The sequence below is a fragment of the Flavobacterium sp. CAU 1735 genome (assembly GCF_039888695.1).
In the GTDB taxonomy this organism is placed as follows: Bacteria; Bacteroidota; Bacteroidia; order Flavobacteriales; family Flavobacteriaceae; genus Flavobacterium.
Map to the genome: position 1 here is coordinate 1 of NZ_JBDQQQ010000001.1, position 51,953 is coordinate 51,953.

General features: G+C 38.6%; 84 protein-coding genes and 2 rRNA genes. 69 read left to right on the forward strand and 17 right to left on the reverse strand.

What is annotated here, in order from left to right:
* Positions 1-110: ribosomal RNA gene (locus tag AAFN64_RS00005) — 23S ribosomal RNA — on the forward strand; the annotation flags it as partial.
* 107 nt (positions 111-217) lie between these two features.
* A 5S ribosomal RNA gene (gene rrf / locus AAFN64_RS00010) occupies positions 218-327 on the forward strand.
* A 166-nt stretch (positions 328-493) separates the two neighbouring features.
* On the opposite strand, the gene AAFN64_RS00015 is transcribed toward rrf, so the two are convergent.
* Positions 494-973: a hypothetical protein gene (locus AAFN64_RS00015; protein ID WP_347758773.1), complete on the reverse strand. Its 480-nt coding sequence runs from the start codon at positions 971-973 to the stop codon at positions 494-496.
* A 145-nt stretch (positions 974-1,118) separates the two neighbouring features.
* Here AAFN64_RS00015 and AAFN64_RS00020 point away from each other — a divergent pair, with 145 nt between their 5' ends.
* The 6 genes from AAFN64_RS00020 to AAFN64_RS00045 all read left to right on the forward strand — a co-directional run bounded on the left by AAFN64_RS00020 (position 1,119) and on the right by AAFN64_RS00045 (position 7,599).
* On the forward strand, positions 1,119-2,588 hold the full coding sequence (locus AAFN64_RS00020; protein WP_347758775.1) for a polysaccharide biosynthesis C-terminal domain-containing protein: 1,470 nt from the start codon (positions 1,119-1,121) through the stop codon (positions 2,586-2,588).
* A 58-nt stretch (positions 2,589-2,646) separates the two neighbouring features.
* Positions 2,647-3,081, forward strand: a complete 435-nt coding sequence (gene dut, locus AAFN64_RS00025; RefSeq protein ID WP_300489853.1) for a dUTP diphosphatase — start codon at positions 2,647-2,649, stop codon at positions 3,079-3,081.
* A 79-nt stretch (positions 3,082-3,160) separates the two neighbouring features.
* On the forward strand, positions 3,161-4,171 hold the full coding sequence (locus tag AAFN64_RS00030) for a sugar phosphate nucleotidyltransferase (RefSeq protein WP_347758777.1): 1,011 nt from the start codon (positions 3,161-3,163) through the stop codon (positions 4,169-4,171).
* 1 nt (position 4,172) lies between these two features.
* Positions 4,173-5,525, forward strand: a complete 1,353-nt coding sequence (locus AAFN64_RS00035) for a tetratricopeptide repeat protein (protein ID WP_347758778.1) — start codon at positions 4,173-4,175, stop codon at positions 5,523-5,525.
* Complete coding sequence (locus AAFN64_RS00040) at positions 5,525-6,292, forward strand: DUF4292 domain-containing protein (protein WP_300489861.1); 768 nt, start codon at positions 5,525-5,527, stop codon at positions 6,290-6,292. Before AAFN64_RS00035 ends, AAFN64_RS00040 begins: the two co-directional genes overlap by 1 nt.
* 20 nt (positions 6,293-6,312) lie before the next feature.
* Positions 6,313-7,599, forward strand: coding sequence for a peptidoglycan DD-metalloendopeptidase family protein (locus tag AAFN64_RS00045; RefSeq protein WP_300489864.1), 1,287 nt, complete (start codon positions 6,313-6,315; stop codon positions 7,597-7,599).
* A gap of 89 nt (positions 7,600-7,688) precedes the next feature.
* On the opposite strand, the gene AAFN64_RS00050 is transcribed toward AAFN64_RS00045, so the two are convergent.
* Positions 7,689-8,204, reverse strand: coding sequence for an acyl-CoA thioesterase (locus tag AAFN64_RS00050; RefSeq protein ID WP_136403568.1), 516 nt, complete (start codon positions 8,202-8,204; stop codon positions 7,689-7,691).
* Between the two features lie 67 nt (positions 8,205-8,271).
* Complete coding sequence (locus tag AAFN64_RS00055) at positions 8,272-9,219, reverse strand: SPOR domain-containing protein (protein ID WP_347758781.1); 948 nt, start codon at positions 9,217-9,219, stop codon at positions 8,272-8,274.
* Between the two features lie 229 nt (positions 9,220-9,448).
* Between AAFN64_RS00055 and dprA the strand changes: the two genes are divergently transcribed.
* Positions 9,449-10,552 carry a DNA-processing protein DprA gene (gene dprA, locus AAFN64_RS00060; RefSeq protein ID WP_347758783.1) on the forward strand — a complete coding sequence of 368 codons (1,104 nt, stop codon included), beginning with the start codon at positions 9,449-9,451 and terminating at the stop codon, positions 10,550-10,552.
* A 33-nt stretch (positions 10,553-10,585) separates the two neighbouring features.
* On the opposite strand, the gene trpS is transcribed toward dprA, so the two are convergent.
* Entirely contained in the window at positions 10,586-11,557 is a 972-nt protein-coding gene (gene trpS / locus AAFN64_RS00065) for a tryptophan--tRNA ligase (RefSeq protein WP_347758785.1), read from the reverse strand.
* Positions 11,558-11,678: 121 nt separating this feature from the next.
* On the opposite strand from trpS, the gene AAFN64_RS00070 reads away from it, so the two are divergent.
* Positions 11,679-12,437: a lysophospholipid acyltransferase family protein gene (locus AAFN64_RS00070; protein ID WP_347758786.1), complete on the forward strand. Its 759-nt coding sequence runs from the start codon at positions 11,679-11,681 to the stop codon at positions 12,435-12,437.
* Positions 12,438-12,491: 54 nt separating this feature from the next.
* Here the strand turns inward: AAFN64_RS00070 and AAFN64_RS00075 are convergent, their stop codons facing one another.
* From AAFN64_RS00075 to recA, 4 genes are all read right to left on the reverse strand, one after another.
* Entirely contained in the window at positions 12,492-13,952 is a 1,461-nt protein-coding gene (locus tag AAFN64_RS00075) for an outer membrane beta-barrel protein (protein ID WP_347758787.1), read from the reverse strand.
* The gene (locus tag AAFN64_RS00080; protein WP_300487596.1) at positions 13,949-14,500 is read right to left on the reverse strand and encodes a sigma-70 family RNA polymerase sigma factor; all 552 of its coding nucleotides are present in this window, start codon (positions 14,498-14,500) and stop codon (positions 13,949-13,951) included. Before AAFN64_RS00080 ends, AAFN64_RS00075 begins: the two co-directional genes overlap by 4 nt.
* A 12-nt stretch (positions 14,501-14,512) precedes the next feature.
* On the reverse strand, positions 14,513-14,923 hold the full coding sequence (locus AAFN64_RS00085; RefSeq protein WP_347758789.1) for a hypothetical protein: 411 nt from the start codon (positions 14,921-14,923) through the stop codon (positions 14,513-14,515).
* A 100-nt stretch (positions 14,924-15,023) separates the two neighbouring features.
* Complete coding sequence (gene recA, locus AAFN64_RS00090; protein ID WP_300487602.1) at positions 15,024-16,028, reverse strand: recombinase RecA; 1,005 nt, start codon at positions 16,026-16,028, stop codon at positions 15,024-15,026.
* 258 nt (positions 16,029-16,286) lie between these two features.
* Between recA and AAFN64_RS00095 the strand changes: the two genes are divergently transcribed.
* The 8 genes from AAFN64_RS00095 to AAFN64_RS00130 all read left to right on the forward strand — a co-directional run bounded on the left by AAFN64_RS00095 (position 16,287) and on the right by AAFN64_RS00130 (position 24,712).
* Positions 16,287-17,651, forward strand: a complete 1,365-nt coding sequence (locus AAFN64_RS00095) for a rhodanese-related sulfurtransferase (RefSeq protein WP_300487605.1) — start codon at positions 16,287-16,289, stop codon at positions 17,649-17,651.
* Positions 17,652-17,657: 6 nt separating this feature from the next.
* Entirely contained in the window at positions 17,658-18,899 is a 1,242-nt protein-coding gene (locus AAFN64_RS00100; RefSeq protein ID WP_300487608.1) for a peptidase U32 family protein, read from the forward strand.
* Complete coding sequence (locus tag AAFN64_RS00105) at positions 18,899-19,129, forward strand: ferredoxin (protein ID WP_136403557.1); 231 nt, start codon at positions 18,899-18,901, stop codon at positions 19,127-19,129. Before AAFN64_RS00100 ends, AAFN64_RS00105 begins: the two co-directional genes overlap by 1 nt.
* A 187-nt stretch (positions 19,130-19,316) precedes the next feature.
* The gene (ricT, locus tag AAFN64_RS00110; protein WP_347758792.1) at positions 19,317-20,501 is read left to right on the forward strand and encodes a regulatory iron-sulfur-containing complex subunit RicT; all 1,185 of its coding nucleotides are present in this window, start codon (positions 19,317-19,319) and stop codon (positions 20,499-20,501) included.
* Positions 20,485-20,973: a gliding motility lipoprotein GldH gene (locus AAFN64_RS00115; RefSeq protein ID WP_300487616.1), complete on the forward strand. Its 489-nt coding sequence runs from the start codon at positions 20,485-20,487 to the stop codon at positions 20,971-20,973. Before ricT ends, AAFN64_RS00115 begins: the two co-directional genes overlap by 17 nt.
* A gap of 9 nt (positions 20,974-20,982) precedes the next feature.
* Positions 20,983-23,283 carry a PBP1A family penicillin-binding protein gene (locus AAFN64_RS00120; RefSeq protein WP_300487619.1) on the forward strand — a complete coding sequence of 767 codons (2,301 nt, stop codon included), beginning with the start codon at positions 20,983-20,985 and terminating at the stop codon, positions 23,281-23,283.
* A 65-nt stretch (positions 23,284-23,348) separates the two neighbouring features.
* Complete coding sequence (locus tag AAFN64_RS00125) at positions 23,349-24,050, forward strand: CoA transferase subunit A (RefSeq protein ID WP_300487622.1); 702 nt, start codon at positions 23,349-23,351, stop codon at positions 24,048-24,050.
* Between the two features lie 2 nt (positions 24,051-24,052).
* Positions 24,053-24,712 (forward strand): CoA transferase subunit B, encoded by a 660-nt coding sequence (locus AAFN64_RS00130; RefSeq protein WP_300487625.1) that lies wholly within the window; start codon positions 24,053-24,055, stop codon positions 24,710-24,712.
* Between the two features lie 121 nt (positions 24,713-24,833).
* Here the strand turns inward: AAFN64_RS00130 and AAFN64_RS00135 are convergent, their stop codons facing one another.
* The 6 genes from AAFN64_RS00135 to hemB form a co-directional block, all read right to left on the reverse strand.
* On the reverse strand, positions 24,834-26,522 hold the full coding sequence (locus AAFN64_RS00135; RefSeq protein ID WP_347758795.1) for an ABC transporter ATP-binding protein: 1,689 nt from the start codon (positions 26,520-26,522) through the stop codon (positions 24,834-24,836).
* A 14-nt stretch (positions 26,523-26,536) separates the two neighbouring features.
* The gene (locus AAFN64_RS00140) at positions 26,537-27,250 is read right to left on the reverse strand and encodes a 3'-5' exonuclease (RefSeq protein WP_300487631.1); all 714 of its coding nucleotides are present in this window, start codon (positions 27,248-27,250) and stop codon (positions 26,537-26,539) included.
* Positions 27,251-27,268: 18 nt separating this feature from the next.
* The gene (locus tag AAFN64_RS00145; RefSeq protein WP_347758797.1) at positions 27,269-28,426 is read right to left on the reverse strand and encodes a serine hydrolase; all 1,158 of its coding nucleotides are present in this window, start codon (positions 28,424-28,426) and stop codon (positions 27,269-27,271) included.
* A gap of 70 nt (positions 28,427-28,496) precedes the next feature.
* Entirely contained in the window at positions 28,497-28,967 is a 471-nt protein-coding gene (locus tag AAFN64_RS00150; protein WP_347758799.1) for a methylated-DNA--[protein]-cysteine S-methyltransferase, read from the reverse strand.
* 85 nt (positions 28,968-29,052) lie between these two features.
* Positions 29,053-29,442 carry a c-type cytochrome gene (locus tag AAFN64_RS00155; protein ID WP_347758800.1) on the reverse strand — a complete coding sequence of 130 codons (390 nt, stop codon included), beginning with the start codon at positions 29,440-29,442 and terminating at the stop codon, positions 29,053-29,055.
* A 4-nt stretch (positions 29,443-29,446) separates the two neighbouring features.
* A complete protein-coding gene (hemB, locus tag AAFN64_RS00160) occupies positions 29,447-30,421 on the reverse strand; it encodes a porphobilinogen synthase (protein WP_300487640.1) in 975 nt (324 codons plus the stop codon).
* Between the two features lie 545 nt (positions 30,422-30,966).
* On the opposite strand from hemB, the gene AAFN64_RS00165 reads away from it, so the two are divergent.
* From AAFN64_RS00165 to AAFN64_RS00415, 51 genes are all read left to right on the forward strand, one after another.
* Positions 30,967-32,766 (forward strand): helix-turn-helix domain-containing protein, encoded by a 1,800-nt coding sequence (locus AAFN64_RS00165; RefSeq protein WP_347758802.1) that lies wholly within the window; start codon positions 30,967-30,969, stop codon positions 32,764-32,766.
* A 625-nt stretch (positions 32,767-33,391) separates the two neighbouring features.
* Positions 33,392-33,553, forward strand: coding sequence for a hypothetical protein (locus AAFN64_RS00170; protein WP_300487645.1), 162 nt, complete (start codon positions 33,392-33,394; stop codon positions 33,551-33,553).
* Positions 33,554-33,638: 85 nt separating this feature from the next.
* The gene (locus AAFN64_RS00175) at positions 33,639-33,839 is read left to right on the forward strand and encodes a hypothetical protein (protein ID WP_347758805.1); all 201 of its coding nucleotides are present in this window, start codon (positions 33,639-33,641) and stop codon (positions 33,837-33,839) included.
* A gap of 64 nt (positions 33,840-33,903) precedes the next feature.
* Entirely contained in the window at positions 33,904-34,089 is a 186-nt protein-coding gene (locus AAFN64_RS00180) for a class I lanthipeptide (RefSeq protein ID WP_347758807.1), read from the forward strand.
* Between the two features lie 106 nt (positions 34,090-34,195).
* A complete protein-coding gene (locus tag AAFN64_RS00185) occupies positions 34,196-34,354 on the forward strand; it encodes a class I lanthipeptide (protein WP_347758809.1) in 159 nt (52 codons plus the stop codon).
* Between the two features lie 12 nt (positions 34,355-34,366).
* The gene (locus AAFN64_RS00190; protein ID WP_347758810.1) at positions 34,367-34,525 is read left to right on the forward strand and encodes a class I lanthipeptide; all 159 of its coding nucleotides are present in this window, start codon (positions 34,367-34,369) and stop codon (positions 34,523-34,525) included.
* A gap of 11 nt (positions 34,526-34,536) precedes the next feature.
* Positions 34,537-34,713, forward strand: coding sequence for a hypothetical protein (locus tag AAFN64_RS00195; RefSeq protein WP_347758812.1), 177 nt, complete (start codon positions 34,537-34,539; stop codon positions 34,711-34,713).
* A 111-nt stretch (positions 34,714-34,824) separates the two neighbouring features.
* Entirely contained in the window at positions 34,825-34,983 is a 159-nt protein-coding gene (locus tag AAFN64_RS00200; RefSeq protein ID WP_347758813.1) for a hypothetical protein, read from the forward strand.
* Positions 34,984-35,053: 70 nt separating this feature from the next.
* The gene (locus AAFN64_RS00205) at positions 35,054-35,215 is read left to right on the forward strand and encodes a hypothetical protein (RefSeq protein WP_347758814.1); all 162 of its coding nucleotides are present in this window, start codon (positions 35,054-35,056) and stop codon (positions 35,213-35,215) included.
* 14 nt (positions 35,216-35,229) lie between these two features.
* Positions 35,230-35,385, forward strand: coding sequence for a hypothetical protein (locus tag AAFN64_RS00210; protein WP_347758816.1), 156 nt, complete (start codon positions 35,230-35,232; stop codon positions 35,383-35,385).
* A 71-nt stretch (positions 35,386-35,456) separates the two neighbouring features.
* The gene (locus AAFN64_RS00215) at positions 35,457-35,621 is read left to right on the forward strand and encodes a class I lanthipeptide (RefSeq protein ID WP_347758818.1); all 165 of its coding nucleotides are present in this window, start codon (positions 35,457-35,459) and stop codon (positions 35,619-35,621) included.
* 287 nt (positions 35,622-35,908) lie between these two features.
* Positions 35,909-36,082 (forward strand): class I lanthipeptide, encoded by a 174-nt coding sequence (locus AAFN64_RS00220; protein WP_347758819.1) that lies wholly within the window; start codon positions 35,909-35,911, stop codon positions 36,080-36,082.
* A gap of 12 nt (positions 36,083-36,094) precedes the next feature.
* Positions 36,095-36,259, forward strand: coding sequence for a class I lanthipeptide (locus AAFN64_RS00225; protein ID WP_347758820.1), 165 nt, complete (start codon positions 36,095-36,097; stop codon positions 36,257-36,259).
* 12 nt (positions 36,260-36,271) lie between these two features.
* Entirely contained in the window at positions 36,272-36,439 is a 168-nt protein-coding gene (locus AAFN64_RS00230; RefSeq protein ID WP_347758822.1) for a hypothetical protein, read from the forward strand.
* Positions 36,440-36,441: 2 nt separating this feature from the next.
* Positions 36,442-36,624, forward strand: coding sequence for a class I lanthipeptide (locus AAFN64_RS00235; protein WP_347758824.1), 183 nt, complete (start codon positions 36,442-36,444; stop codon positions 36,622-36,624).
* 11 nt (positions 36,625-36,635) lie between these two features.
* Positions 36,636-36,812 (forward strand): class I lanthipeptide, encoded by a 177-nt coding sequence (locus tag AAFN64_RS00240; protein WP_347758826.1) that lies wholly within the window; start codon positions 36,636-36,638, stop codon positions 36,810-36,812.
* 142 nt (positions 36,813-36,954) lie between these two features.
* A complete protein-coding gene (locus AAFN64_RS00245; RefSeq protein ID WP_347758827.1) occupies positions 36,955-37,107 on the forward strand; it encodes a class I lanthipeptide in 153 nt (50 codons plus the stop codon).
* Between the two features lie 40 nt (positions 37,108-37,147).
* Entirely contained in the window at positions 37,148-37,321 is a 174-nt protein-coding gene (locus AAFN64_RS00250; protein WP_347758829.1) for a class I lanthipeptide, read from the forward strand.
* Positions 37,322-37,333: 12 nt separating this feature from the next.
* Positions 37,334-37,480 carry a class I lanthipeptide gene (locus tag AAFN64_RS00255; protein ID WP_347758831.1) on the forward strand — a complete coding sequence of 49 codons (147 nt, stop codon included), beginning with the start codon at positions 37,334-37,336 and terminating at the stop codon, positions 37,478-37,480.
* Positions 37,481-37,523: 43 nt separating this feature from the next.
* A complete protein-coding gene (locus AAFN64_RS00260; RefSeq protein WP_347758832.1) occupies positions 37,524-37,679 on the forward strand; it encodes a class I lanthipeptide in 156 nt (51 codons plus the stop codon).
* Between the two features lie 27 nt (positions 37,680-37,706).
* Positions 37,707-37,880, forward strand: coding sequence for a class I lanthipeptide (locus AAFN64_RS00265; protein WP_347758834.1), 174 nt, complete (start codon positions 37,707-37,709; stop codon positions 37,878-37,880).
* A 26-nt stretch (positions 37,881-37,906) separates the two neighbouring features.
* Positions 37,907-38,053: a class I lanthipeptide gene (locus AAFN64_RS00270; protein ID WP_347758836.1), complete on the forward strand. Its 147-nt coding sequence runs from the start codon at positions 37,907-37,909 to the stop codon at positions 38,051-38,053.
* Positions 38,054-38,078: 25 nt separating this feature from the next.
* Complete coding sequence (locus AAFN64_RS00275; protein WP_347758837.1) at positions 38,079-38,225, forward strand: class I lanthipeptide; 147 nt, start codon at positions 38,079-38,081, stop codon at positions 38,223-38,225.
* 25 nt (positions 38,226-38,250) lie between these two features.
* Entirely contained in the window at positions 38,251-38,397 is a 147-nt protein-coding gene (locus AAFN64_RS00280; protein WP_347758836.1) for a class I lanthipeptide, read from the forward strand.
* A gap of 26 nt (positions 38,398-38,423) precedes the next feature.
* Positions 38,424-38,570 (forward strand): class I lanthipeptide, encoded by a 147-nt coding sequence (locus AAFN64_RS00285; RefSeq protein ID WP_347758838.1) that lies wholly within the window; start codon positions 38,424-38,426, stop codon positions 38,568-38,570.
* Between the two features lie 25 nt (positions 38,571-38,595).
* Positions 38,596-38,742 carry a class I lanthipeptide gene (locus AAFN64_RS00290; protein WP_347758837.1) on the forward strand — a complete coding sequence of 49 codons (147 nt, stop codon included), beginning with the start codon at positions 38,596-38,598 and terminating at the stop codon, positions 38,740-38,742.
* 25 nt (positions 38,743-38,767) lie between these two features.
* Entirely contained in the window at positions 38,768-38,914 is a 147-nt protein-coding gene (locus tag AAFN64_RS00295; RefSeq protein ID WP_347758836.1) for a class I lanthipeptide, read from the forward strand.
* Positions 38,915-38,940: 26 nt separating this feature from the next.
* Positions 38,941-39,087, forward strand: a complete 147-nt coding sequence (locus AAFN64_RS00300) for a class I lanthipeptide (protein WP_347758838.1) — start codon at positions 38,941-38,943, stop codon at positions 39,085-39,087.
* Positions 39,088-39,114: 27 nt separating this feature from the next.
* Positions 39,115-39,261, forward strand: a complete 147-nt coding sequence (locus tag AAFN64_RS00305) for a class IIb bacteriocin, lactobin A/cerein 7B family (protein WP_347758839.1) — start codon at positions 39,115-39,117, stop codon at positions 39,259-39,261.
* Positions 39,262-39,287: 26 nt separating this feature from the next.
* On the forward strand, positions 39,288-39,434 hold the full coding sequence (locus AAFN64_RS00310; protein ID WP_347758840.1) for a class I lanthipeptide: 147 nt from the start codon (positions 39,288-39,290) through the stop codon (positions 39,432-39,434).
* Between the two features lie 26 nt (positions 39,435-39,460).
* Positions 39,461-39,607, forward strand: a complete 147-nt coding sequence (locus AAFN64_RS00315) for a class I lanthipeptide (protein WP_347758841.1) — start codon at positions 39,461-39,463, stop codon at positions 39,605-39,607.
* 26 nt (positions 39,608-39,633) lie between these two features.
* Entirely contained in the window at positions 39,634-39,780 is a 147-nt protein-coding gene (locus AAFN64_RS00320; RefSeq protein WP_347758843.1) for a class IIb bacteriocin, lactobin A/cerein 7B family, read from the forward strand.
* Positions 39,781-39,805: 25 nt separating this feature from the next.
* The gene (locus AAFN64_RS00325; RefSeq protein ID WP_347758845.1) at positions 39,806-39,952 is read left to right on the forward strand and encodes a class I lanthipeptide; all 147 of its coding nucleotides are present in this window, start codon (positions 39,806-39,808) and stop codon (positions 39,950-39,952) included.
* Positions 39,953-39,978: 26 nt separating this feature from the next.
* The gene (locus AAFN64_RS00330; RefSeq protein ID WP_347758846.1) at positions 39,979-40,125 is read left to right on the forward strand and encodes a class IIb bacteriocin, lactobin A/cerein 7B family; all 147 of its coding nucleotides are present in this window, start codon (positions 39,979-39,981) and stop codon (positions 40,123-40,125) included.
* Positions 40,126-40,154: 29 nt separating this feature from the next.
* Positions 40,155-40,301, forward strand: a complete 147-nt coding sequence (locus AAFN64_RS00335) for a class IIb bacteriocin, lactobin A/cerein 7B family (protein ID WP_347758847.1) — start codon at positions 40,155-40,157, stop codon at positions 40,299-40,301.
* A 26-nt stretch (positions 40,302-40,327) separates the two neighbouring features.
* Positions 40,328-40,474, forward strand: coding sequence for a class I lanthipeptide (locus AAFN64_RS00340; protein ID WP_347758849.1), 147 nt, complete (start codon positions 40,328-40,330; stop codon positions 40,472-40,474).
* Positions 40,475-40,499: 25 nt separating this feature from the next.
* Entirely contained in the window at positions 40,500-40,646 is a 147-nt protein-coding gene (locus tag AAFN64_RS00345) for a class IIb bacteriocin, lactobin A/cerein 7B family (protein ID WP_347758851.1), read from the forward strand.
* A gap of 28 nt (positions 40,647-40,674) precedes the next feature.
* Complete coding sequence (locus AAFN64_RS00350; protein ID WP_347758852.1) at positions 40,675-40,821, forward strand: class IIb bacteriocin, lactobin A/cerein 7B family; 147 nt, start codon at positions 40,675-40,677, stop codon at positions 40,819-40,821.
* A gap of 27 nt (positions 40,822-40,848) precedes the next feature.
* Positions 40,849-40,995: a class I lanthipeptide gene (locus AAFN64_RS00355; protein ID WP_347758849.1), complete on the forward strand. Its 147-nt coding sequence runs from the start codon at positions 40,849-40,851 to the stop codon at positions 40,993-40,995.
* Positions 40,996-41,021: 26 nt separating this feature from the next.
* Positions 41,022-41,168 (forward strand): class I lanthipeptide, encoded by a 147-nt coding sequence (locus AAFN64_RS00360; RefSeq protein ID WP_347758854.1) that lies wholly within the window; start codon positions 41,022-41,024, stop codon positions 41,166-41,168.
* A 28-nt stretch (positions 41,169-41,196) separates the two neighbouring features.
* A complete protein-coding gene (locus tag AAFN64_RS00365; RefSeq protein WP_347758856.1) occupies positions 41,197-41,343 on the forward strand; it encodes a class IIb bacteriocin, lactobin A/cerein 7B family in 147 nt (48 codons plus the stop codon).
* A gap of 26 nt (positions 41,344-41,369) precedes the next feature.
* A complete protein-coding gene (locus tag AAFN64_RS00370; protein WP_347758838.1) occupies positions 41,370-41,516 on the forward strand; it encodes a class I lanthipeptide in 147 nt (48 codons plus the stop codon).
* 25 nt (positions 41,517-41,541) lie between these two features.
* Positions 41,542-41,688, forward strand: coding sequence for a class IIb bacteriocin, lactobin A/cerein 7B family (locus AAFN64_RS00375; protein ID WP_347758847.1), 147 nt, complete (start codon positions 41,542-41,544; stop codon positions 41,686-41,688).
* Positions 41,689-41,714: 26 nt separating this feature from the next.
* Complete coding sequence (locus AAFN64_RS00380) at positions 41,715-41,861, forward strand: class I lanthipeptide (RefSeq protein WP_347758849.1); 147 nt, start codon at positions 41,715-41,717, stop codon at positions 41,859-41,861.
* A 25-nt stretch (positions 41,862-41,886) separates the two neighbouring features.
* Positions 41,887-42,033: a class I lanthipeptide gene (locus tag AAFN64_RS00385; RefSeq protein ID WP_347758836.1), complete on the forward strand. Its 147-nt coding sequence runs from the start codon at positions 41,887-41,889 to the stop codon at positions 42,031-42,033.
* A 25-nt stretch (positions 42,034-42,058) separates the two neighbouring features.
* On the forward strand, positions 42,059-42,205 hold the full coding sequence (locus tag AAFN64_RS00390; protein ID WP_347758857.1) for a class IIb bacteriocin, lactobin A/cerein 7B family: 147 nt from the start codon (positions 42,059-42,061) through the stop codon (positions 42,203-42,205).
* Positions 42,206-42,231: 26 nt separating this feature from the next.
* Positions 42,232-42,378: a class IIb bacteriocin, lactobin A/cerein 7B family gene (locus AAFN64_RS00395; protein ID WP_347758859.1), complete on the forward strand. Its 147-nt coding sequence runs from the start codon at positions 42,232-42,234 to the stop codon at positions 42,376-42,378.
* A 27-nt stretch (positions 42,379-42,405) separates the two neighbouring features.
* On the forward strand, positions 42,406-42,552 hold the full coding sequence (locus tag AAFN64_RS00400) for a class I lanthipeptide (protein WP_347758845.1): 147 nt from the start codon (positions 42,406-42,408) through the stop codon (positions 42,550-42,552).
* A gap of 27 nt (positions 42,553-42,579) precedes the next feature.
* Positions 42,580-42,726, forward strand: coding sequence for a class IIb bacteriocin, lactobin A/cerein 7B family (locus AAFN64_RS00405; RefSeq protein WP_347758861.1), 147 nt, complete (start codon positions 42,580-42,582; stop codon positions 42,724-42,726).
* A 391-nt stretch (positions 42,727-43,117) separates the two neighbouring features.
* Positions 43,118-43,810, forward strand: coding sequence for a helix-turn-helix transcriptional regulator (locus tag AAFN64_RS00410; protein WP_347758863.1), 693 nt, complete (start codon positions 43,118-43,120; stop codon positions 43,808-43,810).
* 587 nt (positions 43,811-44,397) lie between these two features.
* Positions 44,398-44,580 carry a class I lanthipeptide gene (locus tag AAFN64_RS00415; protein ID WP_347758865.1) on the forward strand — a complete coding sequence of 61 codons (183 nt, stop codon included), beginning with the start codon at positions 44,398-44,400 and terminating at the stop codon, positions 44,578-44,580.
* 620 nt (positions 44,581-45,200) lie between these two features.
* Here the strand turns inward: AAFN64_RS00415 and AAFN64_RS00420 are convergent.
* Genes AAFN64_RS00420 through AAFN64_RS00430 form a run of 3 tightly spaced genes read right to left on the reverse strand, consistent with a single transcriptional unit; the run spans position 45,201 to position 51,707 of the window.
* Positions 45,201-48,377, reverse strand: coding sequence for a lantibiotic dehydratase (locus tag AAFN64_RS00420; protein ID WP_347758866.1), 3,177 nt, complete (start codon positions 48,375-48,377; stop codon positions 45,201-45,203).
* Positions 48,378-48,397: 20 nt separating this feature from the next.
* On the reverse strand, positions 48,398-50,557 hold the full coding sequence (locus AAFN64_RS00425) for a peptidase domain-containing ABC transporter (protein WP_347758868.1): 2,160 nt from the start codon (positions 50,555-50,557) through the stop codon (positions 48,398-48,400).
* Positions 50,550-51,707, reverse strand: coding sequence for an HlyD family efflux transporter periplasmic adaptor subunit (locus AAFN64_RS00430; protein ID WP_347758870.1), 1,158 nt, complete (start codon positions 51,705-51,707; stop codon positions 50,550-50,552). The genes AAFN64_RS00425 and AAFN64_RS00430 overlap by 8 nt, the downstream gene beginning before the upstream one ends.
* Between the last annotated feature and the right edge of the window lie 246 nt (positions 51,708-51,953).

Below are 51,953 nucleotides of genomic sequence, written 5' to 3' on the forward strand. Positions count from 1 at the left end.
AGATGAGATTTCTTTAAAGGGTCGTGGAAGATGACCACGTTGATAGGCTATAGATGTAAAGGCAGTAATGTCATAGTCGAGTAGTACTAATAACCCGTAAGCTTATGTACGTGTCCTTCCGCCGCAAGGCGGAAGGGAAGTCTTTCTGAAAGTTGTTTGATTTTTTATCTCAATATGTTACAATATTAGTGTTATACCTTTAGTATAATCAACGATTTAAGGTGGTTATTGCGGCGGGGCTCACCTCTTCCCATTCCGAACAGAGAAGTTAAGCCCGCCTGCGCAGATGGTACTGCAATCCTGTGGGAGAGTATGTCGCCGCCTTTCTTTTGAAAACCCTATCCAAACGGATAGGGTTTTTTGTTTTATATAACTTTACATCTTCTACACCTGACAGGTTTACAAAACCTGTCAGGTGTTCCTGTTCCAAACAAAACATAAAAAAACCGGAGAAGCTCCGGTTTTTATATTTTGAGAGTTACGAATTGATAGATTAAACATTTAAATCCGTAAAGGCATAAGTTCCATCGGGATTAAAAACAATTTTATAAAGCCCGGTTCCATCATTAGCACTTGTAGGAATACAGGCAAAGGATTTTAAAAGTGCAATAAAACCTCCGGTTCCACCGTATGGATACGAATATGGCATATACTCTAATATCCCTTTATACGAACCAAGCTTTCTTAAATCGACAAAATCAATTTCATAATCCTTATAAAGTACTTCCACTAACGAATAAAAATGCCAGTTGCCATTGGACTGTTCCACAGTGGGATAAATGGGTTTTATATCGGTATCCAGAAACCAGAATCGCGATAAGGCATATTGCGGAAATGAATCAAACCAATATTGATCATCTCTTTCAAGGTTACGATCCCGGGACAGCTTGAATTTGTCAAAAACAGTTTTTAGATCGTAAAAAGTAGTTTCATCTGGAAAATCAAATTCAAGATAACAGTTTGGTGTTTCCATTTTAAAGTTATTTTGATCAAATATAAAACTATATTGGAATTCTTTTAGACGATGTGTAAAATACTGACGGGAATAGAAAAACAGGAGCATTAATAAACAAAAAGAAATGCCTATTTTTGTTCGTTATTCGTTATAAGCAAATATTTTGGGATTATATAAAAACCTATTCAAGCAAACATTTATCTACGGCGTAGCAACGGTACTGCCTCGAATGCTTAGCTTTTTACTGGTTCGCCTTCATACGGACCTAATGCCAAAGAGCGATTATGGGAATGTAACCATTGTTCTTTCCTGGATGGTCTTTTTTAACGTTATCCTTTCGTATGGAATGGAAACGGCTTTTTTCCGTTTTTACAACAAAGAGGAAAACAAAAAAAGCGTCATTGAAACGACTACCATTTCGTTATTCTGGTCGTCGATGTTATTCCTGGCCATGGGATTATTGTTCCGGAGCACGCTGGCCGAATGGGCCGATGTGGAAACCCAATTTGTAACCTATGCCATCTGGATTTTGGTTTTGGATGCTTTGGTAGTGATACCGTTTTCCAAACTCAGAGCCTTTCAGCGCCCGATTAAATATGCGGTGATCAAAATAGCCAATGTCACGATTAACGTAGGGCTAAACGTTTTCTTTTTAGTATTCCTTCCTAAAATAGCCAAAGCTGATCCCGACGGATTCATCAGTAGTTTTTATATTCACGATTATCAGGTAGGCTATATTTTTATTGCCAATCTGATTGCGAGTTTAGCGACGCTGTTGGTATTCCTGCCGGATTATGTCCGATTAAAATGGCATTTCAATTTCCCGCTATGGAAAAATATGATGGATTATGGATTACCGATTTTGTTCGCCGGACTGGCATTCGGAATTAATGAGCACTTCGATAAAATTTTGTTGGGAAAACTATTGCCGCAAAATATTGCCAAAGCAGAAGTAGGGGCTTATTCGGCCTGCTATAAACTCGGCCTTTTTATGGTGTTGTTCCGAACGGCCTATACGTTGGGAATCGAACCGTTCTTTTTTAATCATGCCGACAAAAAAGACGCACCGCAAACTTATGCGGTTGTGACCAAATACTTTGTCATTTTTGGTTCGATGATCTTATTAGGAGTTATCGTTTTTGCCGATATCCTAAAACAGGTTCTGGTTCCAAACAGCAGTTATTGGGAAGCAATGAAAGTGGTACCGCTTATTATTCTGGCGAATTTCTTTTTGGGGATTTACACCAGTTTATCGGTTTGGTACAAATTAATCGACCGAACAAAAGTGGGCGCTTATATTTCCATTGTTGGTGCTGTCGTTACCTTGGTGCTAAATTATGCTTTAATTCCGACCTATAGTTATATGGGATCGGCCATCGCAACACTGGCGGCCTACGGAACCATGATGAGTATTTCCTATTTTATGGGGAATAAATACTATCCGATACCCTATGATAAAAAAAGAATCCTGGGCTATCTGATTGTTTCGTCAGTCTTGGCCGGACTTTCCTTTTATGTTCCGGCACTCCACAATTACTATTTTGGGGTATTGGCGATCCTGGTTTTCGGATATTTTATCTACCGAAACGAAAAAGATACGTTATTACGAATTATGAAGAAAAAAGTTGCCTGATTTTTTCTAATTTTAAAGACAATTGCAAAATAGAATACGCAAAGCAAATAAATATACAATGACCATAAAAATAATTAATAAATCACAACACGCATTACCCGAATATGAAACGATAGCCTCAGCCGGAATGGATCTGAGAGCGAATATTACCGATCCGATAACTTTAAATCCGTTAGAAAGAGCCTTGGTAAAAACCGGACTTTTTATCGAATTACCGATCGGATATGAAGCACAGGTACGCCCTCGTAGCGGATTGGCTTTTAAAAAAGGAATCACCGTATTAAACAGCCCCGGAACAGTTGATGCTGATTATCGCGGTGAAATAGGTGTTATTTTAGTAAATTTATCCAATGAACCGTTTGTGGTTGAAAATGGAGAACGTGTAGCACAATTGGTAATTGCCAAACATGAAAGAGCCGAATGGGAGTTGGTGGAAACACTTTCGGAAACCGTAAGAGGCGAAGGCGGATTCGGAAGTACCGGTGTCAAATAAACGATAAAAAGAAAAACCCCGTTAATATATAAATGATGCTTGCTCGTCAAGTCATCGTCCCCTAAAATACATAGCATAAATGAAGATAATTGTCCCTATGGCCGGTCGTGGATCACGACTTAGACCACATACTTTAACGGTACCAAAACCGTTAATTCCGATTGCCGGTAAGCCTATAGTTCACCGATTGGTAGAAGATATTGCCGGAGTTTTAAATCAGGAAATCGAAGAAATAGCATTCATTATTCACAAAGATTTTGGCGACAAAGTTCCGGGTGAATTAATCGCTATTGCTGAAAAATTAGGAGCAAAAGGAACGATTTATTATCAGAATGAACCGTTGGGAACGGCACATGCGATTCTATGCGCCAAAGAAAGTATGTCGGGACCAATTGTGGTAGCTTACGCCGATACGCTTTTTAGAGCCGACTTTACCTTAGACACAACCGCCGACAGCGTAATCTGGGTAAAACAGGTAGCAGATCCGAGTGCTTTTGGTGTAGTACAATTAAACGATAAAAATGAGATCGTTGATTTTGTAGAAAAACCAAAAGAATTTGTTTCCGATCTGGCGATCATCGGTATTTATTATTTTAAAAGCGGTGAAACCCTACGTAGTGAACTACAATATTTATTAGACAATAATGTCGTAAAAGGTGGCGAATACCAGCTAACGGACGGTTTGGAAAATATGAAACAAAAAGGACTGAAATTCGTTCCAGGTACGGTAGACGAATGGATGGACTGTGGAAACAAAAACGTAACCGTAGAAACCAACTCCAGAATGTTGAACTTTTTACATAACGATGGAGAAAACCTGGTTTCGGCGACCATCAAAAATGAAAATTCAACCATCATTCCACCGTGTTTTATCGGGGACGATGTGGTATTGATTAACGCAACGGTAGGACCAAATGTATCGTTGGGCAAAGGAACGACGGTACAAAACAGTACCATTAAAAACAGTTTGGTACAAACCAATGCCACCATTAAAAATGCCACATTAGACAATGCGATGATCGGAAATCACGCGTCGTTCGATGGTAATTTTACCAGTATTAGTATTGGAGATTATTCCGTTTTAGAATAAGATGAAAATAAAAAGACAGCTTATAATTTTTACATTGCTCGGGTTTCTGAGTGTTCCGGTAACGGTATCGGCACAACAGGAACCGGATGCTATTGCTTTGGAAAACGACGAATTCCAGAATAATTTCTACGAATCGTTAAAACAAAAAGGAATCGAAAATTATGATAAAGCCATACAATCGCTTTATAAATGTCTTAAAACGCAACCGGAAAATCCGGTAATTCATCACGAACTGGGAAAAAATTTCCTGGCTCAGAAAAACTATGCCGAAGCCGAAAAATCGTTTCAAAAAGCCATTGATCTGGATCCGAAACAACGGTGGTATTGGAATGGTTTGTATGACGTCTATTACGAAACCAAAGACTTTAACCGTTCGATTCCGGTTGTGCAGAAGCTGATCAGTTTCGACAAAAAGTTCCAGGACGATCTGGTGTCTTTATATATGTATACCCAACAATTTGATAAAGCGTTAGCGCTGATCAATGAAATGGATGTAACGACCGGATTAACTTCGACATTGGAAATGTACAAACTGCAAATCCTGAGTGATGCCAAATATCGTAAACCGGAAAAGGAAAACCTCGAACAGGCCATTAAAAATAATCCGACCGAGGAAAGTAACTATATCCAGCTGATCTATTTGTATTCCGAAAGCAATCAGGAAGACAAAGCACTGGAAGTGGCCAAAAAACTGGAAAAAGCAATTCCGACTTCCGATTGGGCACAGGTAAGTCTTTTTAAATTTCATCTGAATAACAGAGAACCGCAAAAAGCCGCCGATGCCATGTTTCTGGTATTAAAAAGCAAAAAAATCGATGCTAAAATCAAACATCGTGTACTAAACGAATTCCTGATCTTTTCGAACAATACCAATTCCTTTAAAAAGGAACTGGCACAGGCAGTCGATTATTTGTCGGAAGATCCGAATGTAAACGTACCGAAAGAAATCGGAACATTTTTTCTGGAAAAAAAGAAATATGCCGACGCGATTGCTTACTTTGAAAAAAGTCTGAGCCGCAAAAACGACGACATTGGCACGATAGAATTATTGTTACAGGCCTATACCGATACCGGACAATATGATGCGGTTAACAAAAAAGCAACAGACTATCTGGATTTATTTCCAACGCATGCAAAGTTGTACTTTTTTGCAGGGATGGCGCAAAATCAATTAAAAAATTATAAAAAAGCCCTCGAGTTATTACAAACAGGAATGGATTTTGTAGTAGAAGACAGAGCCTTGGAAATCAACCTGAATATTCAGATGGGGGAAGCCTACCACGGTTTGGGTGATGAAAAGAAAAAAGAAAGCTATTTTATCAAAGCCGATCAATTGTTAAAACAGAAAAAATAATGAAGCGAATAAGTATCGTACTAATCCTGATAGTGTTGGTATCCTGTAAATCCAAACAAAATATTGTGACCGAACAGGGCGCATCCGAAAAAGTGGAAGTTTCGAAGATCATTCAGGGGCATTATGCCAATAAGCTCGATTTTCAGACAGCCAGTATCAGAAGTACGGTAAGCTATGACGATGGAAAAACAGCCTTGTCGATAAACTGTGATATCCGGATTAAAAAAGACGAAACCATTATGGTAACCGCTCGCGCTTTAGGATTGATCACGGTAGCCAAAGCACTGATCACACCCGAAAGAGTAAGTTTTTACAGCAAAGACGGGAAATATTTTGACGGGGATTACCGTTTATTAAGTAAATGGCTGGGAACCGATCTTGATTTTAACAAAGTGCAAAACCTATTGTTGGGAAGAGCGATCGACGATTTGACAAAAACGAAATACAATGTCTCGATCGAAGGGGAAAAATACAAACTGAAAACAAAAGAAGGCAACAACATTGTCAAAGAATTTTTGTTTGAAGGCGCCAATTTCCTGCTAAAAGATCAGATTGTTTCGCAACAAAATCCGTTACGTTCGCTGGAAGTAAACTATCCGGCCTATAAATCCTACGATAAGGCAACATTGCCGTTGAGTATGAACATCGATGCCTATGAAAAAGGAAAAGTCAAAATCGAAGTAAGTTATAACAGTATTAGTTTCGACGAAAAACTGAATTTCCCGTATACGATTCCGGAAGGCTACGAAGAAATAATTATTGATTAAATTTGAAAAAAATATAAAAAATGTACAAAACCCGCTTTAGTATATTGTTGTTATTGCTATCCGTAATCTCCTGGTCGCAGACGGAAGACAAACAACGTCAGCTAGAGGAGCGAAAAGCGCAAATCCAGAAAGAAATCCGAGAAGTACAGAAACTCCTTCAAACCGAAAAAAAGAAGGAGAAATCGGTATTGGTACAAATATCACAGCAGAACACCAAAATCAAATTAAGCGAAAAATTAATCAATACCACGCAAAAACAAACGCGGTTATTGACAGACGATATTTATTTAAAACAACTTGAAATTAACAAGCTTGGGCGGGAACTTACGGTTTTAAAGGAAGATTATTCCAAGATGATTGTTAAATCCTATAAAAGTCGTTCGGAACAAAGTCGTATTATGTTTGTCCTTTCTTCGGAAAACTTTTTACAGGCCTACAAACGGATTCAGTATATGAAACAATATGCGAGCTTCCGAAAAATGCAAGGGGTGGAAATCAAAAACAAAACCCTGCAACTTCAGGATGCTACAGTTGTTTTAGAAACCAAGAAAAAGGCTAAAGAAAAACTGATTGTCGAAAGTGAAAAGGAAAAACACGAACTGGAGGATGACAAAAAAGAACAGGAAAAATTGATGAAAGTAATCCAGAAAGACCAGAAAAAACTGGCTGGAGACATCAAGAAAAAACAAGAAGAATCCAAAGCAATCGACCGACAAATTCAGCGTTTAATTCGTGAAGCAATTGCCGAAGCGAACCGAAAAGCTAGAGAAGCGGCGGCAGCATTAGCAGCGCGTAATAAAGCAGCGGGTAAAAAAGTAGAAAAAGTTGAAGCAACACCAGCGGCAGCCGAATCGACTACAAAATTCTATCTGACACCGGAAGGAAAAGCTTTAGCGGATAATTTCAGAGCCAATAAAGGGCGTTTACCATGGCCGGTAGAAAAAGGATTCGTATCCTTAGGTTTTGGTGATCAACCGCACCCGATTCATAAAAGTCTTATTGTTCACAACAGTGGTGTGGAAATTAGTACCGAACCGGGAACCAATGCCAGAGCTGTTTTTGGTGGCGAAGTACTACAGGTACAGGTGATTTCAGCGAACAATAGAGCGGTATTTATTCAGCACGGGGATTATGTTACCGTTTATCTGAATTTAAGTAAAGTATTTGTTGGAAAAGGAGACAAAGTATCGATCAAACAAAGTATTGGTGAGATCCATACCAACTCATCCGGTAGGGCGGTTCTGAAATTCCTGATTTCACAAAATACGACAACACTAAATCCACAAAGCTGGTTGGCGAATATGTAAATAGTAGGGCTACACCTGAGAGGTTTTTAAAACCTGTCAGGTGTGATCAGTAAATAAAAAAATCCCCTTGAATTTTCAAGGGGATTTTTTTATTCCTGCATAAACAGGGCTTTTAATTCGGTAGCTTCATGCGGCTTCATTTTACCGGCAAGTACCAGACTTAACTGTTTGCGGCGCAATGCGGCTTCAAAGCGTTTTTTCTCTTCTTCGGTTTGTGGCACTATCGCCGGAACTTCTACAGGACGTCCGGTTTCATCAACGGCAACAAACGTATAAATGGCTTCATTTGCTTTATTTTTAATACCCGATTCGCGATCTTCGATCCATACATCAATAAAAATCTCCATGGATGTCTTAAAAGTACGGGATACTTTTGCTTCGACCGTAACCACACTTCCCAACGGAATTGCCCGGTTAAAGGCCACGTGATTTACCGAAGCGGTAACGCAAACACGACGGGAATGTCTTCTGGCTGTAATACTGGCCGCACGATCCATACGTGCCAACAATTCACCTCCGAAAAGATTATTTAAAGGATTGGTTTCACCGGGTAATACCAAATCGGTCAAAACAGTGATAGAATCGGATGGAAATCTTTCTTGCATCTTTTTTTATTGCAAATATAACAATAGAAGCATAAAAAAATCCTGAAAAATTCAGGATTTGATAATTTTAAAGTTCTTTGATAAGCACCCAGGCTTCTTTATTATGGTGTTTATGGATTTCTCGTAATTTTTCCTGAGCATCGGCATAGGAAGTAAAACTACCGTATAAAACGGGATAAAGCCCGAAATTGTTTTTTTCCAGACGAACCGGTTCGTAACCCAAGCGTTTTAATTCGTTAAAAATACGTTCCGCATTGGATTCACTTCTAAAAGCACCGGCCATAATATGATATGGTTTGATCACTTTTGTTCGTGTGTCTTTAACGTTAAGCGTTACCGGAGGTAGTGGACTTTCGATAAAGAACGTAGCCTGTTGAATTTCGTGCTGTACTTTTTCCTGTACATTTTTTTTAACAAGGATATTTTCTTTTTCGATTTGCTGATCGTAATACGATTTATATGTAGCACCGCCAACCCCTAACGATAAGGCAAAAACAGCGGCATATTTCAGGAAGGAATAATTTTTCTTTCTTTCCGGCGTAAAGATAATCGGCGCTTTTTCTTCCAGTTCTTCAACCTGTGCTTTTAATACTTCCCGTTTGATGGAAGGCGACACGACTGAAGTCAGTCCAAAAGAATCCGAAAGGTAATTTACTGAAGTTACCGGTTCGAAAACCCAGTTAAACTCAGAGTTAACGGTTATTTCCCCGATGTTTTTTAAAGCTAATGCTTCGCGACGTTGTAGCTTTTCAATCCAGGTACCTACTTCGTGTTGGATAGCACGTACCGCTTCTTCATACGGCATGTTTTCCTGTAATGAGATATGATTGGCCAACAAGCCGTCGTTGTTTTTCAAATGTGGATTAAAAGACACCAACTTTTTAGGAGGATAGAACGTATTCGTACTTCCATTCAGTTGTGCCGATTGGATTTCGGTTAAAAATGCGCCAAACCCAGGAACGGTAACACATTGATAACGATATAACAAAGCCGAGATGTAGTTTTCTATCTTCATATCTACAAAATTAGATATTCAATAGTGAATCCCAAATTTTATCAACAAATTTTATTAACAATTAAAATATAGTTGTAAACCATTGGTTGTTAGTTATTTGTTTGGGAGGTATCCAGGATTAAGGCTAAATACGACCGAATAAAGGTCAGAATTTGCCCGTTGGAACAGACAATTTGAAAATATGATTCGAAAGGAGTAACTTACTAATTGCTTTATTCGATTATACGCCATGAAAGATACAGAATTGTTTTACACATTAGCACTTTTAAAAGTAGCGGGAATACGGGATGTGATTGCAAAAAGATTGCTAAATCACTTTGGAGAAGCCGAAAAAATATTTGGTGCCCGATCCGGAGAATTGTTAGCGGTAGAAGGGATTGGCGCAATACTTTGTAATAAACTTCGGGATAAGACGGTTTTTAGTGCTGCAGAAGCGGAACTGAAATTTATTCGGAAACACAACATTCAGGTAGCATTTTTTAAAGAAGAGACTTATCCATGTCATTTGAAATATTGCAATGATGGTCCGGTACTGTTATTTTCGAAAGGAAACATCCGATTGGAACAGTCAAAAATAATCAGCATTGTAGGAACGCGACAAATAACCAGTCATGGAATTGCGTTTTGTCGTAAGCTAATTGCCGATTTAGCGCCGTGGAATCCGGTAATCATCAGCGGATTTGCCTATGGAACCGATATAACGGCACATAGGGAAGCGGTGGAAAACAAACTGCAAACCGTTGCGGTGTTGGCACATGGTTTAAACAGGATATATCCGGCGACTCATGCCCCGTTTCAACATCCGATTATGGAAAATGGTGGTTTTCTAACGGAGTTCTGGAGCGATACCAAACCCGAACGGGAACATTTTATTCGGAGAAATCGTATTATAGCGGGTATATCGGAAGCAACTATCGTCATCGAAAGTGCCGAAAAAGGCGGAGCGTTAATCACGGCCTATATGGCCGGTGGTTATAATCGGGATGTTTTTGCCGTTCCGGGAAGAGCTACCGATATGTTTAGTGCCGGATGTCATACGCTTTTAAAAACGCAACGGGCGCATATACTAACGGAAGCCGCCGATCTGGTTTATATGCTTAACTGGGATATCGAAAAGGTTGCCGAAAAAGCCGTACAACAGCAACTTTTTGTGGAATTGGAACCAGACGAACAGCGCATATACGATTTTCTATCCCAAAATGGAAGAGAGCTACTCGATCTGATTGCGCGCAACTGTGCGCTTCCGGTTCATAAAGTATCATCGTTATTATTGCGGATGGAACTAAAAGGGGTAATCCGTCCGCTACCGGGAAAATTATTCGAAATACTGTAAAACAAAACAGAGAGGAATGCTCCTCTCTGTTTTTTATAAATATCCTAATTTTTCACGAACGCGTTTCAGAACGCCACTGGCAATTGCGCCGGCTTTTTCGGCTCCTTTTTGCAACAGTGCGTCTACTTCGTCCAGATGGTTCATATAGTAATGATACTGTTCCCGTTCTTTTCTGAATTTTTCCACGATCAGTTCGAACAGCGCCTGTTTGGCATGACCGTAGCCATAATTACCGCCAAGATAGTTGGCGCGCATTGCCTCGATCGCTTCCGGAGTTGCCAGTAATTTATAGATCGCAAAAGTATTACACGTATCCGGGTTTTTAGGAGCTTCCAGCGGCGTACTATCCGTTTCGATACTCATAACCTGTTTGCGCAATGCTTTATCATCCAGGAAAATATTGATAAAATTATTTCGGGATTTACTCATTTTATGACCGTCCGTTCCAGGAATGATCATAATGTGCTCTTCGATTTTAGCTTCCGGTAAAACAAAAGTCTCTCCCATCTGGTGATTAAATCGTGAAGCAACATCCCGTGTGATTTCAAGGTGCTGTAATTGATCTTTTCCAACCGGAACAAATTCGGCATCGTATAATAAAATATCGGCGGCCATTAACATCGGATACGAAAACAATCCGGCGTTAACATCGCTCAGGTGATCGGCTTTGTCTTTAAACGAATGGGCTAAAGTCAGACGCTGAAAGGGAAAAAAACAGCTCAGATACCAGGCTAGTTCTGCTGTTTGTGGTACATCCGACTGGCGGTAAAACGTAATTTTATTGATATCCAAACCGCATGCAAGCCAGGTTGCAGCAACACTATAGGTGTTTTCACGTAATGTTTTCCCGTCTTTTATCTGTGTAGCCGAATGTAAGTCGGCAATAAAAAGAAAAGATTCGTTCTCGGGCTTGTTGGCCATTTCAATAGCCGGTAAAATAGCGCCGAGTAAATTTCCTAAGTGTGGTGTTCCTGTACTTTGAACACCGGTTAAGATTTTTGCCATTGTTAAATTATTTTTCGCAAAGGTAACGGTTTTAGTAAAAAGTTTTGGAGAATTCTTACTTTTGATTACTGTAAACAAAGGGCAAAAAGGTCCTGATAATCAAAAACAATTAAAAAGACGAATGAAAATAGTAAAAATCCTTTTTTGGACTCTTTGGCGGATCTGGTTCTATGTGTTGGTAACGGTACCGATTATTCTATTATTCCCTTTTTTATTTCTTTCGATACTATCGGAAAAAACATATCCGCAGTTTTTTATTCTGGCCCGGATCTGGGCTAAAATTATATTCTACGGAATGGGATTCCGCTATACGCTGGAAAAGGAAGCGGAACTGGAAAAAGGAAAGAGTTATATGCTGGTTGCCAATCATACGTCAATGATCGATATCATGCTGATGTTGATGTTGGTTAAAGACAACCCGTTTGTTTTTGTAGGAAAAAAAGAGCTGGTTAAAATTCCGATTTTCGGATTTTTCTATAAACGTACCTGTATTTTGGTAGATCGAAGCAGTTCCAAAAGTCGTTTTGAAGTCTTTAAAAGAGCACAAAAACGTCTGGAACAAGGATTGAGTATTTGTATTTTTCCGGAAGGCGGCGTACCGGATAACGAAAATGTACTGTTGGATGAATTTAAAGACGGTGCTTTCCGACTGGCGATCGAACATCAGATTCCAATTGTACCGATGACATTTGGCGACGTAAAAGAACGCTTTTCCTTTACTTTTTTTAGCGGAAGTCCGGGACGTATGCGAATCAAAATACACCAACCGGTCGTAACGGCAGGAAAAACAATGGAGGATAGAAAAGAGGTTAAAGAAAAAGTAAGAGAAACGATACTGAGCGAATTACTCGAAATGTATAAAAACAAAAAAGCACTCTAACCCAAAAGAGTGCTTTTTCAACTTAACTAAAATTCAAGCTAACTAACTAAAAGCTTAAAATCTATAACTGACACCGGTGTACAAACCAAACAGATACGGTTTGAAATTTCCGGCATCATTACTGAACATGTTCAGTTGATATTTAAAGGTAGGTTCAAAATTGGCTTCGAATGCTTTTGCGAAGCGGTATTTAACACCTACACCGATATTGCTACTTACGTGTACATTATTTAGATTGTTGGCTTCTCCTATAGTTGTATTCAACTCCGGCGATACCAGATCAATCTTGTTTTGATTCAGGAATAAAGTACTGAAACCTCCAATTAAAGCGACTCCAAATTTCTTGTCGATTAATTTATAGGATAACTCCATTGGAACTTCGATATAACCCATTCGCTGTGTTAAGGAACCGGAATTCATCTTTTCGATAACTTCTCCGTTGGGTCCTGTGGCTAAATTGTTATAATCTTTATTCTGAATCTGAATATTGTTTTTGGTTTGGTTTACATTTTGTAAAGAACGCGCATTCGAACTTTCGTAATACACAATATTATCGGTGTTGTATTCGAAAGCAAGTCGGTTGATACCGGCTCTCAGCGTAAGCTTGTCGTTTAACTCATAGCGTACGCCTAATCCGTAACTCATCGTATTTTCATAGTCTTTCGTATTAGACGCAAACTGATTGTCAATTGGCGATCCTTTCGAAGTAGAACTAAAGAATACAGGCGTGGTTAAAGCGGTAACCGACCAACGGGAAACTTTGGTTTCTTTGTCTTTTATTTTTTTCTTTTCGGCAACCAGGAATTTTTCTTTCTGAACTTTTTCCAGTGCATTTTCCTGTTCTTCGATCTTAGCGATTTCGGAACTGTCTTTTTTAGGCATTACGATATAATTGGCAATCGTATTGTTTTTCTTAAAATTAAAGGGTTTAAAACGCCCGTTATTTTTAGAATTGCCTTCGTTTGTATTGCGTTCGGCAAATAACTTATCGGTTGATTCTGTATTGGTTTTTTTACGGCCATTAACAGCTGCGATAGATGTATTGCGGTGTTTTTTATAATTTTTATAAGCGTTTTGTTGCTGTTGTTTTCTGGCGGTTGTTTCAGATCCCGGATTAAAGTCGGAAGCGTTACGGTTGCCTTTTACAGTATTTTCATTTGTTACAATAGCATTTGCCGGTTCGGTTACGATGCCGTTTTTATCGTTGATGTTGCCATTGCTGTTCTTATTAGTAACACCTGTATGGTCTTGTCCGTTACCCGAATTTACCATAGGAGCATTGGTAACAGTACCCGTTCCCGGATTGGAAATAAAATAGGTAGCGGTTAAAAACCCCAATAAAAAAACAGCGGCTATTCCCGAAAGTTTTAGCCAGAATGGGGCGATAAACCTGCGTTTTTTCTTTTCGCCATCCAATTCGGATAAAATGTTATCCCATGCGTTTTTTGGAGGAATCGCTTCAAAATCTTTGAATTTTTCCTGAAAAAGACGATCTATATTTTTTCTTTCACTCATTGTACCGAGATGACTACTTTTCTGTTGTGTTGTTGTGTTTCAATTTTTTCTTTTAAAATCATCCGGGCCCTTGCCAGATTTGATTTTGAGGTTCCTATCGTAATGTTTAGCATTTCTGCAATCTCCTTATGGGAATAATCGTCCATTACATAAAGGTTAAATACCAATCGGTAGCGATCCGGTAATTCCTGAATGATGGAAATCAGATAATCCAAAGAGACATCTTCATCGTCAAAATCGACCGTTGGATTCTGATCAATAATATTGTCATTCACTAATTCATAAACACCCTGATTGCGGTATTTCTGTAGAATGTTATTAATCATCAATCGTTTTGCCCAACCTTCAAAAGAACCTTTAAACTGATACTGATCAATCTTTTTGAACAGTAAAATAAAACCATCCTGTAAATTGTCTTCGGCTTCGGCATAATTACGGGAATACTTCATACAGACGGCATAAAGCTTTTGGGACAGGAGCTTGTAAAGCTGTTCCTGGGCTTTGCGGTCATTATTTCTACACTCGTATATTAGTTGCTCGAAACTCAAACGAATTACATTTTATTCTTGTACATCAATCTCCCGGACTAAGAACTGATCTATGCCCTGGGCATTTTTTCCTTGCCAAAATCGTAGCACGTGAATCCCTGAAGTTTTAATGAACAATGGATAGTCCACTTCAAAAGAATTCTCGTTTACGGTTTCACAGTTACTCAGGTTTTGTCTTAGGGCATCAACTGCCATTGTAATTGTGTTGCCGTTTTTCTCGTAATAAATGCCATTAAATGAATAGCAGTTAGTAGGTCGTTTATATTTTAGATAAATTACCGTTTGTTGGCCTGCTTTAAAAGTGCTTGGTAATTCAACATCCTGAACGGGTAACAACTCAAAAGAAATGTCTTTCAATTCAGAATCTGAAGTGCATGCACTAAGAAAAATAATACAAAAAAGCAGGGCCAATATCTTTTTCATTTGTATTTTACTTTTGTTGCTTTATAGGTAGATAAACGAAAATAGAAAAGGTTGCGTCATAAAATAAAAAAAACCCGAATTTTTTTTCGGGTTTTTTTATTTAAGCTTCCTGTTGTTTGATTAGATCTTTGATTTTAAGTTCTAATTCATCCATTAATTCCGGATTATCTTTAATAAGGGATTTTACAGCATCACGTCCCTGACCTAATTTGGTATCGCCATAGCTAAACCAGGATCCGCTTTTTTTGATGATTTCGAAATCAACGGCCAAATCTAAAATTTCACCCACTTTCGAAACACCTTCACCATACATAATGTCGAATTCGGCAGTACGGAATGGTGGTGCTACTTTATTTTTAACGACTTTCACTTTTGTACGGTTACCGATAACGTGTTCACCATCTTTAATCTGTGATGATTTACGGATGTCCAAACGAACCGATGCGTAGAATTTAAGCGCGTTACCACCGGTAGTGGTTTCCGGATTTCCGAACATAACTCCGATTTTCTCACGCAACTGGTTAATAAAGAAAACGGTACAGTTTGTTTTGCTGATCGTAGCGGTTAGTTTTCGCAATGCCTGTGACATTAAACGTGCGTGTAATCCCATTTTAGAATCACCCATTTCGCCTTCGATCTCACTTTTTGGTGTTAAAGCCGCCACCGAGTCAATAACTACAATGTCGATCGCTCCGGAACGGATCAGGTTTTCGGCAATTTCCAAAGCCTGTTCCCCGTTATCCGGTTGTGAAATGATCAGGTTGTCGATATCGATACCCAGTTTTTGCGCATAAAAACGGTCGAAAGCGTGTTCCGCATCGATAAAAGCAGCGATACCTCCGGCTTTTTGCGCTTCGGCAATAGCGTGAAGGGTTAAGGTTGTTTTACCCGAAGATTCCGGTCCGTAAATTTCAATTATTCTACCACGTGGATATCCGTTTACACCCAAAGCCAAGTCAACTCCAAGAGAACCGGAAGGAATAGCCTCCACTTCTTCTACAGCACTGTCTCCAAGTTTCATTACGGTACCTTTTCCGTAGGTTTTATCTAGTTTGTCCAGCGTTAATTGTAACGCTTTTAACTTCGCTTCTTTATCTGCACTCATCTTTCTTTGTCTTAAAAATTGGCTTTTATTTTTTGTAAAAATAGTGCTTTTTTTTAAGTTTCAAACAGGATGTTATCAACATCGGAAAATCTGTTCCGGAATAGGGCAGAAAAAGTACAAAACAGTTTTAATCCTGCTGAAAACGAATGGAATGGAAAATAAAAAGAGCGTTTTGTTTCCCAAATGATTTTTGTATCTTTGCCGCGGATTCTTCCAATTAGAGTCCCAAACATAGTATCTCACTTAAACGTTTATAGCATGCAACTGTATAACACTTTAAGCGCAGAAGAAAGAGCTCAGCTTATCGACGAAGCGGGCCAACAAAGACTTACTTTGTCTTTCTATGCGTATGCACACATCGAAGATCCGAAAAAATTCAGAGACGATTTATTTTTAGCCTGGAACCCGTTAGGTGTTTTAGGACGTATTTATGTAGCAACCGAAGGGATTAATGCCCAGTTGTCGGTTCCTGCCGATCATTTTTACGAACTTAAAGATACCATCGAAGCCTACGATTTTATGAAAGGCATTCGTTTGAATGTAGCGGTAGAGCATGATGATCACTCGTTTTTGAAGTTGACGATCAAAGTGCGTCACAAAATCGTTGCAGACGGTTTGGACGATAGTACTTTCGATGTAACAAATAAAGGTATACATTTAAAAGCAGCTGATTTTAATGCGATGCTGGAAGATCCGAACACCATTGTAGTGGATTTTAGAAATCACTACGAAAGTGAAATCGGACATTTTGTTGGCGCCATTACGCCCGACGTAGATACGTTTAGAGAATCCTTACCAATTATAGAAGAACAACTTTCCAATCATAAAGAAGATAAAAATCTTTTGATGTACTGTACCGGCGGTATCCGTTGTGAAAAGGCGAGTGCCTTTTTCAGGCACAAAGGATTTAAAAACGTATACCAGCTGGAAGGTGGAATTATTGAATATACACGCCAGGTAAAAGCAGAAGGACTGGAAAGTAAATTTATCGGTAAAAATTTCGTATTTGACCATCGTTTAGGCGAACGTATTACGGATGATATTATTTCTCAGTGTCATCAGTGCGGAAAACCATGCGACAATCATACCAATTGTGCGAACGAAGGTTGTCACCTGTTATTTATTCAGTGTGACGACTGTAAAGCGGCTATGGAAAACTGTTGTTCGTCCGAATGTCAGGAGATTACACATATGACGTTGGTAGAACAGGTGCAGTTACGTCGTGGTATCAAAAATGGGAATATGATTTTCAAAAAAGGAAAATCGGATGCCTTGAAATTTAAAAAATCGGAAACCTCTGCCGAACAACCCTTGGCTGTTGCCGTTGCGGAAAAACCAAAATCAATCCGTCAGCGTATCGCGGTAAAAAAAGTGTTGATCGGAAAAGGCGAACACTACTACCCGAAAGCACAGGTGGGACAATTTACAATCGAAAACGGAGAATTGAACCTTGGAGATGCCATCCTTATTGTTGGTCCGACTACCGGGGAACAAAGAGTAACCGTAGAAAAAATGCAGGTTAACGGAGCTGCTTCCGAAAAAGCAGTTAAAGGAGATAAAGTGACTTTTGCCTTACCGTTCCGTATTCGTTTGTCGGATAAATTGTTTAAAATCACCGAATAAATAGCGATGACAATCTCTGGAAAAATTGAACTCATGGCTCCCGCAGGGAACTTTGAGTCGCTTCAGGCTGCATTGGATAATGGTGCCGATTCGGTGTATTTTGGTGTTGAACAATTAAATATGCGTGCCCGGTCTACGGTGAATTTTACCATCGATGACCTGCCGGAAATCGCCCGACGTTGCGAAGCCAAAAATGTAAGAACCTATCTGACGCTTAACACGATTATATACGATCACGATTTGTCGGTTGTGAAAACATTGTTGACCAAAGCGAAAGAGGCAAATATAACAGCCGTGATTGCCTCCGATCAGGCGGTAATTGCCTCGGCCCGAACCCTGGGAATCGAAGTGCATATTTCAACACAATTGAATGTGACCAATATCGAAACGGTAAAATTCTACAGCCTTTTTGCCGATACCATGGTATTGTCCCGTGAATTGAGTTTACGTCAGGTTAAAAAAATCACCGAGCAAATCGAAAAAGAACAAATCAAAGGACCATCCGGAAATTTGGTAGAAATTGAAATATTCGGTCACGGAGCGTTATGTATGGCGGTATCGGGTAAATGCTATCTGAGCCTGCATTCGCATAACTCCTCGGCCAATCGCGGTGCGTGCAAACAAAACTGCCGAAAAAAATACACGGTTATCGATCAGGAATCCGGATTTGAGATCGAAATTGATAACGAATACATGATGTCGCCAAAAGATTTATGTACGATTGATTTCCTGGATCAGGTAATTGACTCCGGAATACAGGTACTAAAAATTGAAGGACGCGGTCGTGCGCCGGAATATGTGGCAACCGTGATCAAGACATATCGGGAAGCGATTGATGCGTATTACGACAAAACCTATTCCAAAGAAAAAGTTGCCGAATGGATGGAAGCATTGAATACGGTTTACAACCGCGGTTTCTGGTCGGGTTACTATTTAGGTCAGAAACTGGGAGAGTGGAGTGATAATCCGGGATCGAACGCGACACAGAAAAAAGTGTATGTTGGAAAAGGCATGCATTTTTATCAAAAATCCGGTATCGGCGAATTTAAAATCGAAGCCTACGATATTAAAAAAGGAGATACGGTATTAATTACCGGGCCAAGTACCGGAGCGCAGGAAATGATCATTGAAGAAATGTTCGTCAATGATACGGCAACCGATAAAGCTACTCGTGGCGACAGCTGTACGATTAAACTACCGTTCCGTATCCGTTTGTCCGATAAACTGTATAAAATTGTAGAAGCCTGATGGTAATCGTAACCTTACAGCGGAACAAATGCATCGGTTGTAATTATTGTGTCGAAATGGCGCCGGGTCAGTTTCAGATGTCGAAAAAAGACGGAAAAACGGTGCTACTAAAAGCGGTCGATACCAAAGGGTTTCACACCTTAAAATCACCGGATCATACGATAGCCGAAAACTGCGAACTGGCCGCCAAAGCCTGTCCGGTAAACATCATCACGGTAAAAGAAATCTAAAGACCGAATTACTTTATAAAAAGCCTGTTACGTTATAAAAAATGTAACAGGCTTTTAATTTTTTCATAATTTGGAGGTCGCCACCGGGAACGGTATATGAATGATGCTAAAAAATAGTATCTTTACACACAAAAACATTTTACGAACAAGTAGTGACACGGTCACGATCTATATATATTCAAAGCATATGGCATGTACAAACTGTTCCACTGGGAGCGCCAAAGACGGAACTCCTAGGGGATGTAAAAATAATGGAACCTGTGGTACCGACAGTTGTAATAAACTAACGGTTTTCGACTGGTTATCCAACATGAGCCTGCCCGGAGGCCAGGAACCATTCAACTGTGTTGAGGTTCGTTTTAAAAACGGGAGAAAAGAATTTTTCAGGAATGCGGAAAAACTAACCCTAAGTATTGGTGATATTGTCGCTACCGATGCTTCACCGGGACATGATGTGGGAATTGTAACGCTTACGGGAGAACTGGTTAAAATCCAGATGAAGAAAAAAAATGTAGATTCCGAAGGAGAAGTAGCTAAAATTTACCGCAAGGCAACACAAAAAGATATCGATATCTGGATTGAAGCCCGCGATAAGGAAGAGCCGATGAAAGTACGCGCTCGTGAGATTGCCATCAAATTAAATCTGGAAATGAAAATTTCCGATATCGAATTCCAGGGAGATGCTTCCAAAGCGACCTTTTATTATACCGCAAACGACAGAGTCGATTTCCGACAACTGATCAAAGATTTCGCAAAAGAATTTAACACCCGTATCGAAATGAAACAGGTGGGATTCCGTCAGGAAGCGGCGCGTTTAGGCGGTGTAGGTTCTTGCGGACGTGAATTGTGTTGTTCGACCTGGTTAACCGATTTTAGAAGCGTAAATACTGCGGCGGCACGTTACCAGCAATTGTCATTAAATCCACAAAAACTGGCCGGACAATGCGGAAAACTGAAATGCTGTTTAAACTACGAATTGGATACGTATCTGGATGCTTTAAAAGATTTTCCGGAAATGGAAACCAAATTATATACCGAAAAAGGTGACGCGGTTTGTCAGAAACTTGACATCTTTAAAGGTTTAATGTGGTTTGCCTATACGAATGATTTTGCACACTGGCATGTATTACAAATCGAACAGGTAAAGGAAATCATCGCAATCAACAAACAGAAAAAGAAAGTCGCTGCAATCGAAGATTTTGCTATTGAAATCACCGAAGAAGCGGCAGAAAATAACTTCCAAAACGTAGTTGGACAAGACAGTTTAACACGTTTTGATCAACCTAAGAAAAAGAAAAGACCTAATAAAAAACGTAAACCAAACAATTCTTCAAACAATTCTTCAAAAGAAAAAAATGCTCCGAAAAAATAATTTTTTAGTTGTAGGATTACTATCGGTATTATTCTTGTCGTGCGACAAGAGTAGAGTTTTTGATGAATATCAGGAAATAGACGGATCCTGGCATAAAGGCCAGAAAGTAACGTTCGCTTTCGACCAGAACGATACGATAACCAACTATAATATGTTTGTAAACATAAGAAATAACAATAGTTATCCGTTTAATAATTTATTCCTGATTGTATCGATGTTACAGCCGGATGGAGTGACCAAAGTGGATACATTGGAATATCAGATGGCCAAAGAAGACGGAACGCTTCTGGGTGATGGTTTTTCCGATATTAAGGAAAGCAAGTTATGGTATAAAGAAAACTCCCGTTTTCCAAAAGTGGGTAAATATACCGTAAACATTCAGCAGGCGGTTCGCGAAACCGGTAAAGTATCCGGTTTGGATCAATTACAAGGTATTTCGGAAGTTGGATTTAGAATTGAAAAAGCAGAATAACTCAATAAAATGGCACAAAACAATAAAAATCAGAAAGAAGATTTTTCACCTTACGTAAAGAAATTCTGGAAATTTTTTCTTTACGCATTTGGAGGAATCATACTATTCTTCCTTTTTGCTTCATGGGGATTATTCGGAGCGATGCCGTCGTTCGACGAGCTGGAAAACCCGAATTCCAATGTGGCGACCGAAATCATTTCATCAGATGGTGAAACGATCGGTAAATTTTATCTGGAAAACAGAACCCCTATTAAATATGCCGATTTACCGGATCATTTGGTAAAAGCATTGATCGCTACCGAAGACGAACGTTTTTACGAACATTCCGGTATCGATTCCAGAGGAACACTTCGTGCTGTTTTAAGTTTTGGAGGAAGCGGTGGAGCGAGTACGCTTACACAACAGCTGGCCAAATTATTATTCCACGGGGAAGGCTCGAAATTCCTGCCGTTCCGTATTGTTCAGAAAGCGAAAGAGTGGATCATTGCCACCAAACTGGAGCGTCAGTATACCAAACAGGAAATTATCGCGATGTACCTGAACAAAGCCGATTTCGTAAATACCGCAGTAGGAATCCGTTCGGCTGCCAAAGTATATTTCGGAAAAGAACCGAAAGACCTAACGGTAGACGAAGCTGCGATGTTTGTGGGAATGCTTAAAAATCCATCCTTATTTAACCCGATCCGTCGATTGGAAAAAGTAAGAGACCGTCGTAATGTCGTATTGCGTCAGATGGAGAAAAACGATTTCCTGACCAAAGAGAAAAAAGAATATTATCAGAGCCAGCCGATCGTATTAAAATTCACACCGGAAAGTCACATCGAAGGAAAAGCAACGTATTTCAGAGAATACCTGCGTGAATTTATGAAGAAATGGGTAAAAGAAAACCCTAAAAAAGATGGTGGAGGCGAATACGATATCTATCGCGACGGATTAAAAATTTATACCACGATCGATTCCCGTATGCAGGAATATGCCGAAGAAGCGGTAGACGAGCATTTAGCGAATCTTCAGGAAGAATTTTTTATTCAGCAGAAGAAAAACGAAAACGCACCGTTTATCAATATTACATCAGAGGAAACCCGAAAAATCATCGAGCGATCGATGAAAAATTCCGAGCGTTGGCGTATTATGTCTGAAAAAGGAATTGCAGAAGATCAGATCAAAAAATCATTCGATGTCAAAACAAAAATGTCTGTATTTACCTGGAAAGGCGAAAAAGACACTATTATGACTCCGAAAGATTCTATTATCTATTACAAACACTTTTTACAAACCGGAGTAATGGCCATGGAGCCACAAACCGGATATGTAAAAGTTTGGGTAGGAGGAATCAACTACAAACACTTCCAGTACGATCACGTAGGACAGGGAGCGCGTCAGGTGGGATCGACATTTAAACCGTTTGTTTACGCCACAGCGATCGAACAATTAAAAATGTCGCCATGTGATTCCATTTACGATTCACCGTTTACGATGCCAAAAGGGCGTTATGGAATTGATGCCGACTGGACGCCTAAAAACTCCAGTGGAAACTATAGAGGACTGGTAACGTTAAAATCGGCACTGGCCAACTCAATCAATACCGTTTCGGCGAAATTGATGGACAAAGTAGGACCACATGCGGTAGTAGACCTGACTAAAAAATTAGGAGTAAGTTCGAACATTCCGGAGCGTCCGGCAATTGCATTAGGAGCGGTTGAAATCACGGTAAGTGACATGGTAGCGGCCTATAGTACATTTGCCAACCAGGGTGTTTATATGAAACCACAGGTAATTACTAAAATTGAAGATAAAAACGGAGTGGTTTTATACGAATCCATTCCGGAATCAAAAGACGTATTGAGTAAAGACGTATCCTATGCGATTATCAAATTATTGGAAGGGGTAACCGAATCCGGTTCGGGAGCGCGTTTGCGTTATGGATCGGGCGGACCAACCTATAAAAGGGTAACCGGATTACCGTATGCGTTCTTAAACCCGATTGCCGGTAAAACGGGAACCAGTCAGAACAACAGTGACGGATGGTTTATCGGAATGGTACCGAACCTCGCAATGGGTGTCTGGGTTGGAAACGAAGACCGATCGGCGCACTTCAAGAGTACGCAAATGGGTCAGGGAGCTACGATGGCACTTCCAATCTGGGGATTGTTTATGAAAAAATGTTATGCCGACGACAAATTGAATGTTTCGCAGAAACCATTCGAACGACCGGCCAACCTTTCGATAAAAGTAGATTGTTGGGCACCGAAAAAAGTGGTCGACAGTACAGCAGTCGAAGAGCCGACAACAGAAGAATTTGATTTCTAAATACAAAACGCCTTTTTAAAAAGGCGTTTTTTTTATATTTTTAACCAAAATTAAACAACCACGATATGATTAATAAAAAAGTAAGTAGTGTGCAGGAAGCGCTACACGATATAAAAGACGGGCAGACCATTATGTTGGGCGGTTTCGGACTTTGCGGAATTCCGGAAAACAGTATTGCCGAGTTGGTAAAAATGGATGTTACGGATCTGACTTGTATTTCCAACAATGCCGGAGTAGACGATTTTGGATTGGGATTATTATTGCAAAAACGTCAGATTAAAAAAATGATTTCTTCGTATGTAGGTGAAAATGCAGAATTCGAGCGTCAGATGTTGAGCGGTGAATTGGAAGTGGAATTAACGCCACAGGGAACCCTGGCTGAAAAATGTCGTGCGGCACAAGCGGGAATCCCGGCCTTTTTTACACCGGCAGGTTATGGTACCGAAGTAGCCGAAGGGAAAGAAGTACGTGAGTTTAATGGAAAAATGCACGTGATGGAAGAGGCTTATAAAGCCGATTTTGCGATCGTTAAAGCCTGGAAAGGAGACGAAGCCGGAAACCTTATCTTTAAAGGAACGGCACGAAACTTTAACTCCTGTATGGCGGGTGCTGCAAAAATCACAATTGCTGAGGTTGAAGAATTGGTACCGGCCGGAACATTGGATCCGAACCAGATTCATATTCCGGGGATATTCGTAAAACGAATTTTCCAGGGAGAAAAATATGAAAAGAGAATCGAACAACGCACAGTAAGACAAAGACAGTAATCATGGCATTAGATAAAATTGGAATTGCAAAGAGAATTGCACAGGAGTTAAAAGACGGTTATTTTGTTAACCTTGGAATTGGAATCCCGACATTGGTAGCCAACTATATCCCACAGGGAATTAGTGTGGAATTCCAAAGTGAAAACGGAGTTTTGGGTATGGGACCCTTTCCGTTTGAAGGAGATGAAGATGCCGATGTGATCAACGCTGGAAAACAAACCATCACTACATTGCCGGGAGCTTCTTTTTTTGATTCGGCTACAAGTTTCGGAATGATCCGTGGACAACACGTAGATTTAACGATTCTGGGTGCGATGGAAGTATCGGAAAACGGTAATATCGCCAACTGGAAAATTCCGGGGAAAATGGTAAAAGGTATGGGTGGTGCTATGGATTTGGTAGCGTCGGCCGAAAATATTATCGTTGCCATGATGCACGTAAACAAAGCCGGAGAATCTAAAATCTTAAAAGAATGTACGCTACCGCTAACGGGCGTAAAATGCGTGAAAAAAGTAGTAACCGAGTTGGCTGTTATGGAAATCACACCAAACGGATTTAAGCTATTGGAAAGAGCACCGGGCGTAACGGTTGAAGAAATTATCAAGGCTACGGAAGCAAATCTTATTATTGACGGGGATATTCCGGAAATGAAAATTGATTAATACGAAGCCGTATTTTATAAAAAAGCCTGTTCGATTTATTGAACAGGCTTTTTATTTTGATACTGATAAAAACACCTGACAGGTTTCAAAAACCTGTCAGGTGTAAAATTATTTTATAACGTTAATTACCTTTTGGAATAGCGGCAATCAGTTTTTTGGTATATTCTTTTTGCGGATGGGCATAAAGCGCGTCGGCATCGCCGATTTCTTCGATTTTTCCTTTATTCATTACCAACACCTGATCCGACATATATTTAACGACGGCCAGATCGTGGGAAATAAAAATATAGGTAAAGCCGAAATTTTCTTTTAATTCATTGAGCAGATTCAGAACCTGCGCCTGAACGGAAATGTCGAGTGCCGAAACCGATTCATCACAAACAATAATTTTAGGTTGTAAAGCAATCGTACGCGCAATTCCGATCCGTTGCCGTTGACCACCGGAAAATTCATGCGGATAACGGTTAAAATAATCTTCTCCTAAACCAACTCTTTCCAGTAATTCGATTGTTTTTTGTTTGCGTTCGGCATCGTTTTTATATAAGCCGTGTACTTTCATAGGTTCCATTATCGCCTTTCCAACCGGAATCCGGGGATTTAACGAAGAATATGGATCCTGAAAAATAATCTGAATTTCTTTTCGAAGCGTACGGATTTCGGTAGCCGAAAGTTTTGTAATATCTTTTCCTTTATATAAAATATGACCGGCTGTGGCTTTGTCCAACTGCAAAATAGCATTTCCCAACGTGGATTTTCCGCAACCGCTTTCGCCCACAAGGCCTAAGGTTTCGCCTTCATAAATTTTAAAACTAACATCGTCGACGGCTTTAAAGGTTGTTTTTTTACCAAATAAACCGGCTGTCGAGAAATATTCTTTTTCTACGTTCTGCACTTCCAAAATCGGCGTTTGGGCATACATTTTTTTATGATTTTCGGCTCGGTCTTCAGCAGTAATAACAGTTGTGTCGATCGTATCGTTTAAAAAATCCTGAATCGTAGGTAATCGTTTGGCGCGGTATTCCAAAGAAGGACGCGACGCAATCAAGGCTTTGGTATAATTGTGCTGTGGGTTTTTAAAAATCTGTTGTGCTTCGCCCTGTTCTACAATTTCGCCTTTATACATTACCAATACGCGATTGGCAATATCGGAAACCAGCGATAAATCGTGTGAGATAAAAATAATACTCATTCGGGTTTGTTGCTGCAGTTCTTTTAAAAGCTGGATGATTTCTTTTTGTACCGTCACATCCAGTGCCGTAGTAGGCTCGTCGGCAATTAAAATTTTCGGTTTACAGGCAATCGCCATAGCGATCATTACACGCTGTTTTTGTCCGCCCGAAATTTGGTGCGGGTATTTTGTATAAATAACCTCGGGATTGGGTAATTTCACCTTTTCAAATAGTGAAAGCACTTCCTGTCGGATTTCTTTTTGCGATAAATGGGTATGTTGTGCCAGAATTTCGGCCACTTGCGGACCACATTTTAGCGATGGATTTAACGAACTCATAGGCTCCTGGAAAATCATGGCAATATCATTTCCTTTTAAATTTTGCCATTCTTTTTCGGATAAAGCAGCGATATTTTTACCGTCCAAAATAATTTCGCCTTCGCTAACTTTTGAAATCGCTTTGGGTAAAAGTCCCATAATGGCCAGTGAGGTTACCGATTTTCCGGATCCGGATTCGCCAACAATGCCCAGAATTTCATTTTCATACAGGTCAAACCGGCTGTTTTTGACAATAGGTGTCCAGTTTCCTTCTTTGCGGAACGAAACCGTTACATTTTGTAGTTGTAAAAGAGGCGCTTTCATTAGTGCAAATGTAGTTAAACAAAGACGATTTCGTCTTCCACCAGTAAATCTTCCCGGCGAAAACGCAACAGGATCTGCGCTACGGCAATGACGTCTTTTTCGCAATAGCGAATAATCCGGTCGATATCTTTTTCGACATGATACACATGGCCTACCTGACTACCGTCGATGTCATCTTTTGGTGACGGAATACCCAGAATGTTCGTGAGTAATTTTAAAGATGTAAAATGTTTAAAATCGCCAAATTTCCATAATTCCATCGTATCCAGATGTGGTACTTCCCACGGTTTTTTTCCGAAAAGATTCAGTTTGGGAGGAATGGATATCCCATTGATAACCATTCGGCGGGCGATAAACGGAAAATCGAATTCCTTGGCATTATGACCACAGAGTATATGTTGCGGCTGGTTAAAATGATTTGCCAGCAAATTGCTAAAATCTTTTAAGATTTTGATTTCCTCGCCAAAAAAGGACGTTACCCTAAAATGGCGGATGTCGTTGCGAAAGGTAAAATAACCCACCGATATACAGATTATTTTTCCGAACTCGGCCCAGATTCCGGCACGTTCGTAAAATTCTTCCGGAGTAAAATCGTCTTTACGCTGGTATTGTGTTTTCAGACTGTACAGTTCCTGTTTGGTTTCATCCAAGGCGTTAAAGTTTTCTTCTTCGGGAACGGTTTCAATATCCAGAAAAAGAATGTTTTCCAATCTTATTTTTTCTAACATGGCGTATAGTGTATTCTGTTATTTTCTTTTTTCAAGCATTTTATAGGCTTCGCCCACATAGACATAAAAATCGTTGCTATGCGGATCGGTTTCGGTTTGCAAGCCTTTTAGATGACCTAGACGGACAATAATAACATTGTCTTCCGGAACAACGATAACGAATTGTCCCAAATGACCTCTCATATAGTACATTTTTTTGCCAAGATAATTATGCAACCACCATCCATAGCCATATTCCGGTGATTCCGGAAAACGCGGTGTAATCGATTTTGCTACAAAAGTACTATCCAGCAATTGTTTGCCGTTCCACTTTCCGTTTTGTTGGTACAATTTTCCGAAACGGGCAAAATCGCGGGCATTGCTGGCAATGCAACAGTAGGCTTTTTCAATTCCGTCGGGTGCATGATCCAATTGCCATAAGGCTTCGTTTTCGGCCCCCATGGGTTGCCAGAAATTTTTAGACATATAATCCGACAAATATTCACCGGTGGCTTTTTCGATAACCATTGCGAGCAACTCGGTCGCGCCACTCAGGTATTTAAAGCTTTTTCCGGGCGCTTCGTTTACTTCCAGTCCTAAGATAACCTTTTTCAGATCGTTGTCAAAATAAGCGCGGGTTACAATGGAAAAAGGACTATAATAATGTTCGTCCCAGCTTAAGCCGGAAGCCATGGAGGACAAATCGCCTACCGTAACCTCTTTGGCATATTTTCCTTTTAATTCCGGGAAGAAGTCGGATACTTTCTGATCGAGACTTTTAATTTTTCCATCCATGATTGCTTTTCCCAAACAAGCCGAAACAATACTCTTAGCCATCGAAAAAGAATTGGATTTGGAATCTTTTCCGTAGCCGTCGAAATAACTTTCGTGCCAGATACTGTCATTTTTGATGATCAGATAGGCAACGGATTGAAGCTCCTTATGGGTTTTGTTGAGTGTTTCCGTAGCGGGAACGCTGTTATAATCTTTGGCGATTGCCCACGGTTGTGCGGTTCCTTTTTTGATTTCGCGGTTTGGAAATTCCTTATAATCATCCAGAAAAGCAGTGGTATATCCTTTGAAATAAATAGTCCTGACCGCGCGAAGTAAATAATCGACATCGAAAATATACATCAGGATAATGATACCGGTAAGGAGGATTAAAAACCACAGCAGGAATTTTTTCAGAAACTTCATAAGCACGGAATTTGTAACGTATCTTACGAATTTAAGGAAATTATCGGATTTTTTTCGGTTTCGGAAGGATTTAAAAAAGGCTTTCCTGTTTTACGGGATTTTCGTGTTCCAATAGCCATTGTTTCCGCCATAATCCGCCGGCATAACCGGTTAGCGAACCATCGGAACCAATTACTCTGTGACAGGGAACGACAATCCAAATCGGATTTTTACCATTGGCAGCAGCCACCGCCCGAATGGCTTTTACATCGCCCAGTTTTTTGGATAATTCGAGATAGGACATGGTTTTACCGTAGGGGATTTCCAAAAGTGCCTGCCATACTTTTTGCTGGAAATCGGTACCCTTTGGATTGAGTGTAAAGGTGAACGCTTTTCGTTGCCCGTCAAAATATTCGTTTAGTTGGGAAACGACTTCCTGAAAATGCTCCGGAATACTTTCGGAAACCAATCCGTCCTGATGCACCGATATAACGGAAATACCGTTTGCATCGCCTTCTATTTTTGCGATTCCAAGGGGTGTATTTATAAAAATAGTGTCCATAGCGTAAAGGTACCGGTTTCGTTTTTGGCTTGCAAATCAAAAGTTTGCACAAAAAAACCGGTTTTACAACCGGCATTTTCTATTCTTATTTCGCGTGACTCAATATATAGGCTTCCAAAGCTACCAATTCTTCTTCGGGAAGGTTTTTGGTAATGGCAAAATTGGTTTTCATCACCGAATATTGCGACGGATCGACAATGGGATCTCCTTTTTCTTTTAGGAAATTGACAATACTGGCGCCTTTTTCTTTATAGATTTTAGCGATTTCGGCAATACTGGGTCCAATCACTTTCTGATCGGGTTTATGACAGGAATAACACATCCCTTTACCATCGAAAACCTCCTGACCTAATTCCAGCGTTAACTGGGCTTGCGTTTTTTTAACTTCCGGATACAGGCTTTCTTTTTTTTCTTCTTTTTTGTTACAAGCAGCTAAAAGTGCCATGCAACCCAGGATAAGTATGCTCTTTTTCATGGGATTACTGCATTAATTTAGCGGCTTCTTTCGCAAAATAAGTCGAAATAATATTGGCTCCGGCTCTTTTGATGCAATGTAACTGCTCCATCATGATTTTATCGTGATCTAACCACCCTTTTTCGGCAGCGGCTTTGACCATGGCATATTCTCCGGATACCTGGTATACGGCAACCGGTACGTTTACGGTGTCTTTTATTTCCCGAACAATGTCAAGATAGGCAATTCCGGGTTTTACCATTACGATATCGGCACCTTCTTCCACATCGTGTAAAGCTTCTTTAATGGCCTCGATACGGTTGGCATAGTCCATCTGGTAGGTTTTTTTATCCCCAAATCCAGGTGCGCTATCCAGGGCATCGCGGAAAGGTCCGTAGAAAGAAGAGGCATATTTGGCGCTGTAACTCATAATTCCCACATCGTGGAAACCACTTTCTTCCAGTGCTTTACGGATTGCCAGTACGCGACCGTCCATCATATCGCTTGGCGCAACAAAATCGGCACCGGCTTCGGCATGGCTCACGCTCATACGGGTAAGCGCATCCACAGTGGCATCGTTTAAGATTTGTCCGTTTTCGACAATTCCGTCATGTCCGTAGATGGAATAGGGATCCAGTGCTACATCGGGCATTACAATCATTCCCGGAACGGCATCTTTAATAGCGCGGATCGTTTGTTGCATCAGTCCGTCTTTATTCCAGGCTTCCTTACCGGTATTGTCTTTTAAGTTATCGCTCACTTTTACATAGATATTGACCGCTTTAATACCCAGATCCCATAATTCTTTTACTTCTTTAACGGTTAGATCCAGCGAACGACGGTAGATACCCGGCATTGAAGGAATTTCGATACTAACGTCTTTTCCTTCTGCCACAAACATCGGGAACATAAAATCAGTAGGGCTTAATGAGGTTTCGCGAACTAACGAACGGATAGCGTCATTGGTTCTGAGGCGTCTATTTCGGTGTAATGGAAACATAATAACGTGTTTTTAGTGTGTCGCAAATTTAGGTATTTAAAACGGCATTTGCGATTTCGGTCATTGCATTAGAATAAGTTTAACACAGGCGCAAAAAAAAGAGCCTCAATCGAGGCTCTTAGTGTTTTAATTCGGTCTTGTGGGGTGAGTGGTCGGACACAGTAAGGAGTAAATTCCGCTTCGGTCCGGATCGGTAATATCGTTTCCGTTTCCGCCTCTTATTTTAGAACAGTCGCTTTTTGATAGTTCAACAATTGATGTTTTTTTGAACGCAAGTAAATTGTTTTTTGTAGTTTTCATGATGTGTGGGTTTTTATTTGTTGATTCAAAACTAGACCTAAATACCTGATAATCAAAGTGAAGTATGCCTAAATTTATAAAAAAAATACCGTTTTTTAATTTTGTAAACATTTGTGAATCAGTTTGTTATAAATAAATTTTTCTTAATAAAAAAATGTTATTTTTGTTATACAAAAACCTGTTAAAATATGTTGCTTTCCCTACTAAAAAGAGTTTTTCTTTGTGCATTTCTATTGAGTTTTCAATTGATTTCAGCAACAGATACAAAGAATCAGTTAAAAGATTCTATTCAAAAACATATTTACAGCAATCCGGCGCTGGCCAAAAAATACATTCATCGCTACCTGTCGATTAGCGAAAAGCAAAAAGAAGACAACGATGTGATCATCGCCTATAATTATTTAGGATATGTATGTATGACGTTATCGGAAACCGATAGCGCTTTTTATTTTTGTGACAAAGCGATTATCAAGGCCTACGGGGCGAATAATCAGAATCTGGTTTTACGCGCCAAAATCAACAAGGCAAGTTTACTCTACCAGACGTATAATTTTGAGCAGGCTTTATTGTTGTATAACGAAGCACTTCAACTGGCTAATAAATTAAAAGATTCCTATAGTGTTCGGAGCATCAGTATTAGTATTGCGAATATCAAATACGAAATCGGAAAACACAGTGAAGCACTGGCGGTTTTTAAAAAATATCTGAATAACAGTGATGTTTCCAATTCGGAGCGCGCGTCTCTCGAACTGAAGATAGCCAAGACGTATCTGAAAATGAACCAACCGGATTCGTCGCTGATCTATATAAAAAAGGGGTTGAGTTATTGTAAAGAGGCGAATGATAAAGAACTGGAAGTGTATTTTCTGAATGTAAAAGGATTAAGTTTTTTAAAGAAAAAAGACTATAAGGATACCGAAGCGATATTGAATGAGGCCTTACAAAAAGCGATTAAAATCAAAAACAAACGGATTGAAGCTACGGTAATGCTGAGTCAGGCGGGTTTAATGAGCGAACAGCAGCAGTATAATAAATCGAATCAGGTATTAAAGGCAGGATTAACCAAGCAGGATAAATCGGAATTTGCTCCGGAGGAACTTACGGATTATTACAAATTGCTGGCCGAGAACTACAAAGCGGTGGATAGCATTGGGCAATCCAACTTTTATTATCAGAAGTTTATCGATGAAAATTCCAAAAAATCAACAAAAAAAATCGGAACACTGGAAGATTTGCATAAAATCGACATCGAAAAGATCGATCAGGAAAAGACGGATGAGGTAAAACAAAAAAACATCCTGATAGTTGCGGTTTTATTGTTAATTGGGTTTTTAGGCTTTTTCTACTTCCGAAGCAAGAGAAACGCAAGGGTTAATCAGGAGAAATTTGAGATCCTGATTGGGAAGATCAACGATTTTGAAGCTAAAAAACTATTAGAAGAGCAGGAAAAGACAACAAAGAGTACGGCAAAAGAAGATATTCTTGAAAGTCAGCTGATCCCGAACATCACCATTAGCAAAGAAGAAGACATAATAGAAGCGGATGAGCCTATAGAAACAGAAGAACTTCAGGAAGAACCGCTTCAAGCGCATGAAACTTTTGATACAGAAACCGAAACGGTCATTCATCAGGATGTAGTTCCTAACGATGCTACCTTTATCATTAAGGATGAACGGGTTAATGATATTCTGGAGAAGCTGGAAAAACTCCAGGAAAAGAAATATTTCCTCCGACAGGACTGTACGTTGCATAATGTGGCTAAAAAATTAAAAACCAATACGGCCTATCTGTCCAAAATTGTGAATAATGAGCTTGGAAAAAGCTTTAGTACCTATATTAACGAGCTACGAATTAACTATGTGATATTGGAGTTAAAGAACAATTCGAAGCTGCGGGCTTACTCGGTAAATTCGATTGCGGATGAGATTGGATATAAAAGTTCCGACTCTTTTACCAAATATTTTAAGGCCGCAACAGGTATTACACCGTCGATTTACATCAAAAAAATAGAAGAAATGAAACATAAAGAAGAAAGTGCATTATAAAATGATATTTTTTATAATAAACTAATAATCAATATTTTAAACCTTTAAATGATGCCTGTTTTTTTATAAAAATAGGCATTGTTCGTTTGTGGGAGAAAAAAAAACGGCTTTACTTTGTCCTGTTGATGAATGAGAAATGAAATGATTTAATCAAAACATTTTAAAAACATTAACGGATGGGTTTTTAGGTAGCGAAAGTATTTTTAATATGAGTAGCTACTCAAAAAACACAAAAAGCATAAAAAATAAAACAGAGCGTGGAAGGCCCTGTTTTATAGAATGAATTACAAAACGAAATCCAACAAATTATAGGTTGGAGTATCTTTACAAAGATAACTTTTTATTTATTAAAGCCAAGCTTTGATACAAAAAGTTCCCACCTTTTTAGAGACTCACTCACTCCCTTCTTTCGTTGGTAAATTTTAAGCCCTTATTGGGTAAAATGGTCAGGATCCGACTTGTATCGGTTCCGTATAAACCGAATTTATTCAGGCCTTATGGTGCTGTTCGAATGGTTGCAACAAAACCATACGTATGCTCATTACAAACTGAAAATTAATGGCGTTCCAGGAATGAAAATGATTTCATTTCAATGGATGTAAAAGCAGAAAATTTAAAATGAACCATGAAAACGAAAAAAATGATCAACCCGTCGCGATTTAAAAAGCACACCATCGTCGAATTGAACGACGAAGCGGTACAAGAATCCCGATTTTATGCTTCGGTGAAGCGATTTTTTAGGGCTGTAATCCGATTTTTTACAGCAAAGCCTCAAAAAAAGCAATAGCCGGCTGATCAGATTCCTCGTGGTTATGATTGCATTCAAAAAGTATTTTGAACAGGATATCTATTAACTAAATAAAACGAGAATTATGAAAAATCAAAGAACTGACATGCTGTTCTTCTATAAAAGTTCCCTGGTTGAACTTAATGGAGGAGAATTAAAGAAAATCAACGGTGGCGGTGGTACAGAGGTACTGCTAACAAACAATCCATTGAGCTGCACGTTTTGTGTGAACTCAAGTAAAGGCCACTATACGACCGAATTAAACCCTATGGTAGGACCACTATAGTGGATTTTGGATACCCAAAAAGCAAATTTTAACCAATATTAATAACTCTTACACATTTTAAATCATGAAAAAAGTAAACAAAAGCGTACTTACTTTTAAGAAAAGTTCAGTAGCAGAATTAGAGCCATCAGCAATGCGTAACGTAGTAGGTGGCGGAACAACAATCGTTGAAGAGCAAACAACCATCATTTGTGGTGACTGTATTCCGGTTCCGGGACCTATCAGAACGATAATTAAAGCACAGTTCTAATCAGCACTTTTAAAGAGGAAAAACCGTGCTAACCGGTTGTAATACTACCTTGACAGCGGTTTTTCCTTCAAAAAAATCATTAAAAAACACTAAAAAACATAACCTTATGAAAACGACAAAACACAACAACGGTCTTGACTTTGCAAAAAATGCAATAGTAGAATTGAACGACAACCAGTTACAAAGCGTAAACGGCGGATCGATGGATGCCATCATCAATTATATTGGTGATAAGATTAAAGATATGATGAAACCTCAAGTATAAAACGACAATCTTATGAAAACGACAAAACACAACAACGGTCTTGACTTTGCAAAAAATGCAATAGTAGAATTGAACGACAACCAGTTACAAAGCGTAAACGGTGGATCGATGGATGCTATCATCAATTACATTGGCGATAAGATAAAAGATATGATAAAACCTCAGGTTTAAGCGACAGCCTTATGAAAACAACACACACAACAAACCGATTGCTGTTCGCTAAAAATGACATTGTGGAATTAAACACTATCGAAATGACAGCAATTAATGGCGGTAGTACCATTATGGGAGGCGACACCTGTACCGGATGTGTATGCATCTCCGTTATCGGAACCATTATGCAGTTGGAAGCACTGTAAACAAAATCACCCTTTTAGACCATTAGAATTCAGAATGTGAGCAGCTATAGCTGTTTGGCAACAGGATAACTATGGCTATGACAAAACAACTAAAAAATAAAAAACAGTAGTATGAAAACACAAGTAACAAACAAACTGGCATTTAAATCGAATGCAGTTATAGAGCTGGATTTAGCAACAATGAATCAGGTAATTGGTGGTGCAACAACCTTTATTTGCGGTGATTGCGTTGTAATTACGAGTCGTATTGAAAAATCACTGGACTTCTAATACAGTCCGAAATACAAACACTATTCCTGAAATAGTACAATAGAAATCGAACAACAAAAAAGAAAACCTTATGAAAACACAAGCAACAAATAAGCTTGCATTCCAATCGAATGCAATTGTAGAACTGGATTTAGCAACAATGAATCAGGTAAATGGCGGCGCGACAACCTTCGTATGCGGAGAATGTGTAGTGATTACCAGCCGTATTAAAAACGTAATGGAGATCAACTAAAAAAACAAAACATCATGAAAACACAAGTAACAAACAAACTTGCATTCCAATCGAATGCTGTTGCAGAACTGGATTTAGCAACGATGAACCAGGTAATTGGTGGCGCAACAACCTTTATTTGCGGTGATTGCGTAGTGATTACCAGTCGTATCGAGGAAGTACAATTCTAATCCCGGTTGCTTTTCCGGAGCGAACAGCAATAGCTGGAAAATCGGAGTGAAACAACTAAAAAAATAAAGTTATGAAAAAGAAAACCATCAGTAAGCTGGCATTCAATACCATGACCTTGGTTGAATTAAATGAACCGAAAATGGCATCCATTATCGGAGGAACAGTAACCATTGCAGGAGGAACATCTTTAGTTATGATCACGATGTATACGGCCATCAATAAAGTAGTGCGCTAAACTATAACGCAATCTCATAAAAACGCAAAAAATAAACTTTCAACAGAAAGCAGCGCCATTATTGAATTGGATCCGATAGTTATATCGTAAATGTGCCTGTCGGGACATAAAAAAGCATCATCCGCGAACCATAGCAAACGGGCAATTATAACCCGATGATAGAAGGGAATCGTACGTTGCAACCATGCAGCACCAACCAATTCTGTCCGTTTGCCAGTCGTTCCGGGGATCAAAAACAACTGACAGGATAAGAGTAAATAAAACGGATAAACCTAAAAAGAAAAAACATGAAAAAACAAACGAACAACGGACTAATGTTCCGTAAAAATTCACTGGTTGAATTAAACGAACAAACAATGAACTCCATTGCCGGAGGAACCGGAATCTTTGCCACAATCGTTGTCGGGTCAACCTCACTGGTTCTGACTGTTGGGACACCAGAAGACATGACTTTATTGTAAAAACAAACGGACATGAAAAAAGCAGCAACACACCAACTTGCGTTTACCAAAAAATCGGTAACGGAGTTAAACGAACAAACGATGGCAACCATTGCAGGAGGGACACTCACACCGTCGAGTACCTCACTGATCACAATGACGTTCCAAACGATTACCGAAAAATTTGATAACAACTAAAAACGAAATATCATGAAAACACAAAGTACCGAAAAACTGTCTTTTAAAAGACAATCCGTAATAGAATTGAGTGCAGACGCACTGGCAACAATCCACGGTGGTGGTGAATCAATTGCAGATTTTATGCCACTCTCCACTTGTTTATGTCCCATCATTATAAAAGCAACCCGTCAGTTTTAATTATGAAAAAAGCAACTAACAGCAAGCTTCATTTTAAGAAAAATGATATTGCAGAATTAAGTCAGGTAACAATGCGCCAGATTGCCGGCGGCGGTGATACCAATAATGGACAAACCACATTGATCTGCGGCGACTGTATATTGGTTCCGGGACCGATACGAAACATTACCAAGCTACAACCTTAAAATCGTAAACGATGAAAACAACACAAAACAACAAACTGGCTTTTTTGAAAAGCGCGGTAGCAGAGTTAAATGCTGCAGAAATGAGAACTATTAACGGAGGATCAACAATTGTTGGTGGGGAAACCTGTTCCGGTTGTGTATGCCTTCCGATTCTATCCGTCGTAAGAGAGATGGCGGTATTGATGTAATCACCTATTCCCGGTTGTCTTTTTCCTGACTGTCGGATCAATCAAAACCATTTACTATCCGATTAAACAATATGTAATGGAAACCGGTTTTTCCACTTGCACAGGGACGACTATGCCTGGTTGTAACCAAAAAAAGAAAAACATGAAAGCAACGAATTTACAAGAGAAACTGGCTTTTACTAAAAATGTATTAGTGGAGCTCAACGATGTTCACATGAAAGAAATTAATGGAGGAACATCCACATATGCGCCGATATCCATTTTCACAAAAATGATAGCAGACGTGATTCTTTAATTTTTAAACGAGACAATTACTAACACAAAACACAACAATTATGAAAACAACACACAACAGTAAACTGACTTTTGCTAAAAGTTCATTAGTCGAATTAAACAAGAATCAGATGCATGATATCAACGGAGGATCCACTCCGGTATGCTCTGGATCAGCGATCTATTATACGATTATTCATACCGGAACACTAAACACTATAGCTGCTCAGGATTAAATGGGGAATCGTATGAAAACAACAAACACCAACAAATTAGGATTCACTAAAAGTTCATTAGTCGAATTAAACGAGAGTCAGATGCATGACGTTAACGGAGGAACTTCACCGTTTCTTTTCCCATCGTCGATCATAACATCCATATTCCTGGCCGAATAAGCCAAAGTATAACAACAATTAGTAACATAAACCAAAACACATTATGAAAACCACAAACACCAACAAATTAGCTTTTGCTAAAAAATCGCTAGTCGAATTAAACGACAATCAGATGCATGACATCAACGGAGGAACCTCACCATTTATTTTGCCGTCATCCATAATCTGGATTACTGTAATGGACCAAGTTGCCAACTAATTCTTAACCCTTTAAAACCAAAAAACCATGAAAACAACAAACACCAACAAACTGGCTTTTACTAAAAATGCTTTAGTAGAGCTAAACGAGACACAAATGAATACTGTAAACGGAGGCGGCGCTTCTATACTTACGAGTTTTTATCCATTGACAACTGTTACGGTGCCAATTATTGTTAAAACAATTGTTGCTGCTAACTAATCCTTAACCCTTAAAACCAAAAAACCATGAAAACGCAAAATGCAACCAAATTAGGATTCGCTAAAAATTCCTTAGTAGAATTAAACGACAATCAAATGCAAGACGTAAACGGTGGAAGTACGCCACTATGTTATGTAGCAATCGGCTTCCTTTTAGTAAAAGCTTTAGACTAATTCTTAACCTTAAAACCAACAAACCATGAAATCAACAAACAGTAACAAATTAGGATTCGCTAAAAGTTCCTTAGTAGAATTAAACGACAATCAAATGCAAGACGTAAACGGAGGAAGTACGCCATTATGTTATGTAGCAATCGGCTTCCTTTTAGTAAAAGCTTTAGACTAATCTTTAACCTTAAAACCAAAAAACCATGAAAACGCAAAACGCAACCAAATTAGGATTCGCTAAAAATTCCTTAGTAGAATTAAACGACAATCAAATGCAGGACGTAAACGGTGGAAGCACTCCACTATGTTATGTAGCAATCGGCTTCCTTTTAGTAAAAGCCTTAGACTAATCATTAACCTTTAAAACCAACAAACCATGAAATCAACAAACACCAACAAATTAGGATTCACTAAAAGTTCCTTAGTAGAATTAAACGACAATCAAATGCAAGACGTAAACGGTGGAAGTACGCCACTATGTTATGTAGCAATCGGCTTCCTTTTAGTAAAAGCTTTAGACTAATTCTTAACCTTAAAACCAACAAACCATGAAATCAACAAACAGTAACAAATTAGGATTCGCTAAAAGTTCCTTAGTAGAATTAAACGACAATCAAATGCAAGACGTAAACGGAGGAAGTACGCCATTATGTTATGTAGCAATCGGCTTCCTTTTAGTAAAAGCTTTAGACTAATCTTTAACCTTAAAACCAAAAAACCATGAAAACGCAAAACGCAACCAAATTAGGATTCGCTAAAAATTCCTTAGTAGAATTAAACGACAATCAAATGCAGGACGTAAACGGTGGAAGCACTCCACTATGTTATGTAGCAATCGGCTTCCTTTTAGTAAAAGCCTTAGACTAATCATTAACCTTTAAAACCAACAAACCATGAAATCAACAAACACCAACAAATTAGGATTCACTAAAAGTTCCTTAGTAGAATTAAATGACAACCAAATGCAAGACGTAAACGGAGGAAGTACGCCATTATGTTATGTAGCAATCGGCTTCCTTTTAGTAAAAGCTTTAGACTAATTCTTAACCCTTTAAAACCAAAAAACCATGAAATCACAAAACGCAACCAAATTAGGATTCACTAAAAGTTCCTTAGTAGAATTAAACGACAACCAAATGCAAGACGTAAACGGAGGAAGTACGCCACTATGTTATATCGCGATCGGAGCATTATTAGCTTACGCTTTAGACTAATCATTAACCTTTAAAACCAAAAAACCATGAAATCAGCAAACACCAACAAATTAGGATTCGCAAAAAATTCCTTAGTAGAATTAAACGACAATCAAATGCAAGACGTAAACGGTGGAAGTACGCCATTATGTTATATCGCCATCGGCTTCCTTTTAGTAAAAGCTTTAGACTAATTCTTAACCTTTAAAACCAAAAAACCATGAAATCAGCAAACACCAACAAATTAGGATTCGCTAAAAATTCCTTAGTAGAATTGAATGACAACCAAATGCAAGACGTAAACGGTGGAAGCACGCCACTATGTTATGTAGCAATCGGCTTCCTTTTAGTAAAAGCTTTAGACTAATCATTAACCTTTAAAACCAAAAAACCATGAAATCAGCAAACACCAACAAATTAGGATTCGCAAAAAATTCCTTAGTAGAATTAAACGACAATCAAATGCAAGACGTAAACGGTGGAAGTACGCCACTATGTTATATCGCGATCGGAGCATTATTAGCTTACGCTTTAGACTAATCTTTAACCTTAAAACCAACAAACCATGAAATCAACAAACAGCAACAAATTAGGATTCACTAAAAGTTCATTAGTAGAATTGAATGACAACCAAATGCAGGACGTAAACGGTGGAAGCACGCCACTATGTTATGTAGCAATCGGCTTCCTTTTAGTAAAAGCCTTAGACTAATCATTAACCTTTAAAACCAACAAACCATGAAAACACAAAACACCAACAAATTAGGATTCGCAAAAAGTTCCTTAGTTGAATTAAATGACAACCAAATGCAAGACGTAAACGGTGGAAGTACGCCATTATGTTATATCGCGATCGGAGCATTATTAGCTTACGCCTTAGACTAATCTTTAACCTTTAAAAACCAACAAAAATTATGAAATCAACAAACACCAACAAATTAGGATTCGCTAAAAATTCCTTAGTAGAATTGAATGACAACCAAATGCAAGACGTAAACGGTGGAAGTACGCCACTATGTTATATCGCGATCGGAGCATTATTAGCTTACGCTTTAGACTAATCATTAACCTTTAAAACCAACAAACCATGAAATCAACAAACACCAACAAATTAGGATTCGCAAAAAATTCCTTAGTAGAATTGAATGACAACCAAATGCAGGACGTAAACGGTGGAAGCACTCCACTATGTTATGTAGCAATCGGCTTCCTTTTAGTAAAAGCTTTAGACTAATTCTTAACCTTAAAACCAAAAAACCATGAAATCAACAAACAGCAACAAATTAGGATTCGCTAAAAGTTCCTTAGTAGAATTGAATGACAATCAAATGCAAGACGTAAACGGTGGAAGTACGCCACTATGTTATATCGCGATCGGAGCATTATTAGCTTACGCTTTAGACTAATTCTTAACCCTTAAAACCAACAAAAATTATGAAATCAACAAACACCAACAAATTAGGATTCGCAAAAAGTTCCTTAGTAGAATTAAACGACAATCAAATGCAAGACGTAAACGGAGGAAGTACGCCACTATGTTATATCGCGATCGGAGCATTATTAGCTTACGCTTTAGACTAATCTTTAACCTTTAAAAACCAACAAACCATGAAATCAACAAACACCAACAAATTAGGATTCGCAAAAAATTCCTTAGTAGAATTGAATGACAACCAAATGCAGGACGTAAACGGTGGAAGCACGCCACTATGTTATGTAGCAATCGGCTTCCTTTTAGTAAAAGCTTTAGACTAATCATTAACCTTTAAAACCAAAAAACCATGAAATCAGCAAACACCAACAAATTAGGATTCGCAAAAAATTCCTTAGTAGAATTAAATGACAATCAAATGCAAGACGTAAACGGTGGAAGTACGCCACTATGTTATATCGCGATCGGCTACCTTTTAGTAAAAGCTTTAGACTAATTCTTTAACCTTAAAACCAACAAAAATTATGAAAACGCAAAACGCAACCAAATTAGGATTCGCTAAAAGTTCATTAGTAGAATTAAATGACAACCAAATGCAGGACGTAAACGGTGGAAGCACTCCACTATGTTATATCGCGATCGGAGCATTATTAGCTTACGCTTTAGACTAATCATTAACCTTTAAAACCAACAAACCATGAAATCAACAAACACCAACAAATTAGGATTCACTAAAAGTTCATTAGTAGAATTAAACGACAACCAAATGCAAGATGTAAACGGTGGAAGCACTCCATTATGTTATGTAGCAATCGGCTTCCTTTTAGTAAAAGCATTAGACTAATTCTTAACCTTAAAACCAACAAACCATGAAATCAACAAACACCAACAAATTAGGATTCGCTAAAAATTCCTTAGTAGAATTAAACGACAACCAAATGCAAGACGTAAACGGAGGAAGTACGCCACTATGTTATATCGCGATCGGAGCATTATTAGCTTACGCTTTAGACTAATCATTAACCTTTAAAACCAACAAACCATGAAATCAACAAACACCAACAAATTAGGATTCGCAAAAAATTCCTTAGTAGAATTAAACGACAACCAAATGCAAGACGTAAACGGAGGAAGTACTCCACTATGTTATGTAGCAATCGGCTTCCTTTTAGTAAAAGCATTAGACTAATCATTAACCTTAAAACCAAAAAACCATGAAAACGCAAAACGCAACCAAATTAGGATTCGCAAAAAATTCCTTAGTAGAATTAAACGACAATCAAATGCAAGACGTAAACGGAGGAAGTACACCATTATGTTATGTAGCAATCGGCTTCCTTTTAGTAAAAGCTTTAGACTAATCATTAACCTTTAAAACAAAAAACCATGAAATCAACAAACACCAACAAATTAGGATTCGCTAAAAAATCATTAGTAGAATTGAATGACAACCAAATGCAAGACGTAAACGGTGGAAGCACGCCACTATGTTATATCGCCATCGGAGCACTATTAGCTTACGCCTTAGACTAATCATTAACCTTTAAAACCAACAAACCATGAAATCAGCAAACGCAACCAAATTAGGATTCGCAAAAAATTCCTTAGTAGAATTAAACGACAATCAAATGCAAGATGTAAACGGAGGAAGTACACCACTATGTTATATTGCGATCGGAGCATTATTAGCTTACGCTTTAGATTAATTCTTAACCCTTTAAAACCAAAAAACCATGAAATCAACAAACAGCAACAAATTAGGATTCACTAAAAGTTCATTAGTAGAATTGAATGACAACCAAATGCAAGACGTAAACGGAGGAAGTACACCATTATGTTATGTAGCAATCGGCTTCCTTTTAGTAAAAGCTTTAGATTAATTCTTAACCCTTTAAAACCAAAAAACCATGAAATCAGCAAACACCAACAAATTAGGATTCACTAAAAGTTCATTAGTAGAATTGAATGACAACCAAATGCAGGACGTAAACGGTGGAAGTACGCCACTATGTTATATCGCTATCGGAGCATTATTAGCTTACGCTTTAGACTAATCCATTTTGATCATCTATAAATAAAAGGTTATGGATGAACCGTTAACAGTTGCAAATGTGACCTCATTCGTTTAAACATCCCAACTGCTTACCGGTAACACCTTAAAGGTGATGCATTAAAAAAGACTATCTGAAACAGATGGTCTTTTTTATTTTTAACCCCAGAATAAAGAAGAATTTTCTGATCATCAGAAAAGTACAATCTTTTTATCGCAAGGTTATTGGGATATGTAAAATTATTTTTTTGATAGTATTATAACTATTTTTTTACTCTTTATTAAGAGTGTTTTTCGGTTACTCTATTTGTAAAAAGTAACCTTTTTTGAAATTATATAAAATACAATTTCATTATCCGAAAACAGATTGTTAAAAGTATTTAAATGGTTATGTTTTGATAATCAAAGCGTTATTTTTATTTCTAAAAAGGAAGCTAAAAGTGATGTTATTGGCCATGTACAACGTTTATTCTGTTATTATTGTTATTGTATTACCGGTTGCTTCACCTGACCTGGGAATCACAATTGCAATCGGTCTCCTGACGTTATTATTGATTTTAATCGCGATTATCTTTGGTTTTTGCTATTGTCGGTATTGTAAAAACGAAAGGGAAAATAAAGAAAACTTCCAGAAGTTATTCGATAGAATTAACGATTTCGAACTGAAGAATCAAAAATTTGGGAATGACCGAAAAAAAAGTTTGTCAGATACTACAACATTTGTGATTAACGACAAACGGGTTAATGATATATTGATACAACTGGCCAAACTGGAACAAAGCAAATACTTCCTGAGCCAAGATTGTACGTTACATAGTGTTGCTAAAAAATTAAAAACCAATACAACTTACCTGTCCAGAATTATAAACAAAGAACTTGGAAAAAGTTTTAGCGACTATATTAATGAGCTTCGTATTAGTTATGTTCTCCTGGAATTAGCATGCAATAAAAAGCTTCGCGCCTATTCAATAAGTGCGATAGCAGATGAGATTGGATATAAAAGTCCGGACTCTTTTTCGAAATATTTTAAAGAAGTTACCGGGATTTCACCCTCTGCTTACATCCGAAAAATAGAAAAAAAGAAATAACCTGAAATTATATTTAAAGTATTGTAAGTTAGTTTTTTAGCATGCTTTTTATATGCCTGTTTTTTATAAAAATAGGGTTTGTTTGTTTGCGGAAGCTAAAAAATCGACATTTCTTTGCCGTGTTGATGAAGGAGAAATGAAGCGATTTAGTCGAAGCATTTCGAAAACATTAACAGGATGGGTTTTTGTGTAGCGAAAGTATTTTTTTAAATATGAGTAGCTACTTCAAAAACACAAAACAATAGATAAATTAAAAAGTCGTAACCGTAAAGGAAAACGGTTGTGATAACACTACAAAAAACGCCCTTCCCGATGCCCGTTGGGTAGCTATACCCAAAACGGCAAACGTAGTTTCAAATTATAAAACGAAACAAAAACACTTCCCCTTAAAGCAACACAAATAATGGATTATTTATAATTCAGACAATTTGTAGCATTTTCCCTAAAACAAAAAACGATCCGGCTTTAAAGTCGATCAGCACGACTGTTGTTAAAATGGTTAAAAATGGACCAGCGCGCAAAATGTCCTAACAGGAGTAACCTGAAAATCCTTAAAAGAGTAGGGGAAATTTTTAATTTATATTAGTATGAAAAAGCAAAAGACAAACAGTAAGTTAACTTTTGAAAGTACAGCTATTGTAGAGTTAAATGACAATCAACTTCAGCAAATAGGAGGTGGAAGCCTTTTTTCACTCATTAAATTAGCTTCGCAAGCGGTTGGAGCAGTGACACAGCAGGCGCTTTCTGCAGTTCCTTATAAAAGAGATTGAAAATAAAGTTGCAAAAAACAAAATTGATAAGCGTATTGGGGAATAACAGAAATATGTCAGCGATACGACATTACTGTATCTAACTGGAGCTTGTCATAATTGTATTAGAAAATGCCTGGCTTTGTTTCGGAAAAAAAGAAAACCCATTAGTCGTAATGGGGTTTAGAGAAGTAGGGGTGAGGAACGTATCAGGAATATTTAAAAGAAACTTTCCTGAATTTGTTTCCTTCCGAATTATACGTTTTTTCTAAAAATGAAGTAAGGGCATTTTCGTCGGTAAAAACTTGGTCAATAACCGACGTATCGTTTTGAAGCCTTCAATGCCATTTTTTTAACAATCTCGAAAAATCCGATCGAATAAAAGTGTTTACGGTTCCATATCGCGGACTTTTCTTCAGACTTGCTCAATACTACCCAAATCGTGGTAGTTTAGCGAGAAACTAGTTTTACGAACCCAAAATAAGATTCGTTGTAATAGTAGCGTTTGCATCGAAATCGGGCGGATTGGCGGTTACAAAAACCAACGGAATATAATATAGGTCTATTGAAAAACAGATGCCTTTTGGGCATCTGTTTTTTTCATATAATGACGGACGTAATGCGGCTAAAGCGCTTATACGTTATGCGATTTCAACTTGTGTAGCATCCGAATTTTTAGATTTGGAAGTATGCAATTGCTTGCTGTAATATTTATACAGATAATCGTATACAACCATTTCGTGAACCCGTTGTTTGGCAATAAACACACGGTTACAAATCATATGCAGGTAACTTAACGTTGCCGCTCCGAATGAAGTTGGTAATTGTTGTTCTGCAGCCATTTTTTGTAGATGTTGTGCAATAGCACTGTTTTTGGCCGAACGGTCTTTTAGGATCTCCCATATTGGCGCATACATTTCGTCGGTTAGCGACTCATCCATAAACAGTTCAATATCGCGTTCGTTTTTCGCGAACATTTCGTTGATTTGTTTGTTTAGCTCGCCCGATCCGGAACGATTAAACTCATTACCGAAACTTGTTTTGGCAACTTTCAACATTTCAATTCGGTCTTTTAAGCTAAATCCAAGATCTTCCAAAAGGAAATGCATCGATAACAGACAGAATTTCCAACGGATTTTTTCACCCAGATCACCTTCGATCATATCGGCAAAACGCATCGTACATTCACTGTCATTGTGGAAAAGACTTTCCGTTTCATCAATAGCCATATGACCGTAACGCTGTAATTCCCGTAGGTAGGTATCGGTTTGTGTTTTCCAGATTACCGTATTTTCTTCAAACGGTTTGATATGTTTTTTAACGATATTGATACACTCTGTAAAATGTTGTTTGTCGTTCAATAAGATACGGAAACGCAAATGATGTCCTAATGCATCCTGATAACGGATAAAAAACCATTTCTGAATCAGATTTTTAGCTTCCAGCTCGGCTACAATCGGGTTGATGGCTCTGTTTAAAAGTTCCTCACCGGCTCTTTCGCCACAATAGAATTTATAGTACAACCATTCTTCTCCAATAGAGAACGACGGGATTGCGGTATCCGGTTGTGCGGTATAGCCTTCCTGGTACGATTTCGATTTGTAATAGGAAACCACTTCGGTGTGTTTGTTAACCGGTGCCGATTTGGCCTCAACATTTTTAAAAGCCGAAACAATAAACTCATTACAATAGTTTTCCGTAACGGTATCGTTGGTAAACAAAAACTCTTTTAATTGGATAAAACGCTCTCCTTTTAGCATTAAAGCGAATACTTTACAGCTCAATTCATTTGTAAAGTTTACCACCACTTCATTATCGCCCTGAACAAACGAAACAATATCCGGAATTTGACGCTCGCGCTGGAACGCTCTAACGGAATCTACAACCGATTCGTCTTTTAACGAAAGAATGTATTTAATGTCTTTTTCAGATAAATTCCATGTCGCTCTCGATAATACGATATCGTTATAGGTTAATCGAGGCAGGAAGTCGAAATCATTTTGTAATTCGCCCCATGAAAAACCTAATCCCGACGAATCCTGATTTTGAAGATCACATAGGAAATGGTAAATCGGAAGCGCATTGGCACTGTAATTATGGGCATTCCCCAATCGTGGAATCACTTCTTTATTAAGTCTTTTGGAACGCAATACGATACGATTGTTTTTTACCGAGATATACAAATCGTCCACCAAAATCTGATGCTCCTGATCCAGTGAAGAACTACCCAAATACGGGATTTCGTAGTCTCTTTGGAAACCGCGGTACAGGATATTTCCGGTTCTGGCCTGCGGAAGGTGAATAATTTCAGCGATGATTTTATCCGGATGTAAGGCATTTTCCCTTTCGGATATTTCATTGCACAGTTCCATGATATTGTTGTTAAGATGTCCGAAGCGTCCGATAAGACCATTGGCCGAAGGACCGGAAACATAGGATAACGCGATTTTCTCTTCGTTGTTTTCGTGGAACATATTAAAGAAAACCGAGAAGGTATCCGGATATAAATGTTCTTTTTCGTCAAACTGGTTGATCTCTTCGTCGGTTAGTTTGATGTTGGTTGTATTCGTTTGAGTTGCCTGAATTAGTTTTCGGAACAGGAACGCGCGTTCCGGACTCTGCGTAATTTGTCTGTAGTTCGAATAATTCGGATTTACATTCAACTCGTCTACCAATGGTGTTTTGGCACCCGATTGTTTGCCATAACCAATTCCTACATCCGGATCCAGTACTTTGATTAACGGTTGCTCATATTCTTCGTAGCGCTCGGTGAATTTACGTTTAAACTCTTTTAAAGCGGTTCGTTCGTGAACCGGTTGTAGTTTGTTCATGGCCGTAACACCACTACGTAATTTTTTAAATGCTTTATTACTCAACGTAGCATCCGGTAAATTACGGTAACTATCTACCTGGAATAATTTGGATTCATCCACTTCGTCCAGTTCCTGATTTAACATTTTATAGATTTCGCGGTATTTTTCAGGATCGTTAAAAACGTTTTCATCCAGATTGCTGATCTTTTCTTTTAAAGTCAGAATAAGTTCCAGAATAACCTGTGCTTCGTGGAATGCAAAACGATCTTCTTTAAACTTAGCGATCAATGATTCGAAATAGTCCTCACCGGTTAAGGTAAACTCCAGTTCGCTCACTAAAAACTGACTGTCGATTACCGTATTGATAAACGCTGTCGCATCTTTTTCGTTAATCTCATCCGAAATCAGGTGTTGTGCCAGATCGGAAACGGTAGCGCCGTTTTTGGCGTTTTTCAGTACCACTTCCAGGTATTCGGTAGCCACTACTTCTGAAATTTTATGAAGGCGTACGTTCTTTTTAAAATAGTATTCCACAAAGCGGTACTTATCAAAAACCGTATAAATGGAATTGTTCGGAAAATATTTTAAAACCGCTCGGATAGCGTTTTCTTTTGTGATAATTGGCATAAAGCTACCCAAAAAGTACATGTCGTATTTGGTAAACCGACTGATGGCGGCGTTATCAAATTCGATTTTGGTTTCCGGTCCCATATCGATGGCCGATACCTGTGCAAACATTCCAAAAGGCGTACAACGGTTTGAAAGGCGCGACGTATATTTATAAAGGGATCCTTTTAAGCTTTTTAATTCGAATTCTTCCTGAAAAGCTTCACCTTTTTCCCAAAGTTCAAATGCTTTATAAATACTGGGAGAACCGATAAACAGTGCTTCGCGATTCTTCGGGTTTTTAAAAACTTCCTGAATGGTTTCCCATGAAATATCCAATTTTTTAGGCTCTAACGGCGTTCTAACGATAGCTTTATTAGCAAAGGAGTAATTTTTCATAATTTATATAGTTTGGGTTTTTAGTTTAAATTGTTTTGCCACATTTTGTAGTAGTAACCTTTTTGTGTTAACAGTTGCTCGTGCGTACCATTTTCGATAAGCTCTCCTTTTTTAAACGCCATGATAATATCGGCATTTTTTATGGAATGTAGCTTATGTGCGATCACAATAATTGTTTTTCCTTCTTTGGACAGATCGTCGATTAACTGTTTGATTACCAATTCTGATTCCGAATCCAGAGCCGATGTGGCTTCATCTAATATGATCACTTCCGGATCTTTGTATAAAGCTCTTGCAAAAGCGATACGCTGGCGTTCTCCGCCCGATAAATTGGCTCCAAATTCACCCAGATAGGTGTCAAATCCGTTTGGTAACGACTCGATAAAATCGTAGGCGCCGACCTTTTTGCTCACATCAATAATGCGTTCCATATCCGGGTTCTGATCACCGATAGCGATATTCGAAATAATGGAACCATCGAATAGTTCAACGTTTTGTGGAACTGTTGTGATCAATTTATTAATACTGTCTTTTGAGATATATTTCAGATCGTAATTCCCTACGGAAATCTTACCGTCTGTTGGTTGGTAAATGCTTTGGATAAGAGAAGCAATCGTACTTTTTCCGCTACCGCTTTCTCCTACAATGGCTGTGAATTTTCCTTTTGGAATGGTCAGATTTAACTCCTTAAATGTATTTCTTCCGATCTCATAGGAGAAATCAACATTTTTAAATTCGATATTACCCAAAGTATTTCTGTTGAGGTTAATGGTCGCTTCGGTTTTTTCATTATCCAAATCCATGATACCAAACAGACGATCGGCAGCAATCATAGCATTCTGAATTTGTACGTTGGTTCCGATTAACTGCGAAGCCGGTCCTGTAAAGTATCCGATTACGGAATAAAACGAAAACAACTCACCCGGTGTAATTTGTCCGTCGATGGCATAATGCGTACCGGCCCAAAGTAGGATCACGGTAAAGATTCGGGACACGAATTCGGTTGAAACCCTAGAGAAAATACTGTTAATACCGGACGAATAAATACTTCGTAACAGGTCGATAAATCGCAATTCGGTTTTGTTTTTGGAATAATCTTCCAACGATAAACGTTTTACGGTTCCGATGTTTTTGATCGATTCTACCAATTGCGCTTCCAGCATGGCGTTTTTCTCCATTACTTCACGTTCGGCTTTTTTATTCAGATTGTTTACAATAAAATAGATAATTACATAAACCGGAATGATCAGAGAAACGATTAAAGCCAATTTCCAGTAATAGGTATACATAAAAATAAAAGAGAAAATCACGATCAGGATATTTACCGACACACTTAGCGCTGTTTCGTTGATCAACAAACGGATTTTAACAGCATCACCAATTCGGGACATGATTTCACCGATACGCATGGTATCGAAAAACTTTTGCGGCATGGTAAACAAATGTTTGTAATACCCGAGAATTAGTCGGGAATCCAGTTGCTGACTGGTTTTTAAAAGGAAGAAATCTTTTAACGCACCAAAAGTAAACTGGAGGAGAATACAGCCCAACACGATGACACTCATCAGATTTAGTAAGCTTTTATTTCCGCTAACCAGTACAAAGTCCGTTATTTTTTCTACATAAATAGACATTGAAAATCCCAGCAAAGTATAGATTACGGCACCGATAAAAGCTTGAATCAGAATGTATTTGTGCGGTTTTAATAAAAAAGTGATCCGTCTTAAGTTGGAAACTTTTTCGTTTCGTTCTTTAAAAATATCTTCATCCGGAATCAGAATCAGGAAATACTCGGTTGAAATGGCTTTAAATTCGTCATGTGATTTTTTTTCCATTTTTCCGGAAGCCGGATCCATAATCTGGATATACTTATCGGTAACCTTATAAATTACCACATAATGTGGAAATTCATGATCGTCGATTTTCATAACCACGTGGGCAATAGCCGGAAGCGGAATATCTTTAATGCTGTCCAGAGAAGCTTTAACCCCTTTGGCAAGGAAGCCCAGTTTGATAGCGGCTTCGCGCAACCCTAAAAGCGTAGTTCCTTTCTGATTGGTACTGGCGTATTGTCTGATTCTTGAAATCGGCAAACTCAAGTTATAATGTTCGGACACCGATGCCAGGCAAGTGGCACCACAGTCGCTGTGGTCGTGTTGTTTGATAGCAATCTTACTCATTTTTAATGCTGTTATAAGGGTTTAACCAATCTTCAATCTCATCAAATAATAGTTGGAACATACTTCTCTTGGTAAGGAAAAAGCGACTTGTTAGCGTCATTCCTTTTTTCAATCGGCCTTCGGATCCATTTCTCAGGTAAAGGCTTTTCTTAGCAATAGAACTTCTGATTTTATAAACCGGCGTATCATTGATAAATACGACATCTCGTCCTACGTCAATAATCTGTCCGGTTGCAAATCCCCATTGGTTGGAATTATAGGCATCGACCTGGTATTTTACGTTTTCTCCTTCTTTGATAAAACCGATGTCCGAAGGTGACACATAGGTTTCTACAATAATATCTTTGTCTGGTGAGATTTCTGCAATTACCGACCCCGGTGTTACCATACTTCCTTTACTGATTCCCTGAACGTTTAGAAGTTCACCGCTTATCGGAGCAAGCAAAACATAGGTCTTTTCTTCTTCCCGCAGCTGATTGGAGTTTGAGTGGATATTGGTAACGTTTTGCGAATATTCCGTTAGCTGTTTTTGCCATCCTAATTCCGCCTGTTTGATAATGTTTACCCGGTCGTTTTTAAGTTTGTTCAGATCGAGTAATGTTTTTTCATATTCGGCTTTGGCTATGATTTGTTTGCCATAAAGTCGGTCGGCACGGTCAAACTCTGTTTGGGAAGTTTTAATTACGACATCGATATTATAAAGTTCCTGAGCGTGTTTCAGGTATTCTTTTTTGTATTGTTCGGTTTTAAGCGCACCGTAATTTCGTTGTAAAAGATTACGCAAATCGGCCATATAATCGCGGTATTCGCTTGTCTGAAGATTATTCAGGCGCCCTTTTTCCTCAATAATTTTATGATCGATGATTAATAGGGTGTCGCCAGCTTCTACTTTTCGATTTTCTTCCAGTTTCGAAAAAACCACCCGTCCACTAGCGGGAGCATATAAGGACGCTTTCTTCTCTTGTGGGATAATATGACCTCTACTGGTCGTATACAAATCCACATATATAAATGGTAAAGCAATTACAACACTAAACAGTGTTATAAATATGGCCCAAAAAATAACATTGGTTTTTTTGTTATGTTTTGCTATGTGATATTCTACAGTGCTTTTTAGAATATCTTCCGGAAAAATGTTCGGATCGTTCATCACGCTATTATTTTTTAAAGGTTAGACATAACTGACCTTTTTGGTTAAAAAATTCAGTATTCATGTGCTTGGGTTTTGATTCAAAACAACGAATAATATGTAGCGTGTACAAGTGAAGTAACCCGAAATTTATAAAAAATGACTGGTTTTTAAAGATGTAAGTTGTTGGTTTATAATGTTTTAATTCGTAATTGGTTTGAGGGAGACGCTTGAGATGGCGTATGGTAAAAAAGGTAACAATCCGTT

Bases quoted from the DNA above. Each gene is read 5' to 3' on its own strand.
- AAFN64_RS00260 (WP_347758832.1), top strand. From the start codon at position 37,524: ATGAAAACCACAAACACCAACAAATTAGCTTTTGCTAAAAAATCGCTA.
- AAFN64_RS00395 (WP_347758859.1), top strand. From the start codon at position 42,232: ATGAAATCAGCAAACGCAACCAAATTAGGATTCGCAAAAAATTCCTTA.
- AAFN64_RS00030 (WP_347758777.1), top strand. From the start codon at position 3,161: ATGAAGATAATTGTCCCTATGGCCGGTCGTGGATCACGACTTAGACCA.
- AAFN64_RS00040 (WP_300489861.1), top strand. From the start codon at position 5,525: ATGAAGCGAATAAGTATCGTACTAATCCTGATAGTGTTGGTATCCTGT.
- AAFN64_RS00340 (WP_347758849.1), top strand. From the start codon at position 40,328: ATGAAATCAACAAACACCAACAAATTAGGATTCGCAAAAAATTCCTTA.
- AAFN64_RS00370 (WP_347758838.1), top strand. From the start codon at position 41,370: ATGAAATCAACAAACACCAACAAATTAGGATTCACTAAAAGTTCATTA.
- AAFN64_RS00185 (WP_347758809.1), top strand. From the start codon at position 34,196: ATGAAAACGACAAAACACAACAACGGTCTTGACTTTGCAAAAAATGCA.
- AAFN64_RS00035 (WP_347758778.1), top strand. From the start codon at position 4,173: ATGAAAATAAAAAGACAGCTTATAATTTTTACATTGCTCGGGTTTCTG.
- AAFN64_RS00305 (WP_347758839.1), top strand. From the start codon at position 39,115: ATGAAATCACAAAACGCAACCAAATTAGGATTCACTAAAAGTTCCTTA.
- AAFN64_RS00175 (WP_347758805.1), top strand. From the start codon at position 33,639: ATGAAAAATCAAAGAACTGACATGCTGTTCTTCTATAAAAGTTCCCTG.
- AAFN64_RS00320 (WP_347758843.1), top strand. From the start codon at position 39,634: ATGAAATCAGCAAACACCAACAAATTAGGATTCGCAAAAAATTCCTTA.
- AAFN64_RS00400 (WP_347758845.1), top strand. From the start codon at position 42,406: ATGAAATCAACAAACAGCAACAAATTAGGATTCACTAAAAGTTCATTA.
- AAFN64_RS00150 (WP_347758799.1), bottom strand. From the start codon at position 28,967: ATGGACACTATTTTTATAAATACACCCCTTGGAATCGCAAAAATAGAA.
- AAFN64_RS00170 (WP_300487645.1), top strand. From the start codon at position 33,392: ATGAAAACGAAAAAAATGATCAACCCGTCGCGATTTAAAAAGCACACC.
- AAFN64_RS00345 (WP_347758851.1), top strand. From the start codon at position 40,500: ATGAAATCAACAAACAGCAACAAATTAGGATTCGCTAAAAGTTCCTTA.
- AAFN64_RS00240 (WP_347758826.1), top strand. From the start codon at position 36,636: ATGAAAACAACACAAAACAACAAACTGGCTTTTTTGAAAAGCGCGGTA.
- AAFN64_RS00405 (WP_347758861.1), top strand. From the start codon at position 42,580: ATGAAATCAGCAAACACCAACAAATTAGGATTCACTAAAAGTTCATTA.
- AAFN64_RS00120 (WP_300487619.1), top strand. From the start codon at position 20,983: ATGGCACAAAACAATAAAAATCAGAAAGAAGATTTTTCACCTTACGTA.
- AAFN64_RS00360 (WP_347758854.1), top strand. From the start codon at position 41,022: ATGAAATCAGCAAACACCAACAAATTAGGATTCGCAAAAAATTCCTTA.
- AAFN64_RS00140 (WP_300487631.1), bottom strand. From the start codon at position 27,250: ATGTTAGAAAAAATAAGATTGGAAAACATTCTTTTTCTGGATATTGAA.
- AAFN64_RS00255 (WP_347758831.1), top strand. From the start codon at position 37,334: ATGAAAACAACAAACACCAACAAATTAGGATTCACTAAAAGTTCATTA.
- AAFN64_RS00085 (WP_347758789.1), bottom strand. From the start codon at position 14,923: ATGAAAAAGATATTGGCCCTGCTTTTTTGTATTATTTTTCTTAGTGCA.
- AAFN64_RS00285 (WP_347758838.1), top strand. From the start codon at position 38,424: ATGAAATCAACAAACACCAACAAATTAGGATTCACTAAAAGTTCCTTA.
- AAFN64_RS00230 (WP_347758822.1), top strand. From the start codon at position 36,272: ATGAAAACACAAAGTACCGAAAAACTGTCTTTTAAAAGACAATCCGTA.
- AAFN64_RS00075 (WP_347758787.1), bottom strand. From the start codon at position 13,952: ATGAGTGAAAGAAAAAATATAGATCGTCTTTTTCAGGAAAAATTCAAA.
- AAFN64_RS00195 (WP_347758812.1), top strand. From the start codon at position 34,537: ATGAAAACAACACACACAACAAACCGATTGCTGTTCGCTAAAAATGAC.
- dprA (WP_347758783.1), top strand. From the start codon at position 9,449: ATGAAAGATACAGAATTGTTTTACACATTAGCACTTTTAAAAGTAGCG.
- AAFN64_RS00380 (WP_347758849.1), top strand. From the start codon at position 41,715: ATGAAATCAACAAACACCAACAAATTAGGATTCGCAAAAAATTCCTTA.
- AAFN64_RS00095 (WP_300487605.1), top strand. From the start codon at position 16,287: ATGCAACTGTATAACACTTTAAGCGCAGAAGAAAGAGCTCAGCTTATC.
- AAFN64_RS00350 (WP_347758852.1), top strand. From the start codon at position 40,675: ATGAAATCAACAAACACCAACAAATTAGGATTCGCAAAAAGTTCCTTA.
- AAFN64_RS00215 (WP_347758818.1), top strand. From the start codon at position 35,457: ATGAAAAAGAAAACCATCAGTAAGCTGGCATTCAATACCATGACCTTG.
- AAFN64_RS00390 (WP_347758857.1), top strand. From the start codon at position 42,059: ATGAAATCAACAAACACCAACAAATTAGGATTCGCTAAAAAATCATTA.
- AAFN64_RS00205 (WP_347758814.1), top strand. From the start codon at position 35,054: ATGAAAACACAAGCAACAAATAAGCTTGCATTCCAATCGAATGCAATT.
- AAFN64_RS00375 (WP_347758847.1), top strand. From the start codon at position 41,542: ATGAAATCAACAAACACCAACAAATTAGGATTCGCTAAAAATTCCTTA.
- AAFN64_RS00325 (WP_347758845.1), top strand. From the start codon at position 39,806: ATGAAATCAACAAACAGCAACAAATTAGGATTCACTAAAAGTTCATTA.
- AAFN64_RS00100 (WP_300487608.1), top strand. From the start codon at position 17,658: ATGACAATCTCTGGAAAAATTGAACTCATGGCTCCCGCAGGGAACTTT.
- trpS (WP_347758785.1), bottom strand. From the start codon at position 11,557: ATGGCAAAAATCTTAACCGGTGTTCAAAGTACAGGAACACCACACTTA.
- AAFN64_RS00050 (WP_136403568.1), bottom strand. From the start codon at position 8,204: ATGCAAGAAAGATTTCCATCCGATTCTATCACTGTTTTGACCGATTTG.
- AAFN64_RS00310 (WP_347758840.1), top strand. From the start codon at position 39,288: ATGAAATCAGCAAACACCAACAAATTAGGATTCGCAAAAAATTCCTTA.
- AAFN64_RS00265 (WP_347758834.1), top strand. From the start codon at position 37,707: ATGAAAACAACAAACACCAACAAACTGGCTTTTACTAAAAATGCTTTA.
- AAFN64_RS00135 (WP_347758795.1), bottom strand. From the start codon at position 26,522: ATGAAAGCGCCTCTTTTACAACTACAAAATGTAACGGTTTCGTTCCGC.
- AAFN64_RS00220 (WP_347758819.1), top strand. From the start codon at position 35,909: ATGAAAAAACAAACGAACAACGGACTAATGTTCCGTAAAAATTCACTG.
- AAFN64_RS00415 (WP_347758865.1), top strand. From the start codon at position 44,398: ATGAAAAAGCAAAAGACAAACAGTAAGTTAACTTTTGAAAGTACAGCT.
- AAFN64_RS00055 (WP_347758781.1), bottom strand. From the start codon at position 9,219: ATGAAGATAGAAAACTACATCTCGGCTTTGTTATATCGTTATCAATGT.
- AAFN64_RS00105 (WP_136403557.1), top strand. From the start codon at position 18,899: ATGGTAATCGTAACCTTACAGCGGAACAAATGCATCGGTTGTAATTAT.
- dut (WP_300489853.1), top strand. From the start codon at position 2,647: ATGACCATAAAAATAATTAATAAATCACAACACGCATTACCCGAATAT.
- AAFN64_RS00300 (WP_347758838.1), top strand. From the start codon at position 38,941: ATGAAATCAACAAACACCAACAAATTAGGATTCACTAAAAGTTCCTTA.
- AAFN64_RS00335 (WP_347758847.1), top strand. From the start codon at position 40,155: ATGAAATCAACAAACACCAACAAATTAGGATTCGCTAAAAATTCCTTA.
- AAFN64_RS00125 (WP_300487622.1), top strand. From the start codon at position 23,349: ATGATTAATAAAAAAGTAAGTAGTGTGCAGGAAGCGCTACACGATATA.
- AAFN64_RS00385 (WP_347758836.1), top strand. From the start codon at position 41,887: ATGAAAACGCAAAACGCAACCAAATTAGGATTCGCAAAAAATTCCTTA.
- AAFN64_RS00280 (WP_347758836.1), top strand. From the start codon at position 38,251: ATGAAAACGCAAAACGCAACCAAATTAGGATTCGCTAAAAATTCCTTA.
- AAFN64_RS00250 (WP_347758829.1), top strand. From the start codon at position 37,148: ATGAAAACAACACACAACAGTAAACTGACTTTTGCTAAAAGTTCATTA.
- AAFN64_RS00355 (WP_347758849.1), top strand. From the start codon at position 40,849: ATGAAATCAACAAACACCAACAAATTAGGATTCGCAAAAAATTCCTTA.
- AAFN64_RS00245 (WP_347758827.1), top strand. From the start codon at position 36,955: ATGAAAGCAACGAATTTACAAGAGAAACTGGCTTTTACTAAAAATGTA.
- AAFN64_RS00070 (WP_347758786.1), top strand. From the start codon at position 11,679: ATGAAAATAGTAAAAATCCTTTTTTGGACTCTTTGGCGGATCTGGTTC.
- AAFN64_RS00180 (WP_347758807.1), top strand. From the start codon at position 33,904: ATGAAAAAAGTAAACAAAAGCGTACTTACTTTTAAGAAAAGTTCAGTA.
- AAFN64_RS00295 (WP_347758836.1), top strand. From the start codon at position 38,768: ATGAAAACGCAAAACGCAACCAAATTAGGATTCGCTAAAAATTCCTTA.
- AAFN64_RS00425 (WP_347758868.1), bottom strand. From the start codon at position 50,557: ATGAGTAAGATTGCTATCAAACAACACGACCACAGCGACTGTGGTGCC.
- hemB (WP_300487640.1), bottom strand. From the start codon at position 30,421: ATGTTTCCATTACACCGAAATAGACGCCTCAGAACCAATGACGCTATC.
- AAFN64_RS00430 (WP_347758870.1), bottom strand. From the start codon at position 51,707: ATGAACGATCCGAACATTTTTCCGGAAGATATTCTAAAAAGCACTGTA.
- AAFN64_RS00270 (WP_347758836.1), top strand. From the start codon at position 37,907: ATGAAAACGCAAAATGCAACCAAATTAGGATTCGCTAAAAATTCCTTA.
- AAFN64_RS00225 (WP_347758820.1), top strand. From the start codon at position 36,095: ATGAAAAAAGCAGCAACACACCAACTTGCGTTTACCAAAAAATCGGTA.
- AAFN64_RS00015 (WP_347758773.1), bottom strand. From the start codon at position 973: ATGGAAACACCAAACTGTTATCTTGAATTTGATTTTCCAGATGAAACT.
- AAFN64_RS00235 (WP_347758824.1), top strand. From the start codon at position 36,442: ATGAAAAAAGCAACTAACAGCAAGCTTCATTTTAAGAAAAATGATATT.
- AAFN64_RS00115 (WP_300487616.1), top strand. From the start codon at position 20,485: ATGCTCCGAAAAAATAATTTTTTAGTTGTAGGATTACTATCGGTATTA.
- AAFN64_RS00330 (WP_347758846.1), top strand. From the start codon at position 39,979: ATGAAAACACAAAACACCAACAAATTAGGATTCGCAAAAAGTTCCTTA.
- AAFN64_RS00420 (WP_347758866.1), bottom strand. From the start codon at position 48,377: ATGAAAAATTACTCCTTTGCTAATAAAGCTATCGTTAGAACGCCGTTA.
- AAFN64_RS00045 (WP_300489864.1), top strand. From the start codon at position 6,313: ATGTACAAAACCCGCTTTAGTATATTGTTGTTATTGCTATCCGTAATC.
- AAFN64_RS00190 (WP_347758810.1), top strand. From the start codon at position 34,367: ATGAAAACGACAAAACACAACAACGGTCTTGACTTTGCAAAAAATGCA.
- recA (WP_300487602.1), bottom strand. From the start codon at position 16,028: ATGAGTGCAGATAAAGAAGCGAAGTTAAAAGCGTTACAATTAACGCTG.
- AAFN64_RS00290 (WP_347758837.1), top strand. From the start codon at position 38,596: ATGAAATCAACAAACAGTAACAAATTAGGATTCGCTAAAAGTTCCTTA.
- AAFN64_RS00315 (WP_347758841.1), top strand. From the start codon at position 39,461: ATGAAATCAGCAAACACCAACAAATTAGGATTCGCTAAAAATTCCTTA.
- AAFN64_RS00275 (WP_347758837.1), top strand. From the start codon at position 38,079: ATGAAATCAACAAACAGTAACAAATTAGGATTCGCTAAAAGTTCCTTA.
- AAFN64_RS00210 (WP_347758816.1), top strand. From the start codon at position 35,230: ATGAAAACACAAGTAACAAACAAACTTGCATTCCAATCGAATGCTGTT.
- AAFN64_RS00130 (WP_300487625.1), top strand. From the start codon at position 24,053: ATGGCATTAGATAAAATTGGAATTGCAAAGAGAATTGCACAGGAGTTA.
- AAFN64_RS00365 (WP_347758856.1), top strand. From the start codon at position 41,197: ATGAAAACGCAAAACGCAACCAAATTAGGATTCGCTAAAAGTTCATTA.
- AAFN64_RS00145 (WP_347758797.1), bottom strand. From the start codon at position 28,426: ATGAAGTTTCTGAAAAAATTCCTGCTGTGGTTTTTAATCCTCCTTACC.
- AAFN64_RS00155 (WP_347758800.1), bottom strand. From the start codon at position 29,442: ATGAAAAAGAGCATACTTATCCTGGGTTGCATGGCACTTTTAGCTGCT.
- ricT (WP_347758792.1), top strand. From the start codon at position 19,317: ATGGCATGTACAAACTGTTCCACTGGGAGCGCCAAAGACGGAACTCCT.
- AAFN64_RS00200 (WP_347758813.1), top strand. From the start codon at position 34,825: ATGAAAACACAAGTAACAAACAAACTGGCATTTAAATCGAATGCAGTT.